Origin of the sequence: Pseudomonas sp. 3MA1, assembly GCF_029237275.1 — a bacterium.
Classification (GTDB): Bacteria; Pseudomonadota; Gammaproteobacteria; order Pseudomonadales; family Pseudomonadaceae; genus Aquipseudomonas; species Aquipseudomonas fluorescens_AP.
Genome location: NZ_JAACFX010000017.1, coordinates 1 through 55710, shown reverse-complemented (window position 1 = coordinate 55710; position 55710 = coordinate 1). Strand labels below are relative to the sequence as shown.

At 60.7% G+C, this 55710-nt stretch carries 54 protein-coding genes and 7 tRNA genes (1 of these 61 only partly in view); 12 read left to right on the top strand and 49 right to left on the bottom strand.

Annotated features, from left to right (window positions below):
- The 6 genes from pheT to thrS all read right to left on the bottom strand — a co-directional run.
- Positions 1 to 2130, bottom strand: partial view of a phenylalanine--tRNA ligase subunit beta gene (gene pheT / locus GWQ44_RS29275; protein ID WP_275928924.1) — the 5' portion only. 249 nt of this gene lie to the left of the window's left edge; 2130 of the gene's 2379 nt are visible here — the first part of the coding sequence; it begins with the start codon at positions 2128 to 2130; the stop codon falls past the left edge of the window.
- A 35-nt stretch (positions 2131 to 2165) separates the two neighbouring features.
- Entirely contained in the window at positions 2166 to 3182 is a 1017-nt protein-coding gene (gene pheS, locus GWQ44_RS29270) for a phenylalanine--tRNA ligase subunit alpha (RefSeq protein WP_011060419.1), read from the bottom strand.
- A 110-nt stretch (positions 3183 to 3292) separates the two neighbouring features.
- Positions 3293 to 3649, bottom strand: coding sequence for a 50S ribosomal protein L20 (gene rplT / locus GWQ44_RS29265; protein ID WP_016963673.1), 357 nt, complete (start codon positions 3647 to 3649; stop codon positions 3293 to 3295).
- A 30-nt stretch (positions 3650 to 3679) separates the two neighbouring features.
- Positions 3680 to 3874, bottom strand: a complete 195-nt coding sequence (rpmI, locus tag GWQ44_RS29260) for a 50S ribosomal protein L35 (RefSeq protein WP_002553160.1) — start codon at positions 3872 to 3874, stop codon at positions 3680 to 3682.
- A 60-nt stretch (positions 3875 to 3934) separates the two neighbouring features.
- Positions 3935 to 4486 (bottom strand): translation initiation factor IF-3, encoded by a 552-nt coding sequence (gene infC, locus GWQ44_RS29255; protein ID WP_169893379.1) that lies wholly within the window; start codon positions 4484 to 4486, stop codon positions 3935 to 3937.
- Positions 4486 to 6408 (bottom strand): threonine--tRNA ligase, encoded by a 1923-nt coding sequence (gene thrS, locus GWQ44_RS29250; RefSeq protein ID WP_016963674.1) that lies wholly within the window; start codon positions 6406 to 6408, stop codon positions 4486 to 4488. Before thrS ends, infC begins: the two co-directional genes overlap by 1 nt.
- 385 nt (positions 6409 to 6793) lie before the next feature.
- Between thrS and GWQ44_RS29245 the strand changes: the two genes are divergently transcribed.
- Both GWQ44_RS29245 and GWQ44_RS29240 read left to right on the top strand, forming a co-directional pair.
- On the top strand, positions 6794 to 7093 hold the full coding sequence (locus GWQ44_RS29245) for a hypothetical protein (protein ID WP_047303147.1): 300 nt from the start codon (positions 6794 to 6796) through the stop codon (positions 7091 to 7093).
- Positions 7094 to 7385: 292 nt separating this feature from the next.
- The gene (locus GWQ44_RS29240) at positions 7386 to 7598 is read left to right on the top strand and encodes a cold-shock protein (RefSeq protein ID WP_003179963.1); all 213 of its coding nucleotides are present in this window, start codon (positions 7386 to 7388) and stop codon (positions 7596 to 7598) included.
- Positions 7599 to 7664: 66 nt separating this feature from the next.
- On the opposite strand, the gene GWQ44_RS29235 is transcribed toward GWQ44_RS29240, so the two are convergent.
- Both GWQ44_RS29235 and GWQ44_RS29230 read right to left on the bottom strand, forming a co-directional pair.
- Positions 7665 to 7976 carry an I78 family peptidase inhibitor gene (locus tag GWQ44_RS29235; protein ID WP_275928923.1) on the bottom strand — a complete coding sequence of 104 codons (312 nt, stop codon included), beginning with the start codon at positions 7974 to 7976 and terminating at the stop codon, positions 7665 to 7667.
- Positions 7977 to 8138: 162 nt separating this feature from the next.
- Positions 8139 to 8444, bottom strand: a complete 306-nt coding sequence (locus GWQ44_RS29230) for a hypothetical protein (protein ID WP_042940719.1) — start codon at positions 8442 to 8444, stop codon at positions 8139 to 8141.
- Between the two features lie 164 nt (positions 8445 to 8608).
- On the opposite strand from GWQ44_RS29230, the gene GWQ44_RS29225 reads away from it, so the two are divergent.
- Positions 8609 to 8821, top strand: coding sequence for a hypothetical protein (locus GWQ44_RS29225; RefSeq protein WP_016963678.1), 213 nt, complete (start codon positions 8609 to 8611; stop codon positions 8819 to 8821).
- 34 nt (positions 8822 to 8855) lie between these two features.
- Here the strand turns inward: GWQ44_RS29225 and GWQ44_RS29220 are convergent, their stop codons facing one another.
- The 8 genes from GWQ44_RS29220 to GWQ44_RS29185 form a co-directional block, all read right to left on the bottom strand.
- Entirely contained in the window at positions 8856 to 9884 is a 1029-nt protein-coding gene (locus GWQ44_RS29220; RefSeq protein WP_047303143.1) for a nucleoside hydrolase, read from the bottom strand.
- Positions 9885 to 9915: 31 nt separating this feature from the next.
- The gene (gene rbsD / locus GWQ44_RS29215; protein ID WP_275928922.1) at positions 9916 to 10320 is read right to left on the bottom strand and encodes a D-ribose pyranase; all 405 of its coding nucleotides are present in this window, start codon (positions 10318 to 10320) and stop codon (positions 9916 to 9918) included.
- Positions 10317 to 11234 carry a ribokinase gene (rbsK, locus tag GWQ44_RS29210; protein ID WP_275928921.1) on the bottom strand — a complete coding sequence of 306 codons (918 nt, stop codon included), beginning with the start codon at positions 11232 to 11234 and terminating at the stop codon, positions 10317 to 10319. The genes rbsD and rbsK overlap by 4 nt, the downstream gene beginning before the upstream one ends.
- 24 nt (positions 11235 to 11258) lie before the next feature.
- Positions 11259 to 12281 (bottom strand): LacI family DNA-binding transcriptional regulator, encoded by a 1023-nt coding sequence (locus tag GWQ44_RS29205; protein ID WP_047303139.1) that lies wholly within the window; start codon positions 12279 to 12281, stop codon positions 11259 to 11261.
- Between the two features lie 3 nt (positions 12282 to 12284).
- A complete protein-coding gene (locus tag GWQ44_RS29200) occupies positions 12285 to 13262 on the bottom strand; it encodes an ABC transporter permease (protein ID WP_199011587.1) in 978 nt (325 codons plus the stop codon).
- On the bottom strand, positions 13259 to 14812 hold the full coding sequence (locus tag GWQ44_RS29195) for a sugar ABC transporter ATP-binding protein (protein WP_275928920.1): 1554 nt from the start codon (positions 14810 to 14812) through the stop codon (positions 13259 to 13261). Before GWQ44_RS29195 ends, GWQ44_RS29200 begins: the two co-directional genes overlap by 4 nt.
- 57 nt (positions 14813 to 14869) lie before the next feature.
- Positions 14870 to 15826 carry a sugar ABC transporter substrate-binding protein gene (locus GWQ44_RS29190; protein WP_275928919.1) on the bottom strand — a complete coding sequence of 319 codons (957 nt, stop codon included), beginning with the start codon at positions 15824 to 15826 and terminating at the stop codon, positions 14870 to 14872.
- A gap of 272 nt (positions 15827 to 16098) precedes the next feature.
- A complete protein-coding gene (locus GWQ44_RS29185; RefSeq protein WP_199011590.1) occupies positions 16099 to 16548 on the bottom strand; it encodes a hypothetical protein in 450 nt (149 codons plus the stop codon).
- A gap of 338 nt (positions 16549 to 16886) precedes the next feature.
- Here GWQ44_RS29185 and GWQ44_RS29180 point away from each other — a divergent pair, with 338 nt between their 5' ends.
- From GWQ44_RS29180 to GWQ44_RS29170, 3 genes are all read left to right on the top strand, one after another.
- The gene (locus tag GWQ44_RS29180; protein WP_047303134.1) at positions 16887 to 17975 is read left to right on the top strand and encodes an asparaginase; all 1089 of its coding nucleotides are present in this window, start codon (positions 16887 to 16889) and stop codon (positions 17973 to 17975) included.
- Positions 17976 to 18168: 193 nt separating this feature from the next.
- Positions 18169 to 18438: a DUF1654 domain-containing protein gene (locus GWQ44_RS29175; RefSeq protein WP_020372522.1), complete on the top strand. Its 270-nt coding sequence runs from the start codon at positions 18169 to 18171 to the stop codon at positions 18436 to 18438.
- Between the two features lie 4 nt (positions 18439 to 18442).
- Positions 18443 to 19132: an endonuclease I family protein gene (locus GWQ44_RS29170; protein WP_016963688.1), complete on the top strand. Its 690-nt coding sequence runs from the start codon at positions 18443 to 18445 to the stop codon at positions 19130 to 19132.
- 51 nt (positions 19133 to 19183) lie between these two features.
- On the opposite strand, the gene GWQ44_RS29165 is transcribed toward GWQ44_RS29170, so the two are convergent.
- A complete protein-coding gene (locus tag GWQ44_RS29165; RefSeq protein WP_275928958.1) occupies positions 19184 to 19540 on the bottom strand; it encodes an SPOR domain-containing protein in 357 nt (118 codons plus the stop codon).
- Between the two features lie 264 nt (positions 19541 to 19804).
- On the opposite strand from GWQ44_RS29165, the gene csrA reads away from it, so the two are divergent.
- Positions 19805 to 19999 (top strand): carbon storage regulator CsrA, encoded by a 195-nt coding sequence (gene csrA, locus GWQ44_RS29160; RefSeq protein WP_007920550.1) that lies wholly within the window; start codon positions 19805 to 19807, stop codon positions 19997 to 19999.
- 239 nt (positions 20000 to 20238) lie between these two features.
- Here the strand turns inward: csrA and GWQ44_RS29155 are convergent, their stop codons facing one another.
- The 4 genes from GWQ44_RS29155 to GWQ44_RS29140 all read right to left on the bottom strand — a co-directional run bounded on the left by GWQ44_RS29155 (position 20239) and on the right by GWQ44_RS29140 (position 23758).
- Positions 20239 to 20679 carry a VOC family protein gene (locus GWQ44_RS29155; RefSeq protein ID WP_275928918.1) on the bottom strand — a complete coding sequence of 147 codons (441 nt, stop codon included), beginning with the start codon at positions 20677 to 20679 and terminating at the stop codon, positions 20239 to 20241.
- 261 nt (positions 20680 to 20940) lie between these two features.
- The gene (locus GWQ44_RS29150) at positions 20941 to 22407 is read right to left on the bottom strand and encodes a glycosyl hydrolase family 18 protein (RefSeq protein ID WP_275928917.1); all 1467 of its coding nucleotides are present in this window, start codon (positions 22405 to 22407) and stop codon (positions 20941 to 20943) included.
- Between the two features lie 45 nt (positions 22408 to 22452).
- Positions 22453 to 23082 (bottom strand): lytic polysaccharide monooxygenase auxiliary activity family 9 protein, encoded by a 630-nt coding sequence (locus GWQ44_RS29145; RefSeq protein ID WP_047303128.1) that lies wholly within the window; start codon positions 23080 to 23082, stop codon positions 22453 to 22455.
- Between the two features lie 325 nt (positions 23083 to 23407).
- Positions 23408 to 23758, bottom strand: a complete 351-nt coding sequence (locus GWQ44_RS29140; RefSeq protein ID WP_047303127.1) for a hypothetical protein — start codon at positions 23756 to 23758, stop codon at positions 23408 to 23410.
- A 399-nt stretch (positions 23759 to 24157) separates the two neighbouring features.
- On the opposite strand from GWQ44_RS29140, the gene GWQ44_RS29135 reads away from it, so the two are divergent.
- Positions 24158 to 25291: an RNA ligase RtcB family protein gene (locus GWQ44_RS29135; RefSeq protein ID WP_275928916.1), complete on the top strand. Its 1134-nt coding sequence runs from the start codon at positions 24158 to 24160 to the stop codon at positions 25289 to 25291.
- Positions 25291 to 25908 carry a peptide chain release factor H gene (prfH, locus tag GWQ44_RS29130; protein ID WP_047303189.1) on the top strand — a complete coding sequence of 206 codons (618 nt, stop codon included), beginning with the start codon at positions 25291 to 25293 and terminating at the stop codon, positions 25906 to 25908. The genes GWQ44_RS29135 and prfH overlap by 1 nt, the downstream gene beginning before the upstream one ends.
- 597 nt (positions 25909 to 26505) lie before the next feature.
- Here the strand turns inward: prfH and GWQ44_RS29125 are convergent.
- Positions 26506 to 26582, bottom strand: a tRNA-Val gene (locus tag GWQ44_RS29125).
- Between the two features lie 187 nt (positions 26583 to 26769).
- Here GWQ44_RS29125 and GWQ44_RS29120 point away from each other — a divergent pair.
- Positions 26770 to 28053: an FAD-binding oxidoreductase gene (locus GWQ44_RS29120; RefSeq protein WP_047303123.1), complete on the top strand. Its 1284-nt coding sequence runs from the start codon at positions 26770 to 26772 to the stop codon at positions 28051 to 28053.
- A gap of 195 nt (positions 28054 to 28248) precedes the next feature.
- On the opposite strand, the gene GWQ44_RS29115 is transcribed toward GWQ44_RS29120, so the two are convergent.
- The 19 genes from GWQ44_RS29115 to leuC all read right to left on the bottom strand — a co-directional run bounded on the left by GWQ44_RS29115 (position 28249) and on the right by leuC (position 47152).
- A tRNA-Asp gene (locus GWQ44_RS29115) sits at positions 28249 to 28325 on the bottom strand.
- Between the two features lie 101 nt (positions 28326 to 28426).
- Positions 28427 to 28503 (bottom strand) — tRNA-Asp (locus GWQ44_RS29110).
- 58 nt (positions 28504 to 28561) lie between these two features.
- Positions 28562 to 28637 (bottom strand) — tRNA-Val (locus GWQ44_RS29105).
- A 166-nt stretch (positions 28638 to 28803) separates the two neighbouring features.
- Entirely contained in the window at positions 28804 to 29577 is a 774-nt protein-coding gene (locus GWQ44_RS29100; protein WP_275928915.1) for an SDR family oxidoreductase, read from the bottom strand.
- A complete protein-coding gene (locus GWQ44_RS29095) occupies positions 29574 to 30785 on the bottom strand; it encodes an O-succinylhomoserine sulfhydrylase (protein WP_016968005.1) in 1212 nt (403 codons plus the stop codon). The genes GWQ44_RS29100 and GWQ44_RS29095 overlap by 4 nt, the downstream gene beginning before the upstream one ends.
- 36 nt (positions 30786 to 30821) lie before the next feature.
- Positions 30822 to 32327, bottom strand: a complete 1506-nt coding sequence (gene purF / locus GWQ44_RS29090; RefSeq protein ID WP_016968004.1) for an amidophosphoribosyltransferase — start codon at positions 32325 to 32327, stop codon at positions 30822 to 30824.
- Positions 32328 to 32368: 41 nt separating this feature from the next.
- Positions 32369 to 32926, bottom strand: coding sequence for a CvpA family protein (locus GWQ44_RS29085; RefSeq protein ID WP_016968003.1), 558 nt, complete (start codon positions 32924 to 32926; stop codon positions 32369 to 32371).
- Between the two features lie 98 nt (positions 32927 to 33024).
- Positions 33025 to 33675, bottom strand: coding sequence for an SPOR domain-containing protein (locus tag GWQ44_RS29080; RefSeq protein ID WP_016968002.1), 651 nt, complete (start codon positions 33673 to 33675; stop codon positions 33025 to 33027).
- The gene (gene folC, locus GWQ44_RS29075; RefSeq protein WP_275928914.1) at positions 33659 to 34966 is read right to left on the bottom strand and encodes a bifunctional tetrahydrofolate synthase/dihydrofolate synthase; all 1308 of its coding nucleotides are present in this window, start codon (positions 34964 to 34966) and stop codon (positions 33659 to 33661) included. The genes GWQ44_RS29080 and folC overlap by 17 nt, the downstream gene beginning before the upstream one ends.
- Positions 34963 to 35883: an acetyl-CoA carboxylase, carboxyltransferase subunit beta gene (gene accD, locus GWQ44_RS29070; RefSeq protein WP_016967999.1), complete on the bottom strand. Its 921-nt coding sequence runs from the start codon at positions 35881 to 35883 to the stop codon at positions 34963 to 34965. The genes folC and accD overlap by 4 nt, the downstream gene beginning before the upstream one ends.
- Positions 35884 to 36142: 259 nt before the next feature.
- Entirely contained in the window at positions 36143 to 36775 is a 633-nt protein-coding gene (locus tag GWQ44_RS29065; RefSeq protein WP_047303118.1) for a phosphoribosylanthranilate isomerase, read from the bottom strand.
- 63 nt (positions 36776 to 36838) lie between these two features.
- The gene (gene truA, locus GWQ44_RS29060; protein ID WP_253130689.1) at positions 36839 to 37663 is read right to left on the bottom strand and encodes a tRNA pseudouridine(38-40) synthase TruA; all 825 of its coding nucleotides are present in this window, start codon (positions 37661 to 37663) and stop codon (positions 36839 to 36841) included.
- 283 nt (positions 37664 to 37946) lie between these two features.
- Positions 37947 to 40535 (bottom strand): FimV/HubP family polar landmark protein, encoded by a 2589-nt coding sequence (locus tag GWQ44_RS29055; protein ID WP_275928913.1) that lies wholly within the window; start codon positions 40533 to 40535, stop codon positions 37947 to 37949.
- Positions 40536 to 40737: 202 nt separating this feature from the next.
- Positions 40738 to 41748, bottom strand: coding sequence for an aspartate-semialdehyde dehydrogenase (locus tag GWQ44_RS29050; RefSeq protein WP_016967991.1), 1011 nt, complete (start codon positions 41746 to 41748; stop codon positions 40738 to 40740).
- 177 nt (positions 41749 to 41925) lie between these two features.
- The gene (gene asd, locus GWQ44_RS29045) at positions 41926 to 43038 is read right to left on the bottom strand and encodes an aspartate-semialdehyde dehydrogenase (protein ID WP_047303115.1); all 1113 of its coding nucleotides are present in this window, start codon (positions 43036 to 43038) and stop codon (positions 41926 to 41928) included.
- 54 nt (positions 43039 to 43092) lie between these two features.
- On the bottom strand, positions 43093 to 44175 hold the full coding sequence (gene leuB / locus GWQ44_RS29040; protein WP_103742364.1) for a 3-isopropylmalate dehydrogenase: 1083 nt from the start codon (positions 44173 to 44175) through the stop codon (positions 43093 to 43095).
- A 51-nt stretch (positions 44176 to 44226) separates the two neighbouring features.
- The gene (locus GWQ44_RS29035) at positions 44227 to 44991 is read right to left on the bottom strand and encodes a class I SAM-dependent methyltransferase (protein ID WP_275928912.1); all 765 of its coding nucleotides are present in this window, start codon (positions 44989 to 44991) and stop codon (positions 44227 to 44229) included.
- 87 nt (positions 44992 to 45078) lie between these two features.
- Positions 45079 to 45723 carry a 3-isopropylmalate dehydratase small subunit gene (leuD, locus tag GWQ44_RS29030; RefSeq protein ID WP_016967984.1) on the bottom strand — a complete coding sequence of 215 codons (645 nt, stop codon included), beginning with the start codon at positions 45721 to 45723 and terminating at the stop codon, positions 45079 to 45081.
- A 10-nt stretch (positions 45724 to 45733) separates the two neighbouring features.
- On the bottom strand, positions 45734 to 47152 hold the full coding sequence (leuC, locus tag GWQ44_RS29025) for a 3-isopropylmalate dehydratase large subunit (protein ID WP_047303110.1): 1419 nt from the start codon (positions 47150 to 47152) through the stop codon (positions 45734 to 45736).
- 153 nt (positions 47153 to 47305) lie between these two features.
- Here leuC and GWQ44_RS29020 point away from each other — a divergent pair, with 153 nt between their 5' ends.
- Both GWQ44_RS29020 and GWQ44_RS29015 read left to right on the top strand, forming a co-directional pair.
- Positions 47306 to 48196: a LysR family transcriptional regulator gene (locus tag GWQ44_RS29020; RefSeq protein WP_016967981.1), complete on the top strand. Its 891-nt coding sequence runs from the start codon at positions 47306 to 47308 to the stop codon at positions 48194 to 48196.
- An 84-nt stretch (positions 48197 to 48280) separates the two neighbouring features.
- Positions 48281 to 51559: an EAL domain-containing protein gene (locus GWQ44_RS29015; RefSeq protein ID WP_016967978.1), complete on the top strand. Its 3279-nt coding sequence runs from the start codon at positions 48281 to 48283 to the stop codon at positions 51557 to 51559.
- Positions 51560 to 51607: 48 nt separating this feature from the next.
- On the opposite strand, the gene GWQ44_RS29010 is transcribed toward GWQ44_RS29015, so the two are convergent.
- From GWQ44_RS29010 to GWQ44_RS28975, 8 genes are all read right to left on the bottom strand, one after another.
- Complete coding sequence (locus tag GWQ44_RS29010; protein WP_047303107.1) at positions 51608 to 52054, bottom strand: Hsp20 family protein; 447 nt, start codon at positions 52052 to 52054, stop codon at positions 51608 to 51610.
- Between the two features lie 114 nt (positions 52055 to 52168).
- Entirely contained in the window at positions 52169 to 53128 is a 960-nt protein-coding gene (locus GWQ44_RS29005) for a tRNA-dihydrouridine synthase (RefSeq protein WP_275928911.1), read from the bottom strand.
- A gap of 155 nt (positions 53129 to 53283) precedes the next feature.
- Entirely contained in the window at positions 53284 to 53718 is a 435-nt protein-coding gene (locus tag GWQ44_RS29000) for a thioesterase family protein (protein WP_199010375.1), read from the bottom strand.
- A 47-nt stretch (positions 53719 to 53765) separates the two neighbouring features.
- Positions 53766 to 54599, bottom strand: coding sequence for an alpha/beta fold hydrolase (locus GWQ44_RS28995; RefSeq protein ID WP_016967971.1), 834 nt, complete (start codon positions 54597 to 54599; stop codon positions 53766 to 53768).
- Between the two features lie 29 nt (positions 54600 to 54628).
- A complete protein-coding gene (locus GWQ44_RS28990; protein ID WP_016967969.1) occupies positions 54629 to 55168 on the bottom strand; it encodes a TetR/AcrR family transcriptional regulator in 540 nt (179 codons plus the stop codon).
- 183 nt (positions 55169 to 55351) lie between these two features.
- A tRNA-Glu gene (locus tag GWQ44_RS28985) sits at positions 55352 to 55427 on the bottom strand.
- 78 nt (positions 55428 to 55505) lie between these two features.
- A tRNA-Ala gene (locus GWQ44_RS28980) sits at positions 55506 to 55581 on the bottom strand.
- 52 nt (positions 55582 to 55633) lie between these two features.
- Positions 55634 to 55709: transfer RNA gene (locus GWQ44_RS28975), tRNA-Glu, on the bottom strand.
- Between the last annotated feature and the right edge of the window lies 1 nt (position 55710).

Genomic DNA, 55710 nt, shown 5'->3' with positions numbered 1-55710 from the left:
CAGCAACGCCAGATCTCGACGCACCTCTGGGAAGCGTGACAACTCATGGAACTTCGGCAAACGCCCCTGAGCCACTTCGCTCAGAACCAGTTCGAACACATAAACCGGACGATCTAGCCCTAGGGTCTTTGCCAACTCAGGGTGAATCGCTCCCAAATAGCCGATCTCGCGACCATCGCGCTCGATACGAGCAGTCTGGCCAGGATGCAGCGCAGGGTGCTTGCCCGGAACGAAAGTGAATGTATGCAGAGCCCCAGCAATCCCCAACACGGCCTCAACATCCGCCTTGACATCAAAGAAGTCCACGACATCGCGACCTTGCGCCCACCCTTCAGGCAAGCGACTGCCACAAACGACGCCCGCCAGCATTGGCTGCTGCTTCAACCCTTCCAACTGGCCGACGAAACGCAAGCCGCTTTCAAACAAGCGGACACGATCCTGTTGACGGTTCAGGTTGTGCTGAAGCGCCTTGACCAGCCCCGGCCACAAGGAAGAACGCATGGCTGCCATGTCGGCTGAAATAGGGTTGGCCAGCAGTAGCGGTTCGGCACCTGGACTGAACAGCTCAAAGAGTTTTGGATCGATGAAACTGTAAGTGATTGCTTCCTGATAGCCACGAGCGACCAACAGACGCCGCAATGCGGGCAGATCACCTTGCGCTTCCGCCTTGGCCTGAGGCGCCAGGCGAGCCTGCGGATAGCGAACCGGCAGACGGTTGTAACCATAGAGACGCGCCAACTCTTCGATCAAATCGACTTCAAGACTGATATCGAAACGATGGCTCGGCACTTCAACACGCCATTGCCCTGCTCCATCGGCAGTCACTGCCAGGCCCAGGCCGGTGAGCAGACGCTCGACTTCAGAGCCGTCCATTTCCATGCCCAACATCTGGGCAATGCGTTCAGCGCGCAACGTGACAGGCGCTACAGACGGCAAGTGCTGCTCACTGACTGTTTCAATGATTGGGCCAGCGTCACCGCCGGTGATCTCCAGCAACAAACCGGTCGCACGCTCCATAGCTTCGCGAGCCAGCTGCCAATCCACACCGCGCTCATAGCGATGGGACGCATCAGTGTGCAGGCCATAGGAACGGGCCTTACCGGCAACCGCGATCTGATCGAAGAACGCGCTTTCCAGGAATACATCACGCGTGTTGGCGGTGACGCCACTGTGTTCGCCACCCATCACACCGGCAATTGCCAGGGCACGGGTATGGTCAGCGATCACCAAGGTGTCGCTACGCAGTGTCACTTCCTGACCGTCGAGAAGAACCAGCTTCTCGCCCTCTTCCGCCATGCGCACACGAATGCCACCGTTAATCTCCGCGAGATCAAAGGCATGCAGCGGCTGACCCAGCTCGAGCATCACATAGTTGGTGATATCCACCGCTGCATCAATGCTGCGCACATCGGCGCGACGCAGGCGCTCGACCATCCACAGCGGGGTCGGCTTGGAAAGATCGACGTTACGAATGACCCGGCCCAGGTAGCGTGGACAGGCGGCTGGAGCCAGGACTTCCACAGAACGGACTTCGTCATGGGTGGCAGCCACTGCTTTAACTTCCGGACGCTGGACTTTCGCCGCGTAAAGCGCGCCGACCTCACGGGCCAAGCCGGCCAGAGACAGGCAATCACCACGGTTTGGCGTCAGATCGACCTCGATACTGGCATCGTCAAGATTCAGGTAGGCACGAATGTCGTCCCCCACCGGAGCATCAGCCGGCAACTCCATCAGACCATCATTGCCTTCGCCAATCTGCAGTTCTGCCTGCGAACACAACATTCCGTTGGACTCAACGCCACGCAGCTTGGCTTTCTTGATCTTGAAGTCGCCCGGCAGCTCGGCGCCAATCATCGCAAATGGGACCTTCAGACCCGGACGCACGTTGGGTGCGCCACAGACCACCTGGAAGGTTTCCGCGCCATTGCTGACCTGGCACACACGCAGCTTGTCGGCATCAGGGTGCTGCTCGGTGCTCAACACTTCGCCCACCACTACCCCACTGAAATCACCGGCGGCTGGCGTTACGCTGTCAACCTCAAGACCGGCCATCGACAGACGAGCAACCAACTCGTCGCGACTTACTTGCGGGCTAACCCAGCCACGCAACCATTGTTCACTGAATTTCATCCTGCTCTCCTAATAGATTCGTTACGGACGCGCGACTAGCGAAATTGCGCAAGGAACCGCAAGTCGTTGTCGAAGAACAGGCGCAAGTCATTGACACCGTAACGCAGCATGGCCAGGCGCTCAGCGCCCATGCCGAAGGCAAAGCCCTGGAACTCTTCCGGGTCGATCCCGGACATACGCAGCACGTTCGGGTGAACCATGCCGCAACCCATCACCTCCAGCCAGCCAGTCTGCTTGCAGACCCGGCAACCTTTACCGCTGCACATCACGCACTCCATATCAACTTCGGCGGAAGGCTCGGTGAACGGGAAGTAAGAGGGACGGAAACGCACGGCCAGTTCTTTTTCAAAGAACACCCGCAAGAACTCTTCAATGGTGCCTTTCAGGTCGGCGAAGTTGATATCGCGGTCGACCAGCAGGCCTTCGACCTGGTGGAACATTGGTGAGTGGGTGATATCGGAGTCGCTACGATACACACGGCCCGGGCAGACGATGCGAATCGGCGGCTGCTGCGATTCCATGGTGCGGACCTGTACCGGCGAGGTATGGGTGCGCAACAACATGTTTGCATTGAAATAGAAGGTGTCATGCATCGACCGGGCCGGGTGATGGCCAGGGATGTTGAGCGCCTCAAAGTTGTGATAGTCGTCTTCGACCTCAGGGCCTTCGGCAATGCCATAGCCGATATGGGTGAAGAACTGCTCGATACGTTCCAGGGTCCGCGTAATCGGGTGCAGACCACCAGAGGTCTGGCCACGGCCCGGCAGGGTTACGTCAATGCATTCGGCTGCGAGCTTGGCGCTGAGTTCCGCCTCCTCGAAAGCGGCTTTGCGCGCATTGAGAACCTCTGTCACACGCTCCTTGGCCACGTTGATCAGCGCACCGACTTGCGGGCGCTCTTCGGCCGGGAGATTGCCCAGGGTCTTCATCACCTGAGTCAGCTCGCCCTTCTTGCCAAGGAAGTGAACCCGGATCTGTTCCAGGGCATTGATGTCTTCAGCGTGTTGCACGGCCTCAAGTGCTTGAGAAACCAGCGCATCCAGGTTTTCCATGTACAGACTCCAGATACAAAATAGGGGAAGAGCTTGAAGGCTCTTCCCCTATTTATGACGTTTAACACCAGAGCCCACGATAGGTGAGCCCGGATGACTGTCGGGGGTACTTAAGCCAAGGTGGCTTTAGCTTTCTCGACAATCGCAGCAAACGCCGCTTTTTCGTTCACTGCCAGATCAGCCAGAACCTTACGGTCGATCTCGATGGACGCCTTTTTCAGGCCAGCGATCAAACGGCTGTAAGACAGACCGTTGGTACGAGCACCAGCGTTGATACGAGCGATCCACAGAGCGCGGAACTGACGTTTTTTCTGACGACGGTCGCGGTAGGCGTATTGGCCTGCCTTGATTACCGCTTGCTTGGCAACACGGAATACGCGCGAGCGTGCGCCGTAGTAGCCTTTAGCAAGTTTCAGAATTTTTTTGTGACGTTTACGGGCAATGACGCCACGCTTTACACGAGCCATGAGTTACTTCCTCTATTCTTGATCCAAAAATTAACGAAGGCGCAGCATGCGCTCGACTTTTGCCACGTCAGACGGATGCAGCAAGCTGCTACCGCGCAGTTGACGCTTACGCTTGGTCGACATTTTGGTCAGGATGTGGCTCTTGAAAGCGTGCTTGTGCTTGATACCGTTAGCAGTTTTCAGAAACCGCTTAGCAGCACCACTTTTGGTTTTCATCTTTGGCATGTTCGGATACTCCGCATTCAGTTGATAAACATAATCAGAAGGCCTGCCGTGCCCTGTTGATTACTTCTTCTTTTTCGGGGCGATGACCATGATCAGCTGGCGTCCTTCCATCTTAGGATGCTGTTCGACCGAACCGTACTCTTGCAGGTCAGCTTCAACCCGCTTGAGGAGTTCCATCCCCAGCTCCTGGTGGGCCATCTCACGGCCGCGGAATCGCAAGGATACCTTGGCCCTGTCCCCGTCACTCAGGAAACGTACCAGGTTGCGCAGTTTTACCTGGTAATCCCCTTCCTCCGTCCCTGGACGAAACTTGATTTCTTTAACCTGAATCTGCTTCTGGTTCTTCTTCGCAGCGGCAATCTGCTTCTTCTTCTCGAAGATCGATTTGCCGTAATCCATCACCCGGCAAACAGGCGGGACTGCGTCGGCGGAAATTTCCACCAGATCCAGCTTGGCTTCTTCAGCTATACGAAGCGCTTCATCAATCGAGACGATGCCAATCTGCTCGCCGTCAGCGCCAATTAACCGAACCTCGCGTGCCGAGATATTCTCGTTGATCGGGGCTTTCGGTGCAGCTCGTTTATCTTGTCTCATATCACGCTTAATAATAATTACTCCGAATCTTGGCGACCACGCCGGGAAACCGCTTGTGCGAGGAACGCCGAGAATTGGTCCACAGGCATCGAGCCCAGGTCTTCACCTTCACGGGTACGCACAGCGACAGTCTGCATCTCGACCTCCCGATCTCCAATAACCAAGAGATAGGGAACCTTGAGCAAAGTATGCTCGCGGATTTTAAAGCCGATCTTTTCATTTCTCAAGTCGGACTTGGCACGAAATCCGCTTTGATTGAGTGTTTTTTCCACTTCGAGGGCAAAATCTGCCTGTTTATCAGTGATATTCATCACCACGGCCTGAGTCGGAGCCAACCACGCGGGGAATGCACCCTCGTAATGCTCGATCAGAATCCCGACAAACCGCTCAAAGGAACCGAGGATAGCCCGGTGCAACATCACCGGATGCTTGCGGCTATTGTCTTCGGAAACGTATTCAGCGCCCAAACGAATAGGCAGGTTGAAGTCAAGCTGCAAGGTGCCGCACTGCCAGACACGCCCCAGGCAATCCTTCAACGAAAATTCGATCTTCGGACCGTAGAACGCCCCCTCACCCGGCTGCAGATCGTACGGCAACCCGGCACTGTCCAAAGCGGCAGCCAAAGCATTTTCCGCGCGATCCCACAAATCATCGGAACCCACGCGCTTTTCAGGGCGAGTGGAAAGCTTCATCTCGATGTCTTTAAAGCCGAAGTCGGCATAGACATCCATGGTCAGCTTGATGAAAGCAGCAGACTCGGCCTGCATCTGATCTTCGGTACAGAATATGTGTGCATCGTCCTGAGTGAAGCCCCGCACGCGCATGATGCCGTGCAACGCACCTGACGGCTCGTTACGGTGGCAAGCTCCGAATTCGGCCAGGCGCATCGGCAGTTCGCGGTAGCTCTTGAGCCCCTGGTTGAACACCTGTACGTGGCACGGGCAGTTCATTGGCTTGATCGCGTAGTCGCGGCTTTCCGACTCGGTGGTGAACATGTTCTCGGAATAGTTGGCCCAGTGCCCGGACTTCTCCCAAAGACTGCGATCGACCACTTGTGGCGTCTTGATTTCCAGGTAACCGTTTTCGCGCTGCACCTTGCGCATGTACTGCTCAAGCACTTGGTACAGGGTCCAGCCATTGGGGTGCCAGAATACCATGCCCGGCGCTTCTTCCTGGGTATGGAACAGGCCCAGACGCTTGCCGATCTTGCGATGATCGCGCTTCTCGGCCTCTTCGATACGCTGGATATAGGCGGCGAGCTGCTTCTTATCCGCCCAGGCAGTACCGTAGACCCGCTGCAACTGCTCGTTCTTGGCATCACCACGCCAGTAGGCGCCCGAAAGCTTGGTCAGCTTGAAGGACTTCAGGAATCGCGTATTCGGCACGTGCGGACCGCGGCACATGTCGACATATTCTTCGTGATAGTAGAGGCCCATTGCCTGTTCATTCGGCATGTCCTCCACCAGGCGCAATTTGTAGTCTTCGCCGCGGGACTTGAACACTTCGATGACTTCAGCTCGCGGCGTAACCTTCTTGATCACGTCGTAGTCTTTCTCGATCAACTGCTGCATGCGCTGCTCAATGGCAGCCATGTCTTCAGGAGTGAAAGGCCGTTCGTAAGCGATGTCGTAATAGAAGCCTTCATCGATGACCGGGCCGATGACCATCTTGGCACTCGGATACAGCTGCTTGACGGCATGCCCCACCAAGTGAGCGCAAGAGTGGCGAATGATCTCCAGCCCCTCTTCGTCCTTTGGCGTGATGATTTGCAGGGTTGCATCGCCGTCGATCACATCACAGGCGTCGACGAGCTTGCCGTTGACCTTGCCGGCCAAGGTGGCCTTGGCCAGGCCGGCGCCAATGGATGCGGCGACCTCGGCTACGGAAACCGGGTGATCGAATGAACGTTGACTGCCGTCGGGAAGAGTAATAGTGGGCATGGCGCCTCCTCTCCTAGTGGTGACCCCTACCAAAGGTCACGTGGGTTGGGATGAGCCAGTACGCGATTCAGTCCAGCCGTTCTATAACAAACGCCTGCCTCACAGTGGCAAGAGCCTTGCGGCCAACCAGGAAACCGAACCAGAGTGACTGGGGTTCACATCAAAAATTAATGAGGCATAGACTGCGAGGGAAGTGAGATACCCAAAGCTTGAAAACACCCAAGCCGGGCATGCTAGCACAGATAATTCCCAGCATCGCGCAGCATATTTCACGCCATCCACTTTCCTGCCTTTTGTTGGAAGAAAGTGAACTTGCGATGTACGCCGAGCCTCGAATACATCGAGAATCGTCGTCCTAGTCATCGACCTCAGGAGAACCCGTCCCATGCGCCTCACCCAACTGCTCGCCCTCGCCGCCCCGCTTGCCCTGCTTCTGCCGTTGAGCGCACAGGCTGCCTGGCCTGCCGGAACTCGCGCCGACTACATGAAGGACTGCACCGCCGCAGCTAGCCAAAACATCGATGCCAAAAGTGCAGAGAAGCACTGCGCCTGCGGGGCAGACAAGCTGAATGAAAAATTCACCACCGAGGAAATCAAGGAGCTGATGAGCAAAACCAAACAACCCAGCGCAGAACTCAGAACCCGAGCACTGGATGCCATCGCCGCTTGCCGAGTGGTCAAATAACTAGCCCGCGCCGGAAATAGGCCGTGTCCAGGCTATTAAACGAGCTTGAAACGCGGCTTTTTTCACAATTTACAAAGCTTTTACGGGTTTTTTTATCACCATTTGTTTTCCGCAAAAGCCGCTTAAACCGCGGCCTGCAGCCAACTCGGAGAGCAAAATACAGCGGCACACCAGGCAAAGAACTCCTACGGGGGGCTCCCAAGTCGAACATTTCGACTATGATAGCTCGGTGTGCCCAGTTGGCCTGAGCAGCACAGTACTACTGAAAATATATGTTTCTTGGAGATACACCATGTCTAATCGCCAAACCGGCACCGTAAAATGGTTCAACGATGAAAAAGGCTTCGGCTTCATCACTCCTCAAGGTGGCGGTGACGACCTGTTCGTACACTTCAAAGCTATTGAAAGCGACGGTTTCAAGAGCCTGAAAGAAGGCCAAACCGTTTCCTTCGTGGCTGAGAAAGGCCAAAAGGGTATGCAAGCTGCACAAGTTCGTCCTGAGTAATTTCTCAGCGAGCTAAAAAAACCCCGTACATGTGACGGGGTTTTTTGAGGGCGGGTGAAAACCTACTCAGCCGCAATTGACCCGAGTCACCACCAGGCCGGCATCCGTGTTGAGGTTCAAGCGGTCGGAGCGGTATTCCAGGGTGATCATGTCGTTAGGCTTGAGGAAGCGCGCATAATGCGCCCCAGAACGACTGCGAGCCTGCTCCAGCAGCTCTGGAGAAGCTTTCTTACCGATGGCGAATTCGGCAGCCGATGCTTCACAACGCGTGTGCCCGGACTCAGAGGCCACGGGTTCCTTTGTCGACCCGGCGGTGCTGCAGCCACTGAGGACGACGGCGGCCAACAAGGTTCCGAATGAAGCGAGCTTCCAAGGCATGAAGCCTCCTTTTCAAAATTAAGCAGAGATCGTGCGACAGTCGATTTTGCGTTTGGTTTCAAAAACACATGGCCTTTTGCCCTGCCCCACGGCTGGCGGACAAGTCTGCCTCAGCCATCGCCCCACTTTCACAGGACAATCGTCACTGAATATGAACGGCATTCAATAGATGTCGATATAGTCAAACGCCGGCTTCGGCCAGTTCTGCTTGAGTGCATTGAAGATCTGCATCACCCACACCTCATCGCTGGCCGCCACGTTGCCGACGTAACCGGACCCCGCCGCCCAGGTTTCCAGGCGAAACAACAGGCCCTCGATCTCGGCACCGCCCACTACCCCCGAAGAGATGTAAGCCATTCCGCCCTTGGTGACACGCAACTGGGTATGCACGCTGTCACTGGCCGAAGCCAGAAGCTGACGCACCGCCTCCAGGGTCAGGGCATCAGGCTGGTTCAAATCGATTTGCACGATGGCTTCCTTGAGCGCAGGAAAAGCGCAAGTGTCGCACAGCACCTGCCTGATGCCTAAGTCGCAGTGCCAAACGCCCGGCAACATGGTTAACTCTGCGCCGTAGCAAACACCTGCCCAGGCCCTGGCCTGAGGCCCGCCTTATCCGAATTCGTGAGACCTTCATGGCTACCGTGAGTATTGACGCCGACATCAAAGCCAAATGGCCCCAGGGGCAGTGCTCCTACAGCCCAGGAAGCCCGGAAGAGTTGGCAATCATTGGCATCGACCTGCTGGTCAAGGAACTGGGAACCCAGTCCGCCCGGGCCTTCATCGAGCAGGTATTGGAGAAGTACCCGACCGACCACCTGGGCGCCCAGGACCCGGAACGGGAATAGAACCCCGCAGACAGGAAGCCTGCGGGGGCACGGCTTACTTGAGTCGGGCCAGACGCTCGGTGAGCAAATCGAAGAAGCCCTGAGCATCGCCATTCTCAACCCAGAACACGTTCTTTTCCTGCTTCAGGCCGTCGTACCAATCGACGATGGTCTGACCAAAAGTCGGCCCTTCACGACTGTCGATGACCATGTTGGCCTGGCGCCCGGTGAACAGCTCGGGCTTAAGCAGATAAGCAATCACCGTCGCGTCATGCACCGGACCACCAGGAATCCCGTAGTGCTCCATGTCACCCTTGACGTACTCGTTGAGGATATCCCCCACCACTTTGCTGGCATGGTTGTTCAAGGCCGCGATCTTCTGCAGCCGAGCATCACTGGTCAGCACTTTGTGAGTCACATCCAAGGGCAAGTAGGTCAACTTGACGCCGCTCTTGAGCACCACTTCCGCGGCCTGGGGGTCGGCGAACAGGTTGAACTCGGCCACCGGCGTGATGTTGCCGCCATTGAAATGCGCACCGCCCATGACCACCACTTCCTTGATGCCCTGGGTGATATCCGGAGCCTGGACCAGCGCCAGCGCCAGGTTGGTCTGCGGACCGAGCATGGCGATGGTGATGCTGTGGGGCTTGGCTGCGCGCAGGGTGTCGATCAGGTAGTTGACCGCATTGCCCTGGGCCAGAGGCGCCTTGGGCTCATGCACGGTCACCCCGGAGATACCCTCCTTGCCGTGGATATTCTCGGCGTAGATCGGCGTGCGCAACAGTGGCTTGGGCGCCCCCGCATAGACCGGCACCTCCTCACGCCCCGCCCACTCACGAGCCAGCCGGGCATTGCGCGAGGTCTTGTCCAGGCGCACGTTGCCCGCCACCGTGGTCAAGGCACGGATGTGCAGCTCTTCGGGCGAAGCCAGAGCGAACAGCAGGGCCACCACATCGTCGGCCCCCGGATCGGTATCGATGATCAGATCGATTTTTTCCGCCGCCTGAGCGCCGGTAGCAGTGAGCAGAGACAAAAGCAGCAGACTCCGGAACCAGTGATTGAATAGCTGAGCATAGCGGTGCATGGCGCACTCCTTGTGCAGGGTATGAAAAGGCCTAGAAGGTCACCCCGGCAACCAGGGCGATGTTGCAATAGGGCTGGCACTCTCCGGTGCGGACCACCGCCCGGGCCTGTCGACAGAGCACCTTGAAATCCTCGTGACTGAGCAGTTTGCGCACCCCCAGCTGGCAACTGAGGCTCAGCTCATCGAGCCCCGACAGAGGCTGCGGCCGCTTGAGCAGAATCTCCTCGGCCAGCACATGGCTCTCCACCTGCATCTCACTGAGCAGCACCTTCAACGTGCCGAGAAAATCGGGAACACCGTGGGTCAGGGCCAGGTCGATCAACTCGACGCCCGCAGGCACCGGCAAACCGGCATCACCGATGACCACGATGTCGCCGTGCCCCAGGGAGGCGATCAAGCGTGACAGGGCAATGTTGAGCAAGGGGGTCTTTTTCATGAGGGAACAAACGCCTGAACGTCGGACAGCGTGGGAATGGAAGGTTGTGCGCCAGCCCGGGTCACCGACAACGCCGCGGCGGACTGACCAAAGCGGATCGCTTCGACCTCGCTCTTGCCGGCAGCCAGCGCCGCGGCAAAACCACCGACAAAGGTGTCCCCCGCCGCCGTGGTGTCGACGGCCTTGACCTTGGGTGCCGGGAAATACTCGCAGCTGCGGCCATCGGCAAACAGCAAGCCTTGCGCGCCCAAGGTAATGATGACTTTGCCGGCGCCGGCGGCGATCAAGCGCCCGGCCGCCGCCTCGGCGCTCTCCAGGGAGTCCACGGTCACGCCACTGAGCGCCGAAGCCTCGCTTTCATTGGGAATCAGGTAATCGATCGAGCCATACCACTGGCCCGGAAGCGGCGCGCTGGCCGGCGCCGGATTGAGAATCACTGTCTTGCCCAGCTCGCGCCCGCGCTTGAGGGTGTAGCCCACCGTCGCCATGGGCACTTCCAACTGACAGATGATCACCTCGGCCTCCTGCAGCACCCGATCGAATCCTGCGACCTTCTCGGGACTGAGCAGACCATTGCCGCCAGCGACAATGACAATGGCGTTCTGGCTGCTGTCATCCACTACGATCAGGGCCACGCCGCTGGAGCCCTCGACCACGCTGACGGCCTGGCAATCGATCTGCTCGGCGAGCAAGGCGCCACGCAATTGCTCGCCATAGGCGTCATCGCCGACACAGCCAACCATCGACACCTGCGCCCCGAGCCGGGCCGCAGCCACCGCCTGATTGGCTCCCTTGCCACCGGACACCGTGGCGAAGGACTTGCCAATCAGCGTCTCGCCCCCACGGGGCAGGCGCTCGGCCCGGGTGACCAGGTCCATATTGAGGCTTCCCACTACCACTACTTTTGCTGGCATACATCGATACTCAATCATTTGGGTTCAGCGGTATTCGGCAAAGGCGCCGCCCAGCGGCGCCGTCGATTCCCGCAAGACAATATTCGGCGTCACGATGCGCTGGTCGACCGGCAACTCCCGCGAGGCGATCCGACGCAGCAGCAACTCTGCCGCAGTCTCGCCCAACTGCAGGATCGACTGGCCGACCGTGGTCAGCGCCGGGTACACATAACGACTCATGAGAATGTCGTCGAAGCCAATCACCGAGAGCTGGCCGGGCACGCGGATATTGCGCTCCGCGGCCGCCCGCAGCACGCCGATGCCCATCATGTCATTGCCGGCGAAGATCGCGCTGGGCCGGTTCGGGCCATCGAGCAACTGCGCCGCCGCCAGATACCCCCCGGTGCTGCTGAAATCACTTTCCAGAAGGCGCGAAGCCGGCACTGCAACCCCCGCTTCGCGCAACGCCTGATGAAAGCCCGCCAGACGCAACTGCGCCACGCTGGTCTGGGCCGGACCACCAATGCAGGCTATGTCACGATGCCCCAGCTCCAGCAGGTGCCGGGTCGCCAGGTAGGCACCGTATTGGTGGTCGATGCGCACCAGATCGGCATCCACTCCATCCAGCCCGCGGTCGACGATCACCATCGGTGTGCGCACCCCGGCCAGGCCCTGGGCCAGGCCGCTGTCGCCTCCAGCGGAGGTCACGATCAAGCCGTCGATGCGTTTTTCCAGCAACACCCGCAAGTAGTTGCGCTGCTTCTCCGGGTTGTCGTCGGAGTTGCAGAGAATCACGCAGTAACCGTTGCGCTCGCAGTAGTCCTCGATCCCGCGCGCCAGCTCGGCGAAGTACGGGTTGAGGCTGTTGGGCACCAACAGGCCGATGGTCGCCGTGGTCTTGGCCTTGAGGGAGCGGGCCACCGCACTGGGCACGTAGTCCAGGTGCTTGATCGCCGCCTCGACTTTGACCCGCACCTCCTCACTGACCGGGCGCGTCTTGTTCAGTACATGGGACACCGTGGTGTAGGAAATCCCCGCCAGCGCCGCCACATCCTTGATTGTTGCCATGAATCAAACCCGCCGATTGGCGCGCTGGCTGCGATAGGTGTCCAGCACCACGGCAATCACGATGACCGCACCGGTGATGATGCGCTTGGTCGGTTCGGATGCGCCGATTTGCGCCAGGCCCGCAGCCAGCACGGAGATAATCAAGACGCCGAAGAAGGTGCTGATCACCGAGCCGCGTCCGCCCATCAGGCTGGTGCCGCCAATCACCACCGCGGCGATGACCTGCAACTCCAGACCGGAGCCCGCATTCGGATCCGCCGCTTCCAGGCGAGAAATCTGAAACAGTGCCGCGATGCCCGCCAACAATCCCATCAGGCTGAACACCAGGATCTTGTAGGGCTTGGGGTTGATCCCCGCCAGCCGCACTGCCTCTTCGTTGGTACCGATGCCGATCAGGTAGCGGCCGAACACGGTGCGCGTCAGCACCGCCTGGGCCAGAAAGATAATCAGCAGGGCAATGATAAACGACGGCGAAATGCCGAAGGCTATCGGATTCGACAGCCAGGCAAAGGCGTCACCGATGTAGGCGGTGCGCGAGCCGGTCATCTGGTAAGCCACGCCCCGGGCCATTTCCAGCACACCCAGGGAAACGATGAACGACGGAATGCGCCAGGCCACGGTGATCGAGCCGGTGATGGTTCCCGCCAGCGCCGCACACGCCATGCCCAGCAACGCCGCAGGCAGCACGCTCCAGCCCCAGCCGAGGATCGCCACACTGACCGTCGAGGCGGCCAGGGCCAGCACCGAGCCGACGGACAAATCGATGCCGCCGATGATCAGCACAAAGGTCATGCCCACCGCCAGCACCATCAGGTCGGGTATCTGGTTGGCCAGGGTGCTGAACGTGTCATAGGAAAGGAAGTGGCTGCTGAGCAGGGAGAACAGAACGATCATCCCCAACAAGGCCCCCGCCAGCCCCAGGTAAGTGCCGAGGCCGTAGTAATGGCCGCCTCGCTTGCCGCTTGCAGGTGCAGTATTCATGGTGCGTTCCTGGGCGCCGCTTCATCGAGCAGCGCATCTGGTTTCTGATAGCCGGCAAAAGCGGCGGCAAGCAATTCGTCCTGGGTCCAGCTGTCGCGCTCGAAGGTGTCGATCAGGCGCCCGGCAGACAGCACGCCGATGCGGTCGCAGATCAGCATCAACTCGCGCAAGTCGCTGGACACCACCACCAGCGCCTTGCCCTGGCGGGTCAACTGGCCCAGCAGCGCGTAGATATCGAACTTGGCCCCGACATCGATGCCGCGAGTCGGCTCATCGAACAGCAGCACCGAACAGTCGCGCTCCAGCCAGCGGCCGATCACCACCTTCTGCTGGTTGCCACCGGACAATTCACTGACCCATTGCGCCGGGCTGGAACTGCGGATGCGCATGGCGTCGATCTGCCGTTGAGCCAGTTGCTCCTCGCCCTGGCCATTGACCAGGCCGCGGCGGGAAATCGCCGGCATGTTGCCCAGGGCGATGTTGGCGCTGATCGACTGGGTCAGCAGCAGGCCTTCGCCCTTGCGATCCTCGGTGATCAGGGCAATGCCGTTGGCCACCGCATCCACCGGCGAGCGAATGCTCACTGGCCGCGCCGGCGTACCCAGGGCAATGCTGCCGCTGTCGGCAAGGTCGGCGCCGAAGATCAGCCGCAGCAGCTCGGTACGCCCTGCCCCGATCAGCCCGGAAATCCCGAAGATCTCGCCACTGCGCACCGCAAACGACACATCGCGGACCTTGTCCGAACGGCAAAGGTTGCTCACGGTCAGCGCCGGAGCGCCGATCTTGCGTTCGCCCAGATCGATAAGCTCGCCCAGCTCGCGCCCCACCATCAGGTTCACCAGCTGCTCGCTGTTGTAGTTGGCCATGGGCTCGACACAAACCAGACAACCGTCACGCAATACGGCAATGCGCTGGGCGACCCGGGCCAGCTCTTCCAGGCGATGGGAGATGTAGATGATGGATACGCCCCGAGCCTGCAGGCGGGTGATCTGCTCGAACAGCATCTCCACTTCGCGAGCGGTGAGCATGGCCGTGGGCTCATCAAGAATCAGCACATGGCAATCGCCGATCAGGTTGCGCGCAATCTCCACCATTTGCTGGTGACCGATGCCCAACTCACCCACCAGGGTGTCGGGATCGATGGCGTCCAGGCCGACCTGGGCCATGGCCTCGATCGCCGCCTTGCGCAGCTGCTTGCGGCTAATCCAGCCACCGTTGCTGGGCAGGTTGTCGAGAAACAGGTTTTCGGCCACCGACAGGGTCGGCAGCAGGTTGAGCTCCTGCATGACCATGCGGATCCCCAGGTCCTCGGCCTGGGTGCGGCTAGCGGGGCGGTAGTCCTGCCCGTTGAACTGCATGTGCCCGGTGGTGGGGCTGACCAGACCGCCGATGATCTTCGACAGGGTGCTCTTGCCGGCGCCGTTTTCTCCGGTCAGGGCCAGCACCTCCCCGCGCAGCAGCGTCAGGTCGATGCCGGTCAATACCGGTTGTGCATAGGTCTTGCCGATACCACTGACCGAAAGGACAGCGTTCGCAGCGGAAACAGACATAGGAAACTCTCCATGCGCTCACCCTGGCGGGTGAGCGCCGTTGTGCCGTCGCAACGACTACTTGGTGACCAGCTCAACCGGAGTTTCGATCACGCCATTGGCACCGCTGTCGACCTTCTCGCCCTTGAGGATCTTCAGCGCCGTCTCGATACCGAACACCGCCTGCTTGGCGGCGAACTGATCGGCAGTGGCCAGGACCCGGCCATCCTTGAGCATTGGCTTGATGGCGTTGATGTTGTCGTAGCCCACCACCTGGACCTTGCCCGCCTTGCCGGCGGCACGGACAGCGGACACCGCCCCTACCGCCATGCTGTCGTTGCCGGCCAGCAATGCCTTGAGGTTCGGGTACTCGCTGAGCATGGCCGAGGCGACGCGGTTACCGGCGTCGATCTCCCAGTCGCCCGATTGCAGCGACACCACCTTGATCTGCGCGGCCTCCATTGCGTCCTTGAAGCCGGCGGTGCGCTGTTGCGCGTTGGTGGTGGTGGAAACCCCTTCGATGATCCCGACTTCATCCCCGGCCTTGAGTTGCTTGGCCAGGTACTCGCCCACCAGGCGTGCGCCCTTGCGGTTGTCGGGCCCGACGAAAGGCACGCTGATGTTCTTGCTCTTCAACACAGCGGGATCGAGCTGGTTATCGATGTTGATCACCGTGATTCCGGCATCCACCGCTTTCTTGATCACCGGCACCATGGCCTTGGAGTCGGCAGGGGCAATCACCAGGGCGTTGACCTTGGAGACGATCATCTGCTCGACGATGCGGATCTGGTTGGCGGTATCGGTTTCGTCCTTGATGCCGTTGGACACCAGGTCGAAATCGCCGGAGTGCTCTTTCTGATAGGCCTTGGCCCCGTCCTCCATGGTCAGGAAGAACTCGTTGGCCAGGGATTTCATGACCAGGGCGACCTTGGGTTTCTGCGGGGTGTCGGCCAGAGCCGAAGAGAGAGGAAGGGCAGCGGATGCAGCGGCCAGAACGGCGACAGCGAGTAGACGTCCAGCAAAGGGCAGCTTCATGGGTTCACTCCGATCTTATGATTATTGTGAGCAGCGTTCGCACCGCGGGGCCGCCAGGTTTCCAGTGACACCGGCCGGGGCCGTGCCTCGGAAAGATAGACGATCATCGTTTCCCGAGCCTCGCGCAAACGTTTGCGTAAAACGAACTATGCGAACCTCGCCAGAGTTTGTCAACGCTGTTCAAAGTGCAATCAGAGAGCGTGGGCAGCCATCCGCAACCGGCCACGTGGAGAAAAACCTGCCCGGAAAATGCTCCCGGGCAGGCTGACGATTCAGGCGGTGGTGTTCACCAGGCCACCGGAGGAAGACTCCTTGGCCAACTCCCGGACCAGGTTGCCCGAGACTTCCGCCAGCGCGCCGTTGGTATCGGCGACCTGCCCTTGAATGGCCATGACTGCGGTCTGCTTGGCCTCGGGGGATGGGTAGTTGGCGGCCTGGGCGGCAGCCAGTTGCTGTTGCAGCTCGCGAAGTTGCTGCTGCAGCTCCTGCATGCGCTTGAGCAGCATCTTGACCACGATGCTGTGGTTGTCTTCGCTTGAGCCTTCGCTTTCAGACTGTTCGGCCTGCTTGCTGGAACCGACCCGCAAAGTGCCTGACTCGTCGGTGCCCAGCGCGCTAGACGCCTGCTCGGCGGTGGCGTTGCTCAATGCATCGATGGTTGCGGGCGACTTGCCATTGATCAGAATGGCTCCTGCCCCTGGAAATCCGACTGAAAGTGACATGGGAACTCCTGGTGAAAAATCCTAGAAGGATCATCGACCGCCGCAGAACATTCTTTAATGAATGCGCAAGAAGTCGCTTCAGGACTGGCGACGAGCATTTTCGGATTGCCGAACACAGCTCTGCGCAAATGTTCGGAAACCCGGACGCCACCTGACTCACCACGCTCATGAACAGAAATAAAATTGATATAAATCAGTAACTTAAAATACTTATCCGATCAAGGTAGCGCTGGTACAGATCCTGCTCAACCCTCGCTGCCCCGGCGCAAACAGATCTGCCGCCGAGGTGTTTCTAGATGAACCTGCATCAGCACCGTCTCACTACTAGAGAGAAAATAATGAAATCTGCCTTCAAATCCTTCGCCCCGGGCGCTTTGGCCCTCCTCCTGCTTCTGCCTGCCGCCCTGCAGGCCAAAGAAGCTGAAACCCAGCAGAAACTCGCCAACGTCGTGGTCCTCGCCACCGGCGGCACTATCGCCGGTGCCGGCGCCAGCGCGGCCAACAGCGCCACCTATCAGGCGGCCAAGGTCGGCATCGAACAACTGATCGCCGGCATCCCGGAGCTGAACCAGCTGGCCAATGTGCGTGGCGAACAGGTCATGCAGATCGCCTCGGAAAGCATCACCAACGAAAACCTGCTGCAACTGGGTCGCCGCGTTGCCGAACTGGCCGACAGCAAGGACGTTGATGGCATCGTCATCACCCACGGCACCGACACCCTGGAAGAAACCGCCTACTTCCTCAACCTGGTGGAAAAGACTGACAAGCCAATCGTAGTGGTCGGCTCCATGCGCCCAGGCACCGCCATGTCGGCCGACGGCATGCTCAACCTGTACAACGCCGTCGCCGTCGCCGGCAGCAAGAACGCCCGCGGCAAAGGCGTACTGGTGACCATGAACGACGAAATCCAGTCCGGTCGCGATGTCAGCAAAATGATCAACATCAAGACCGAAGCCTTCAAGAGCCCATGGGGCCCGCTGGGCATGGTGGTGGAAGGCAAATCCTACTGGTTCCGCCTGCCGGCCAAGCGCCACACCATGGATTCGGAATTCGACATCAAGAACATCAAGAGCCTGCCTGACGTAGAAATCGCCTACGGCTACGGCAACGTCAGCGACACCGCCTACAAAGCCCTGGCCCAGGGCGGCGCCAAAGCCATCATCCACGCCGGCACCGGTAACGGTTCGGTGTCTTCCCGTGTGGTTCCGGCCCTGCAGGAACTGCGCAAGAACGGCGTGCAGATCATTCGTTCTTCCCACGTCAATGCCGGTGGTTTCGTTCTGCGCAACGCCGAACAGCCCGACGACAAGTACGACTGGGTCGTGGCTCATGACCTGAACCCGCAGAAAGCCCGCATCCTGGCCATGGTCGCCCTGACCAAGACTCAGGACAGCAAGGAACTGCAACGCATGTTCTGGGAATACTGACAGAACCCCGCTCGACCGGCCCCGGTCGAGCGGGCTTGCAACCACTCGCCCGCCCGGGCGAGTGGCGCCGATACCACCTCCCCTCCCCCCAGCAAAAATATCTGCTCACCTCGTGAGACAAATGCATAAAGCGTTGTCAGAGGAACTTCTTGAATTTTAAGCAGTTGCGAAATGTCTTACAGTTAAATACTGTATGCACGTACAGCTTATTAAGGAATGTTCCGTGGCCAACGCTCAAACACCCCTCAGCTCCTACGAACGCCTGGGTGTACGCATCCAGAAAATCATCAACTCCCCCACCGCACAGAAAGCCAAGGCCGCGCTGATCTTCCGCCTCGCCGACGAACCTCAGGACGAGTGGGAGCGCCTGCTGGAAGAAATCGCCGAAAACGACAACGTCACCCTCGCCTATCGCGACGATGGCGGCGTGCAGATTTTCTGGGTTGTGCCGAAGGAAGACTGAGTCAATGAGTGTTCGTTGTTTTGCCCTGCTGTTGCTGTTTCTCGCCTGTACCGCCCAAGCCGACGCGCCCCGCACCTTCAGCGAAGCCAAGAAGGTAGCCTGGAAGCTCTATGCCCCCCAATCCACCGAGTTCTATTGCGGCTGCAAGTACACCGGCAATCGGGTGAACCTGGCGGCCTGCGGCTATGTGCCACGCAAGAACGCCAAGCGCGCCGAACGCATCGAGTGGGAACACATAGTCCCGGCCTGGCAGATCGGCCATCAGCGTCAATGCTGGCAGCAAGGCGGACGCAAGAACTGCACCCGCACCGATGCGGTCTATCAGCGCGCCGAAGCCGACCTGCACAACCTGGTACCGAGCATTGGCGAAGTGAATGGCGACCGCAGCAACTTCAGTTTCGGCTGGCTGCCGGAGCAATCGGGCCAGTACGGTTCATGCCTGACCCAGGTCGACTTCAAGGCCAAGAAGGTCATGCCACGACCGTCGATTCGCGGCATGATCGCCCGCACCTACTTCTACATGAGCAAGCAGTACGGCCTGCGCCTGTCGAAACAGGATCGCCAACTGTTTGAAGCCTGGAACAAGACCTACCCGGTGCAAGACTGGGAACGCCAGCGCAATCAGAGCGTGGCCTGCGTGATGGGGCGCGGCAATGAATTCGTCGGCGCGGTCAACCTCAAGGCCTGTGGCTGAAAGCAGATCGCCCGCTGAAGGCGGGCGATCCTGGATCCTGTGCCAACAGGTTTATTGCGCGGTCTGATGCTCGATGACCGCGACGTCGATATCGCGCTTCTTGGCCTTGACCAGCTTTTCGATCACTTCATTCTTCTTGGCCTCGGCTTCGGCCTGGGACGCAAACGGACCGACCACCACCAGGCGCTTGCCCTCCACGGTCACCACATTGGAAATGATCCCGTGCTCGATCAGCCAGCCGGTCAGATCGCTGACCGCCTGAGGCAACTCACTGCCCACCAGCACATCCCACTGTGGCGCGCTGGAGGCCTGAACCGCCTGGACCTGCGTGGCCGCTGCCGCAGTCTTGTTCGCTTCGACCCGCTTGCCTTCGCCGCATCCGGCCAATGCCAACACCGCCATCATCATCGCTACTGTGCGCACAACCCACCCCTAGAAAGTCTGAGGCGGCGATTTTAGCACTCCAGCCACGAGAGACCTCGTCACAAAATCAGGCCGAAACAGGAAGAATGATATTTATTGCCTATGTATAGTTGCGCCTTGGGAATTAATAGATCGTCTGCGCGTCAGAAAGAGGCACCCACTCAGTGGAACTTCGCACTAATCTATACCTAAGACCGACCTCTGCACTGTTTGAATCTGGTGCCCTACAAAGCTATCAAGGAGAAGATCATGCTGATACTCACCCGCAAAGTCGGTGAAAGCATAAACATCGGTGACGACATTACGATCACCATCCTCGGCGTCAGCGGCCAACAGGTCCGCATCGGAATCAACGCGCCCAAAGATGTCGCGGTACACCGTGAAGAAATCTATCAACGCATCCAGGCCGGACTCACCGCCCCGGACAAGCGCGAAACCCCTTGAACTCAATGAGCACCCGCTCCTCGCCTGCAACCCAAGGCTGGTGCGGCGCGTGCCTTGTTCATCCCGAGCTTCTCCCACAGAATCCCCGCCTGTCCTCAGCGGATAGCGGCCACAGCAGATTCCCGCGCACCGGACTTTCGCCAACCACTGACTAACGCCCCTTTCTGGCAACCCATCCTACCGCTGCCTCCCGGCATGCGGCGCCGCAGCAATGCCGGCGTCGCGCCCGGGCACGGCGGTCAGACGCCTGCTGACGGTTCCACCGGCTTGAACCCCAAGTCCTGGGTAAACCGCAGCAGGTAGCCATCAGGATCCTGCACCAGCAGGTTCAACTCGCCATGCAGCGACTCATCATGGCGATACCAGCATTCCTGAATGTCCCTGCGCAAGGCGATACCGGCCTGCTTCAGCGCCGCCGCCAATTGGCGAATATCCGGGCACTCGATGGACAGGTTCATGCCGCGGCCAAAGGGGGCCTGCAAGGGACCTACCCGCCACTCCGACTCCTGCTGATCATCCTGTTCCAGCATCAATTGCCCGCCGTTGAATGAAAGAAAGGCAAAGAAGTGCTCGGGACGCCGATACTCCACCTTGAAACCCAGGGTATCGCGATAAAAAGACAGGCTGCGCTGCAGATGGGTGACCAGCAGTTCCGGAACCAGATTATTCATTTGAAACATCGAGGGCTTTCCTTGCTCATGCAATTGAGCCGCGAGCCTACTACTAAGCCAAGCCCGAAAGCAGCATCGCTTACCAACGATTACAACTGAACCAGGGCTCACGCGGGCGGCGCTGACCCGCATCAGCGTCCGCGCAGGCGCGTTACCAACAAACAAAGCAATCCACATTGAGGCGGAAAAACGCAAAAAGCGGCCCGCATTCGGATCGACAACATCCGCGCGGGCCGCCCGTTCATGCCCTCGGGCACTGACCTCTAGACCTCAGGCATGACGCTCCAGCAGCACCTTGCTCCACAGCGTGAACGCCACGGAAGGCGTCCAACCCGGGTTGGAGGTGTGCTCCTGAAGGCAGAGATAGCGATTGCCTTCATAAGTCACACCCTCCTCCCTCATGTAGCGCTGACTGGTGCGCCACTCGGGAAAGCTCGGATCGACCGCCCCTCCTGCGGTCCTGACACTGAGGCTGCGACTGGGCAAGGATTCCCGGCCCTGAGTGTCAGTGGCCGTGACAAAGTAGGCGTACTGGGTATCCGCATTCAGGCCCTTGTCCTCAAAGGCCGCAGTCGCCGTCTTGCCCACCGCATTGCCATCGCGGTACAGGGTGTAGAACTCCACCGGGCGCAGGCCGCCGGATGTGCCCCAACTCAAACTGACACTGTTGCGAGTGGTCCCCTGCACCAGCAGATTGCCCGGCGCCCCAGGCCTCTGCGGCTCGCCGCCGTCGCCATGGATCAACGGCGCATAACGGTTGCGGAACTCCCAGTCGTAATGCACGCCGTGCCGATTGACTCCGGCATCCCAATTCACCGACCAGGTCATCAAGCCCTTGATGGCGTGGCCACTCTCCTGCAGGCGTTTGAACGCGTTGTTCAACGCCGCAGGTTCGATGACATAACCGGTGGCTGCCGCATCGACGTTGCTCGGCAAACCGATCACCAGCTTGTCCGCGGCAATCCGAGTGTAGCCACGCGTACCCGAGGCCAGGCTGTCGGTCAGGTAGAACAGAAAGTCCTCCTTCATGGCGTCGTTGTTCTGGGCAATCCACGCCCCGTGCCCGCCATTTGCCTCTGGCACCCAGAGCCCATCACCGCCCTGGTTGTAATACTGCGGCGCGATAAAGTCGTAGTAGCCCTCCAGGGCCTGCAGGTACGCCACGTACTTGCCATCGCGGCTCAGGTACGGAAACTCGGGCGCCATGCTGATGATGAAGTGCTTGCCCTGGCCGGCGTAATGATCCTTCACCAGCTTCAGCGCGGCCGGCAACACGCTCTTGTTGTCGGCAAAGTCGATGGCGCTCTGCTCCAGATCGATATCCAGGCCATCGAAACCATAAGTCTCGACCAGGCGAATGATCTCGCTGGCCAATGGCTGCTCGTTGCCCTTGTGCAATTCGATATGCGCATCGGCGCCGCCCAGGGAGATCAGCACTGCCCGCCCCTGGCTGTTGAGCACGCCGACCTGACGCCGGAACTCTTCATCCGACAGGTTATAAGGCTTGAACGTCGGAATGCCGTGCCCCTTCATGAAGGCCACCGCCACCACGTTATATTCCTTGGGCACATCCAGGAGATTGAGATTGGCGAACTGCCCCCGTTGATAACCATCGGCAGGGCCGGCGGCCCAGTTGTGCCAGAAACCCATGAGGATCTTCTTGCCGGCAATGCTCGGCATCAGAGATGCGGCATCCGCGGGCTGACTCTTGATCGAGGTAAAGTCGATTTTATTCATGCTCTAATCCTTCAGAACGGATAAATAATGCTGTAAGCCTGTAACTTACTTGAAGTCCAGATCGAACGCCTGATAGAACCCGTTGCCCGTATTGGCAACGATCCACACCAGCACCACAACATGATGGCCTTTCTTGTTTTTCGGCAGTACTACTTCATGGTGGGTCTTGGCTTTGAGCACCGATCCAAACTTGTCGAAAGGAACTTCAGTATAAAAGTCCTGATAAAAAGCCTGGGGCTCGAGTTGAGCGCGGCTGATACGCTGCTTCGGGTCCCAGCCATCTTTGGTGATGAACCAGCTGTAACCACGGGTGACGTGAGGCGCGGTGTATTCCCACTGCACGCGAAACACCTGACCCGGATCGACACTGAGCTGCGGCCAGTTGAAAGCACGGTTGAGTTTCTTCGACATCTCCTCGTTGGTGAAGTTGATGCAGTCGCGCTCATCAACCTTGCCGCCGCTCAGAATATGACCGTCTGCGGGTGGTACGACGCTTGCCACATCGCTGTCGTAGGGTTTCGGGAAGGGACCTGCGACCAGGGACGGGAAGTTTTTCCCGCCTTCCATCTCATTCACCTGCCAGGTCCCCAGCAGACCCAGTTCCACCGCAACCGAACCGCGGCTGGAAGGCGACACAATGCGACCATGTTTAAGTTGAGCTTGTGGCTTATTCATATCATTCACTCCATTGACTAATTAAGTTCGCTCCTCGTTGAGCACCTTTAACTTAGCGCACTTTTATCGATTTTTTCATACGCCCACAAACTAACCACCCGGGACAGTTTGCAAAAGTTGGCGCCAACCCCATTAAACCCTGGACTTCCCGATTTGAACTGACAACTTGAAGAGTCAATGTATTACACGCTTTGCTACAGCAAAACTTGTTCTTTCACTTTATGAAAAAGCCCAGCAGCCCAACTAACACCGAAAAAACGCCCGGCAGAAAAAAACCCGGCCATAGCCGGGTTTTTCCTGAAAAACGCTTGAAGCCATCCATTGCTTATAGGCAGGTCGCCAACGCCGCCAGGCGACGCTTGGAGACAGCATTGTCCTCGACCGCGTAGTAGTGAATGGTGGTCCCGGAAGCCTCGACCTTGATGTCCACGAAGGATTCGGCGGAGCGGGTATACACCGTATAGCCACCGCCCTTGCCTGGCTGCAGATATGCCGCAGCGTCAACACCGAAAACCGCTTCATCCTGCCAGGCGAACTGTACGCACTGCGCCACCAGTTGATCGGCCTTGGCCGAGCTCAGGGTCTTGTTGGGCGTTCTGGCCCGAGCGTCGTCCATGGTGGAACCCGCACAACCGGCCAACAAAACCGCAACCATCACCGCCATCAACACCCGCATGCTGCCACCTCGTCCATAAAACGCGAGAGTATCGCTCAGGCGGCAGAAAAAAGGCGTCCACCGGAAGAAAAAACCTCCTGCAAGGCAACCGCCATTCTGACAGCCCTCAGCCAGGGCCCGTAGCAGCCACCTTGCGCTCCAAGGCCATGGTTTTACGGGCCTTGGCTAGAAGGGCAGGCGCTGTTTATTCAGGACTCCCCATTGTCATGACTCAGTTGAAGGTTTAACCTTCGCGCCCCTTCCCACACTTTTGCCAAGGAGATCCACCATGCAACAGCTGATCACCCCTTGCAGGACGTGCCTGGTTTAAACGCTGTATCCGCTACCCGTTAGCGCCTTCGCTTAATCCCGCTTCGTCCTGCCACTACCTGACTATTTTTTTCCAATCAGGAATTGGACATGGACACTTGCATCCGTCATTTGTCGAACGGCGTCTCGCTGATCGCCTCAGACACCACCTGGATCGAAGATAAAGCGCTCCAGCAACTGCAAACCACCGCTCAACTGCCCGGCATGCGCCAGGTGGTCGGCATGCCGGACCTGCACCCAGGCCGAGGCTACCCGGTGGGAGCAGCATTCTTTTCCACCGAAATGGCCTACCCGGCCCTGGTGGGCAACGACATCGGCTGCGGCATGACGCTGTGGCAAACCGATCTTTCCAGCAGCCGCCTCAACCTCGACAAGCTGGAGAAGAAAATCGGCAACATCGATCTCCCTCTGGATGAACAGTGGGATGAAGAGCGAGCGCAGCTGGGACTGCCCATCAACGGCCATGAACACTCACTGGGCACCATCGGTGGCGGCAATCACTTTGCCGAGCTGCAACAGCTTGATCAGGTGTACGACGCCAACGCCTTACAAGCCCTGGAGCTGAATCCCAAAGCCTTATTGCTGCTGGTGCACAGCGGCTCCCGGGGCCTGGGAGAAGCCATCCTGCGGCGTCATGTGGACCAGCACGGGCACAACGGCCTGGCCATGGCCAGCGCCGCCGGCGCTCAGTACTTGCAAGAGCACGACGCGGCCCTGCGTTTCGCCGAGGCCAACCGACGATTGATCGCCGAACGCCTGCTGCACAACCTGCGGGCCAAGGGACGCTCGATTCTGGACATCAACCACAACCTGGTATCACCAGCGAATATCGACGGTATTACGGGCTGGCTGCATCGCAAGGGCGCTACACCGTCGGACCAGGGTCCGGTGGTCATCCCGGGCTCCCGGGGCGACTACAGCTATCTGGTACACCCCATACCGGCAACTGCCAGCCTCTACTCCCTGGCCCACGGCGCCGGGCGCAAATGGCTACGCAGCGATTGCAAAGGCAGGCTGGCGGCGCGCTTCAGCTTCGACCAGCTCAAGCGCACTCAACTGGGCAGCCGGGTGATCTGCGAAGACCGCGGATTGATGTACGAGGAAGCGCCCGAAGCCTACAAGAGCATCGACAGCGTGGTCGGCAGCCTGAGGGATGCCGGCCTGGTGCAGATCATCGCGCGGCTCAAGCCGGTACTGACCTACAAACGCCGGGGGTGCTGCTGATGCTGCTGTTACAACTGTCTTCCGCCCAGGGACCCGCCGAGTGCGAACTGGCGGTGACCAAGGCCCTGCAACTCCTGTATCGAGAAGCCGAGGCACACAGCGTGCGTGCCAGCCTCGTCGAGCAGGTAGCCGGCCAGGGCCGGGGTACCCACAGATCGGTATTGGTCAGCCTTGATGGCGAACAGGCTGCGAGACTGGCCGAACGCTGGACCGGCACCCTGCTCTGGACCTGCAAGAGCCCCTATCGCCCCGGATACAAACGCAAGAACTGGTATTTCGCCGGTCAACTGTTCAAGGCCCCAGAGGACAGCATGGACGGCGCGATCCGCTTCGAAGCGATGCGCGCATCAGGCCCGGGCGGGCAACACGTGAACACCACGGACTCCGCGGTGCGCGCCACGCACCTGGCCAGTGGCATCAGCGTGAAAGTGCAGTCAGAACGCAGCCAGCACGACAACAAGCGCGTTGCGCGCCTGCTGATCCAGCAGCGCCTGGCAGATCGGCAACAGCAATCTGCAGAGGCGCTGCGCCTGCAACGCCGCGACGCCCACCACAGCGTGGAGCGCGGCAACCCGGTGCGCAGCTTCAACGGCGAGGGGTTCATCGCGCAGAGCTGATCATCCTTCTCCGGGGAGTCGCACTTCACGACTCCCCGCCCAGGAAGCGAGGAGCACAGCCTTGAAAAGACCAGAGCACACGTAAAAGATCTTCAACCTGCCCAGCAACCGACGCGCCCAAGGACGGGCGCTCACAACAGCGCGAACGACAAGCAGCAGAATCTTTAAAGGCAAGGATCGACGGGAGTATCGACAACCCAAGCTCCATCGCTTTAAGAGCGAGGCATAGAGTGGCCGATAATCAACGGCGTAGAAACGAGTGGATCAATCCGCAGGAAAATCCACAAACGCCAAGACGGGCGCAGTATGGAAGGCCTCTCGGAATGCACAGGCGGAACTGCTGCGACGAGCAGCCAGCGACAATGCCGAGCCGCCACTTGAGGATTGGCAGGTGTTCTGCCGAACGCCCAGACGCTTCTTCCACAACCCAAGCTGCACACTCAAGCAGCCTTCATGATCAGCAACGACATAGAGGATGACAAAGAGTGCACCGAGGCCCTGAACGGGTTTTGCAACGTTATGAAAACGCGCAAAACAAAAAAGGGGCTCACCTCTCGGTGAACCCCTTTCAGACCGCCCAGCAGAGCGGATTTTGTTTGGTAGGCGCGATTGGACTCGAACCAACGACCCCCACCATGTCAAGGTGGTGCTCTAACCAACTGAGCTACGTGCCTGCTGTGAGGCGGCATTCTACGGAATTCCAAAGGGGTGTCAACACCTTTTTTGCAGCTAAGCCTATGAATATGCGAATTTTTTAATTTCGGCGCCTGGAAGAAGTTTTTCCTTGTATCTGGTGGCGCTTTTACAACTCAGGTAGCATCGGCGCACTCGTAAAATATATTAAACACATGAGGTCGCAGGATGGCGCACATTCCCTACCCACAGTCCTATTACGCCGCATCCGCCAATGCAGCCCCGGAACGCCCGCTGCTGCAAGGCGAAGTGGAAACCGATATCTGCGTGATCGGTGCGGGTTATACCGGCCTGTCCAGCGCCCTGTTTCTATTGGAAAACGGCTTTCGCGTAACGGTACTCGAAGCTGCCAAAGTCGGCTTTGGCGCATCCGGACGCAATGGCGGACAGATCGTCAACAGCTATAGCCGTGACATCGACGTGATCGAGCGCAGCGTCGGCCCCAAGCAAGCACAGCTGCTGGGACAAATGGCCTTCGAGGGCGGCCGGATCATTCGCGAGCGGGTAGCCAAGTACCAGATCCAGTGCGACCTGAAAGACGGCGGCGTCTTCGCGGCGCTGACCAGCAAGCAGATGGGCCACCTTGAGTCGCAGAAACGCCTGTGGGAGCGCTACGGCCACACCCAGCTCGAACTGCTGGACGAGCGACGGATTCGCGAAGTCGTGGCCTGTGATCAATACAAGGGCGGCATGCTCGACATGAGCGGCGGCCACATCCACCCGCTGAACCTGGCACTGGGCGAAGCGGCGGCCGTGGAATCCCTGGGCGGCACTATCTACGAACAATCCCCGGCAGTACGCATCGAACGCGGGGCCAATCCCGTTGTACATACCCCACAAGGTAAAGTCCGCGCCAAGTTCGTCATCGTCGCCGGCAACGCCTACCTGGGCAATCTGATCCCGGAACTGGCCGCCAAGTCCATGCCTTGCGGCACTCAGGTGATCACTACCGAACCCCTGGGCGACGAGCTGGCAGCCAGCCTGCTCCCTCAGGACTACTGTGTCGAAGACTGCAACTACCTGCTGGACTACTACCGCCTCAGCGGCGACAAACGCCTGATTTTCGGCGGCGGCGTGGTCTACGGCGCTCGCGACCCGGCCAACATCGAGGCGATCATCCGACCGAAGATGCTCAAGGCATTCCCGCAGCTGAAAAACGTCAAGATCGACTACGCCTGGACCGGCAACTTCCTGCTGACCCTGTCGCGCCTGCCACAGGTGGGCCGCCTGGGGGACAACATCTACTACTCCCAGGGCTGCAGCGGCCACGGCGTGACCTACACCCATCTGGCCGGCAAAGTCCTGGCCGAGGCCTTGCGCGGCCAGGCAGAGCGCTTTGACGCCTTCGCCGACCTGCCCCACTACCCCTTCCCTGGCGGCCAGTTGCTGCGCACGCCATTCACCGCCCTGGGCGCCTGGTACTACAGCCTTCGTGACAAGCTTGGCTTCTGATAGTCCGAGTTTTTCGCAGAGACAAAAAACCGCCGAATAGGCGGTTTTTTATGCTCAAGCAACAGCTACTGCAAAAAGGCAAATTCCGAAAACAAAAAACCCCGGTCTTTCGACCAGGGCTTTTGCTATCGATGCGAATCAAGCCAGTAGCTTGCTTCGTTGCTTCAAGGCGTTCAGTGGTCCTTGAGGCTGATATGGCGCAGCGGACGGGACTCGAACCCGCGACCCCCGGCGTGACAGGCCGGTATTCTAACCGACTGAACTACCGCTGCGTATCGCTTGGACTTGCGTCCATGTGAATCGTTTAAATCGTCTGAAAGAAGAGCTTCGATGCTTTTCGATCGCAAACCAGGCAAGCCTGATCTGTAAAATATGGCGCAGCGGACGGGACTCGAACCCGCGACCCCCGGCGTGACAGGCCGGTATTCTAACCGACTGAACTACCGCTGCGCGTCGATTGGAGGCTTCCGTGGAAGCTTCCGTCTTTCTTGCGAAAGACACTCAGGAATGGTGGGTGATGACGGGATCGAACCGCCGACCCTCTGCTTGTAAGGCAGATGCTCTCCCGGCTGAGCTAATCACCCTTTGCTTCGCTGAGGCCGCGAAATTTACGCAGGTAACGAAGCTAAGTCAATAGCAGGCTTGAAGTTTTTTTCAAAAGCCGCGGAATGGCCCAATGGCCAGCCGCACGAAAAAAGCCACTGGCGCACAGCCATACTGCTCACTGGCCGCTTAAAGCCAGGTGCAGACCTACGCCTGATAAATCATTTTCTTGGTCATGCCACCGTCCACCACGAACTCCTGGCCGGTGACAAAACCCGAATTGCGCGACAGCAGCCAGGCAACCATCGACGCCACATCCTCCACCGTCCCCACCCGGCCCGCAGGATGCTGGGTATGATCGACATCGGATAAAGGCTCGGCACGCCGCACCGCCGGATCACGCGCATCGATCCAGCCAGGACTCACGGCATTGACCCGGATCTCCGGCCCGAGACTGATGGCCAGGGCATGGGTCAGGGCCAACAGACCGCCCTTGCTCGCCGCATAGGCTTCGCTGTCAGGTTCCGATTGCCGAGCCCGGGTCGACGCCAGATTGACGATGGAACCGCCATGGGCGCGCAGATAAGGCGCGCAATGCTTGGCCAGCAGCATGGGCCCACCGAGATTCACCGCCAGCACCCGATTCCAGTAAGCCAGATCCAGGCTTTCCAGAGTGATGTTGTGCGGATCAGCCACCGCCGCGTTGCACACCAGCGCGTCCAGGCGCCCGAACTGCCCCAGCACCTCGGCCACGCCCTGCGCCACCTGCTCCTCGTCCGCCACGTCCATGGTGATGAACCAGGCATTCTCGCCCAACACCCTGGACACCTTGGAGCCACGCTCCCGATCAACGTCGGTCAGCACCACCTGCCAGCCTTCACTGATCAGCCAGGCAGCGATACCCAGGCCAATGCCCCGTGCCGCACCCGTGACCAGCGCGACACGTCCGTTGCCACCCTGAGGCGTGGACAACTCGATCACAAGGCTGCCAACCCACGAGCCAGGTCGGCCTGCAGGTCAGCCACATCCTCAAGGCCCACCGCAATGCGGATCAGACTGTCGCGAATGCCGGCCGCTTCACGCTCCTGTGGCGCCAGGCGCCCGTGGGACGTGGTGCTCGGATGGGTAATGGTGGTTTTGCTGTCACCCAGATTGGCCGTGATCGAAATCAGGCGAGTGGCATCGATAAAGCGCCAGGCGCCCTCTTTGCCGCCCTTGACCTCGAAGCTCACCACCGCACCGAAACCACGCTGCTGACGCTTGGCCAGCTCGTGTTGCGGGTGGCTGGCAAGACCGGCGTAGTGCACCTTCTCGACACCGTCCTGCTGCTCAAGCCACTGCGCCAGAGCCAGGGCATTGGCACAGTGAGCACGCATCCGCAGGCTCAGGGTTTCCAGCCCCTTGAGGAAGATCCAGGCGTTGAACGGACTCAGGGTCGGTCCGGCAGTGCGCAGAAAGCCCACCACTTCTTTCATCTGTTCGCTGCGTCCGGCTACCACGCCGCCCATGCAACGACCCTGGCCGTCGATGAACTTGGTGGCCGAATGCACCACCACGTCCGCGCCCAGCTTCAAGGGTTGCTGCAAAGCCGGGGTGCAGAAGCAGTTGTCGACCACCAGCATCGCGCCCTTGGCATGCGCCAGCTCAGCCAAGGCGGCGATATCCACCAGTTCGGCCAGCGGATTGGAGGGAGATTCGACGAACAGCAGCTTGGTGTTGCTCTTGATCGCCGCATCCCAGCCGGACAGATCCGCCAGGGGCACGTAATCGACTTCAACGCCAAAACGCTTGAAGTACTTCTCGAACAGGCTAATGGTCGAGCCGAACACGCTGCGCGACACCAGCACGTGATCGCCGGCGCTGCACAGACTCATGACCACCGAGAGAATCGCCGCCATGCCGGTGGCCGTGGCGACCGCCTGCTCAGCGCCCTCCAGCGCCGCGATACGCTCTTCGAACGAGCGCACCGTGGGGTTGGTGTAACGCGAATAGACGTTGCCTGGCACTTCGCCAGCGAAGCGTGCAGCCGCGTCAGCCGCTGTACGGAACACATAGCTGGAGGTGAAGAACATCGGATCACCATGCTCGCCTTCCGGCGAGCGGTGCTGACCGGCGCGCACCGCCAGGGTATCGAACGCTACGCCTTCAAGGTCGCTGTCCAGCCGACCGGCATCCCAATCCTGACTCATGCCGCCTACTCCTAATGTCTTCTTAAATGCTCTGGATCAGTTGTTGTACAGATCGATGATGGCGCTGACCGCCTGGGTCTTGGCCTTGGAGGCATCGTTGCGAGCGTTCTCGATCTTGTTCAGATAGGCCTCGTCGACGTCGCCGGTGACGTACTTGCCGTCGAACACTGCGCAGTCGAAGCTCTCGATCTTGATCTTGCCGCCACCGACCGCCTCGATCAGGTCCGGCAGGTCCTGATAGATCAGCCAGTCGGCGCCGATCAGGTCAGCCACGTCCTGGGTCGAACGATTGTGAGCAATCAACTCGTGGGCACTTGGCATGTCGATGCCATAGACGTTCGGGTAACGAACCGCCGGCGCCGCGGAGCAGAAGTAGACGTTCTTCGCGCCGGCTTCACGGGCCATCTGGATGATCTGCTTGCAGGTGGTGCCGCGAACGATGGAGTCGTCCACCAGCATCACGTTCTTGCCGCGGAATTCCAGCTCGATGGCATTGAGCTTCTGGCGCACGGATTTTTTCCGCGCTGCCTGGCCCGGCATGATGAAGGTACGGCCGATGTAGCGGTTCTTGACGAAACCTTCGCGGAACTTGACCCCCAAGTGGTTGGCCAGCTCCAGCGCCGCGGTACGGCTGGTGTCCGGAATCGGAATCACCACGTCGATATCGTGCTCCGGACGCTCGCGCAGGATCTTCTCGGCCAGCTTCTCGCCCATGCGCAGGCGCGCCTTGTACACCGAAACGCCGTCGATGATCGAATCCGGGCGAGCCAGGTAGACGTGTTCGAAGATGCACGGAGTGAGCTGCGGGTTGGTCGCGCACTGACGGGTGTAAAGCTTGCCCTCTTCAGTGATGTAGACCGCCTCGCCCGGAGCCAGGTCGCGAATCAGGGTAAAGCCTAATACATCCAGGGAAACGCTTTCCGAGGCGATCATGTATTCCACGCCTTCGTCGGTATGACGCTGGCCGAAAACGATCGGACGGATGCCGTGAGGGTCGCGGAAACCGACGATACCGTAACCGGTGATCATGGCCACCACCGCATAACCACCGACACAGCGGTTGTGCACATCAGTCACTGCGGCAAACACGTCTTCCTCGGTCGGCTGCAGCTTGCCGCGCTGGGCCAGCTCGTGAGCGAACACGTTGAGCAGCACTTCGGAGTCGGAGTTGGTGTTGACGTGGCGCAGGTCGGACTCGTAGATCTCCTTGGCCAGCTGTTCAACATTGGTCAGGTTGCCGTTGTGCGCCAGGGTGATGCCATACGGCGAGTTGACGTAGAACGGCTGAGCCTCGGCAGAAGTCGAGCTGCCTGCGGTTGGATAACGCACATGACCGATACCCATGTGACCCACCAGGCGCTGCATGTGCCGTTGCTGGAACACATCACGCACCAGGCCATTGTCCTTGCGCAGGAATAACCGGCCATCATGGCTGGTCACGATACCGGCAGCGTCCTGGCCGCGGTGCTGGAGGACGGTTAGCGCGTCATACAGCGCCTGATTGACGTTCGACTTACCGACGATACCGACGATGCCACACATGCGACGCAACCCCTACTTAATGAAACTGAACTGAACCCATCTTACTGAGGCGTTTTGGCCGGTAAGAGGTGCTCCTTGAACGGTATTTCAGCGGGTACGCTGATACCGCTGGCCAGCCACTGACTGCTCCACCCCAGGATGAGGTTCTTGGACCAGTCTGCAACCAATAGAAATTGTGGCACCAGCCGCGACTGCTGCCACCAGGAATCCTGCTGTACCGGCCCCAGGCTCAAGAGCCCGACCGCCACGACCACCAGCAGCGCGCCACGCGCCGCGCCGAAGGCCATGCCGAGGAATCGATCGGTCCCGGAGAGGCCGGTGACACGAATCAATTCGCCGATGAGATAGTTGACCATTGCCCCCACCAGCAAGGTGGCGACAAACATGATTGCGCAACCCGCGATCACGCGAGCCGAGGGAGTTTCGATATAACCGCCGAGGTACTCGGACAGTGAGCCACCAAACATCCAGGCGACGACTCCTGCGATGATCCAGGTAAGCAACGACAAGGCTTCTTTGACGAAACCGCGGCTCAAGCTGATCAAAGCGGAGATGGCGATTATTGCAACGATCGCCCAGTCAACCCAGGTAAATGGCACAGTGCAGCCTACAGACGGATAAGGCGGCGCATTTTAACAGAGCGCTTGGCTGTCGGTAAGCTGCGATTCACTGTGCTTTTGAAATCAGCCAGATAGCCTCAACCACGCTCTGGCTGAAAGCGCACCACAAACCCCTTGAGGTTGTGCTGACGCCCCAGCAGGTCACGCAGACGGTCGGCCTCGGCACGCTCGATCAGCGGCCCGACGAAGACCCGGTTCTTGCCATCAGCGGAACGGATATAAGCGTTATAGCCTTGACTGCGCAGGGTTTTCTGCAGGTTTTCCGCACCTTCACGGCTCGACAGACTGGCCAGCTGCACCGACCAGCTGATCGACAGGCCATTGGCATCGATTCGGCTCTGACTGGTGTCAGGCTTGGCAGCGGCAATCGGCTGGGCCGGGGCTGGAGCCGGCACGGGCGCGGGTTTTGGCGCCGGCTTGCTCGCCGCAGGCGCCGGGGCAACCACCGGCGCACTCGGGGCAATCGGCATCGAGGGCGCAACCTGCTGCACCACTGGCTCCTCGACAGGCAACGGCTCCTGAGGCAACACCTTGGGCTCGGGCACCACCACAGGCTCAACCTGAACCTGAGGCATGGCCGAGGCTTGCGGCACAGGTGGTGCTTCAACCGCTACGTGGCGCTGCTCATCCTCGCGCGAGAACAGCATCGGCAGAAAGATCACCGCCAAGGCCACCAGCACCAGTGCTCCAACCATTCGCTGCTTGTAGACCTTATCCAGCATTGCCATGTGCAGCTTCCTCCGTGGAGCGCCGGGCGAGCCACTCGAGCGCCTCGGCGACACAATAAAAAGATCCGAACAGCAGAATTTCATCATCCGCGGTCGCTTGCTCGCATTGCGCTTCCAATGCCGCAGCAATACTGGCGTAGGACGCTACCGAAGCGCCAAGGTTCTCCAGTGCGGCCTGCAGATCCTGCACCGGGCGCGCCCTGGGCGAATCCAGCGGCGCCACGGCCCAGCTCTGGACCGAAGACTGCAGACACCCCACCACCCCCGGCAGATCCTTGTCCGCCAGCAGGCCAAATACCGCCAGGCGCCGACCGCTCAGCGGTCGACGTGCCAGGCGCTCGGCCAGATACTGCGCGGCATGGGGGTTGTGCCCCACATCCAGGAGCAGGTTCAGGCGCTTGCCCTGCCATTCGACCTGCCGACGATCCAGGCGTCCGGTGACTCGGGTCTGCTGCAACGCCGCGCCCATCTGTTCAGGCTGCCAGGGCAATCCGGTGAGCAGATAAGCCTGCAAGGCCAGCGCCGCGTTCTCCATCGGCAGATCAAGCAACGGCAGATCCCGCAGCTCGACCTGATTGCCCTGGGCATCCAGACCACGCCACTGCCAATGCTCTTCGGTCAGCGCCAGATCGAAATCCCGCCCCCGAAGGAAAAACGGACAACCCAGCTCCCTGGCCTTATCCAGCAGCGGCTGCGGCGGATTCAGGTCGCCGCACAGCGCCGGAGCGCCCGGACGGAAAATCCCGGCCTTTTCGAAGGCCACGGATTCACGGGAATCACCGAGGTACTCGATATGATCGACTCCGATGCTGGTGACCAGCGCCAGGTCGGCATCCACCAGGTTGACCGTATCCAGACGACCACCCAGACCGACCTCCAGCACCACAGCATCCAGCGCCGCCTGCTGGAACAGCCAGAAGGCCGCCAGGGTGCCCATCTCGAAATAGGTCAGGGAAACTTCACCGCGCCCCGCTTCTACTGCAGCAAAGGCTTCGCACAACTGCTCGTCAGTAGCTTCAAGACCATTGACCTGCACCCGCTCGTTGTAACGCAGCAGGTGCGGCGAGCTGTAGACCCCCACCTGCAAGCCCTGGGCTCGCAACAGGGAGGCGACAAAGGCACAGGTCGAGCCCTTGCCGTTGGTTCCGGTCACCGTGATCACCCGAGGCGCCGGCTTGCCCAGCCCCATCCGCGACGCTACCTGCTGCGAGCGCGCCAAGCCCATATCGATGGCCGAGGGATGCAACTGCTCAAGGTAGGCGAGCCATTCGCCCAGGGTGCGCTGGATCATAGGTTGGCTGGAGCCGGTGGCACCACCATCGGCTCCACGGGAGCCGCGACGAATTCCGGCGTCGGCAGACCCATCAGTTGCGCCAGCAGGTTACCCAGACGCGGACGCAGCTCCTGACGGGCGATGATCATGTCGATCGCGCCGTGCTCCAGCAGGAACTCACTGCGCTGGAAGCCTTCCGGCAGTTTTTCACGCACGGTCTGTTCGATCACTCGCGGACCGGCGAAACCTACCAGGGCCTTAGGCTCGGCGACGATCACGTCACCCAGCATCGCCAGGCTGGCGGAAACGCCACCGTAGACCGGATCGGTCAGCACGGAGACGAAGGGAATACCCTCTTCACGCAGGCGCGCCAGCACCGCGGAAGTCTTGGCCATCTGCATCAGGGAAATCAGCGCTTCCTGCATCCGCGCACCACCGGAGGCGGAGAAGCAGATCATCGGGCAACGGTTTTCCAGGGCGTAGTTGGCCGCACGCACGAAACGCTCGCCGACGATCGCGCCCATGGAACCGCCCATGAAGGAGAACTCAAAGGCCGAGACCACCACCGGCATGCCCAGCAGGGTGCCGCTCATGGAAATCAGCGCGTCCTTCTCGCCGGTCTGCTTCTGTGCCGCAGTCAGACGATCCTTGTACTTCTTGCCGTCGCGGAACTTCAGGCGGTCCACCGGCTCCAGATCGGCGCCCAGTTCGGCACGACCCTCGGCGTCCAGGAAGATGTCGATGCGCGCACGTGCACCGATACGCATGTGGTGGTTGCACTTGGGGCAAACATCCAGGGTCTTTTCCAGCTCCGGACGATAAAGCACCGCCTCGCAGGACGGGCACTTGTGCCACAGACCTTCAGGCACCGAGCTTTTCTTCACCTCGGAACGCATGATCGAAGGGATCAGTTTGTCTACTAACCAGTTGCTCATGCTTTCTTTCTCCAGTACCGGCGGCCCGAACGCTCTGGTTCGCAACCCCGCGTATGCCCTTGAGCTAAATTCATGTGTGCGGCGATGTTCACTTCGCTACCGCGGTCAGCACCGGGCTCGACCTGCCTGCAACGAAACGTTCCTCAGCCATCCCGACAACCCGCGATAGAGCGGTTGCCACTCGATTCCGGCACCGCCTTAAGGCGACGCCTGCCTGTTTTGTACAGTGGTGTTATGGACGGCGGCAGACTGCCAGCCGTCACATCGACTCACTGCTGCGACGCACGGCCTGCATAAATGCCTGAATCTTGGCCGGATCCTTGATGCCCTTGCCCTGCTCGACTCCGCCACTGACATCCACCGCATAAGGACGAACCTGGGCAATGGCCTGGGCAACATTCTCTGCATTGAGGCCGCCAGCCAGGATGATCGGCTTGCTCACTTCCCGCGGAACCAGGGACCAGTCAAAAGCCTCGCCAGTTCCCCCCGGCACGCCCTCGACATAGGTATCCAGCAAAATCCCACTGGCGTGCGGGTATGCCCGGCAGGCCGCAGCAATATCATCTCCAGCCTTGACTCGCAGCGCCTTGATATAGGGACGGTGATAGCCGTCGCAGTCGGCCGCCGATTCATCGCCGTGAAACTGCAGCAGATCCAGCGGCACCGCATCGAGGATCTCCCCCAGCTCGCAGCGACTGGCATTGACGAACAGCCCGACCGTGGTCACGAATGGCGGCAAGGCGGCGATGATCGCCCGCGCCTGCTGCACAGACACGGCCCGCGGACTTTTGGCATAGAACACCAGACCGATGGCGTCGGCCCCCGCCGCCACGGCCGCCAACGCGTCTTCTATGCGGGTAATCCCGCAAATCTTGCTGCGAACAGCTGACATGTCGTGTGAACCTCGGGGGCAAATTCGGAAAGTTCCGGATGGTAGCAAATGCTTTTCCGGGCGTCAGCCGTCAAGTTCAGGCCAACCGGTGAGGAAATGGGGCCCGATATAGCGCTCCGGCAGCGCAAACTCGTCCTTGTACTCGACCTGAACCAGGTACAGACCAAAGGGATGAGCAGTGACCCCGCCCGCGCGACGGGCCCGACTCTCCAGCACTTCCCGTGCCCACTCCACCGGGCGCTCGCCGGCGCCAATGGTCATCAAGACCCCGGCAATATTACGCACCATGTGATGCAGGAAGGCACTGGCACGAATATCCAGGACGATCATCTTGCCGTGCCGGGTCACCCGCAGGTGATGAATCTCCTTGATCGGCGACTTAGCCTGGCACTGCCCGGCCCGAAAGGCGCTGAAATCATGGGTACCCAGCAGGAACTGCGCGGCCTGGGCCATGCGCTCGGTGTCCAGGGGCCGGTGATTCCAGGTGACTTCTTCATTGAGATGGGCCGGGCGGATCTGATCGTTGTAGATCACATAGCGATAGCGCCGGGCGATGGCCTTGAACCGCGCATGGAAATGCGCGGGCATTTCCTGGGCCCAACTGACGCTGATGTCATGGGGCAGGTTGATATTGGCCCCCATGACCCACGCTTTCATCGAACGCACGGCCTGGGTATCGAAATGCACCACCTGACCACAGGCATGCACACCGGCATCAGTGCGCCCCGCACAGGACACCAGCACCGGAGAGTCCGCGACCCGGGACAAGGCCTTCTCCAGAGTTTCCTGGACGCTGGGCACGCCAGAAGCCTGGCGCTGCCAACCGCGATAGCGCGACCCCTTGTATTCAACACCCAGAGCAATGCGGGAAAAGCCTTCGGCTGCCATTTCGGCGGCCGGGTTATCTATATTTGCCAAGAACTTACAGCCTGCTGATATGCGCAAAGGCGCTCATTATAAGGCTGCCGGGTGCAGACGCCATGCACGGCCACGGTTTAGTTGAAGATTGAGCGCAGCGATCGCCATTTCATTGCCCCGCCTGGTTCAGGCCCGCGCGAAGAGAGCAACGCCCCGCCCGGACAAAGCGCTCCGACGCGAACACCCCGAAAAATCGACACCAACAAAAACGGCAGCCTCATCGGCTGCCGTTCTGGTCAAGCGGGATCCGGCTTCAGGCCAGTCGCGCCAGCATTTCCTGGGCTTCACTCTTCTGCCCTTCACTGCCTTCGCTGAGCACTTCGCCAAGGATGTCCCGCGCGCCGTCGTTGTCACCCATATCGATGTAGGCCTGGGCCAGATCGAGCTTGGTGGCCACTTCATCGCTGCCGGAAAGGAAGTCGAAGTCGGCCTCCTCAGGCGCCGCCGCTGCATCTTCAGCCGTGAAACTCGGCCCGGCCGGCTCAGGCTGATCCAGACTCTGAGCCAGACGATCCAGCTCCGCGTTGACATCATCCAGCTCGGAAGCGAACGCATCCTTGGGTTCGCTGGCCGCATCCATCTCATCGGCCAGGGACAGATCGAAGTCTGCGGACAAGTCCAGATCGTCCAGAGCCGCCTCCGTAACGGTGGGCACATCGCCGGCCGGCACATCCTTGAGGTCGTCCTCAAGGCTCAGCAGGAAATCCTCATCGTTCTGGGTCGCTGCGGGCAGATCAGCCCCCAGGTCCAGATCGAAGTCGCCAAGATCATCCAGGCTTTCCTGAGCGGCGGTCTGCTGCTCCAGGACCGAGCCGAAACTCAGGTCATCATCCAGCGGGAAGTCTTCCAGCTCGATCGCCGGCTCGGACGGCTCGGACGCCACGACCGCAGGCGAAGCCGCCTCAAGATCGTCCAGGCTCAGGTCGAAATCCGCATCCAGCCCTTCGACAGGCGCAGCAGGCTCAGGCGCCTGCGGCTCGTCCAGCAGCTCCTTGACGTACTGGGCATCCAGCTCCGCGGCAACAGCGGCCGTCGCCAGACCGGCAGCTGCAGCCACTGCGACCATCGCCGGGAAACGGCTTTTGAGTTGCTCGACCTGGGCATGGTTATCGCCATTGGCCACCAGTTGCCGCTCCTCGGCGACGAAGGCGCTGCGATCACCCTGATGCGCGTAGACCTCCATCAACTTGAGGCGCAGATCACTGCGCTGCGGCTCCAGCTTGACCGCCTCTTCGAGCAGCGCTGCCGCCTGGTTCAGGCGGCCAGCGTCGATATGATTCTGTGCCTGCCCCAGCACGTCCGTGGTTCGCTCCACCGGCGCCGCCGGGATGGGCGCCACCACCGGAGCCGGTGCTGGAGCTGGAGCTGGAGCTGGAGCCAGCTTGACGCTTGGCGGTGGAACTTCAAGGCCTTCGAAACTGCCTTCCGGCAATTCCAGCTCCTCGGTGAAGTCATTGCTTTCCTCGGACAAGGCCCGCGCCATGCGCAGGTGCTTTTCCGCTTCCTGCTGGGCCTTGCGACGACGCGCAAGCAACAGCAACAGCAACAGCACGGCCACGACCGCCCCGCCACCTACCAGTCCCAGCAGGATCGGATTGGTCAGCAGATCGCCATATTTGTCTTCGTCGCTCTTGGCCGCCTCATCCACTGCCGGAGCGGCAGCCGGTTCGCTGACAGGCGCCGCAGGAACCACGGGAGCCACCACCGGGGCCGCCGCCTCAGGCTTGGCCACCAGCTCGGCCGGCATCGCCGGTGCGGGCTGAGCAGCCGGCGCCGCGCCCTCGGCCTGCAGCTTGGCCAACTGGTTATTCTTCAGCTCGATCAGACGCTGCAGCTTGTCCAGCTGACTCTGCAGATCCGCCATGCGGTCCTTGAGCTCGGCGTTGTCACGACGGGTCGCGTCGAGACTTTCCTGAGTCACCGCCAGCTTGTTGTTCAGCGCCTTGCTGTCGCCTGCCGCCCCCTTGCCTCGCGCCTTGCCGCTTTCCGCCGAGACCAGGCTCAAGTTGTCCTTGGTGTTGACCTGCTTGGGCGCCTTGTCGGCACCGGCACGACGGGTGGCGTCCACCTGCTGCTGACTGCGGGCACCGGCACGACGCCCCTGACGCCAGGCGGCGTTTTGCGCGGCCACTTCGGCAATGGCCTTGGGCTGCGCCAACGCTGTGCTCTGCACTACGTCAGGCAGACGCAGGACCTTGCCGGCCTTCAATCGATTGATGTTGCCGTCGATAAAGGCATCCGGGTTCAACGCCTGGATCGCGAGCATGGTTTGCTGGATCGACGCGCCATTGCGATTCTTCGCGGCGATTTCCCACAGCGTGTCACGGGCCGCCGTTTTGTATTGCGCGGGCTTGCTGGCTTTATTGCCACGGGTAACCGGGGCATTCACCGCCGGGCCTGCAACCGGAGCAGCCTGGGCGGCAGCTGCGGCTTGCGGGGAAAACTTCGAAGGATCCAGCAGCACGCTGTAATCGCGCAGCAGGCGGCCGTTGGGCCACATCACCTGCACCAGGAACTTGACCATCGGCTCAGACAGCGGCTGACTCGAAGTCACCCGCAGCACACTCTTGCCGCCGGGATTGAGAACGGGGGTAAAACTCAGATCATTGAGAAAGGCCTGACGATCGACGCCGGCCTTGGCGAACTCTTCTGCCGGGGCCAGGCTGGGCACCACTTCAGCGGCAGTCAGGTCCTTGATATCGAGCAATTCGATTTCAGCTACCAAAGGCTGGTTCAGACTCGACTTCAGGGTCAGCTCCCCAAGCCCAAGCGCCTGCGCCATACCGGAGGACAGCGCCGAGGCGGCCGCTATTGCTAACACCAGTTTGCGAACTTGAACCATAGCCTCATCCTTTGTTTGAACGTTCCTCGGCCAGCGAGAAGGTTTTGTAGCGGCTGCCATAAGGCACTGCGCGGAGGCCACGACCACCACGCGGGATTATTTTCTGCATGCCCCGGGAGCACCTGACGGCCACTCACCTCCAGCAACTTGCCAAGCATAGCGCCCGGCTAGATTCATTCTGCAAATTGTTGCCAAGTATCTTTTACAGCAGGTCTTTTATCAACAATTCAGCCAGTTGCACAGCGTTCAAGGCCGCGCCTTTGCGGACGTTGTCCGAGGTCAACCACAGATTCAGTTGCGCCGCATCATCGATGCCGGAACGAACCCGCCCCACATAGACTACGTCCTGGCCCACGGCGTCACCCACAGCGGTGGGATAATCACCGGCTTCCACCAGTTCCAGGCCCGGAGCGGCCTCCAGCGCGGCGTTTACCGCCGCCAGATCGACATCGGTGCCCGACTGCAGAGTCACGCTATAGCTATCGCCAAAAAACACCGGCGCTTGAATGCAAGTGACAGAAATCTTTAATAAAGGCTGCCCCAGTACTTCACGCAATTCCCTGACCAGACGTTTTTCCAGCAGGGTATGGCCCTGGGCATCCGGCGTGCCCACCTGGGCCAGCAGATTAAAGGCCACTTGGCGGTCGAAGAAGCGCGGCTCCAGCGGGCGCACATTCAACAACTCGGCAGTTTGCCGGGCCAGCTCACTGACGGCCTCACGCCCCTGGCTGGAGATCGCCAGGCTGGCGGTCAGGTTCACCCGCTGGATGTCCAGCAAGCCCTGCAAAGGCGCCAGAGCCACCGCCAATGCGGTGGCCGCGGCACTCGGACTGCTCAGTTGCACAGGCTTCTTCAGGCCGGCCAGCACCTGGGCATTGGCCTCAGGCACGACATTGGGCGCCTGGGTCGACGGCAAGGCACCGGCAAGGTCGATCACTGCGCAATTGGCCGCGGTGGCGCGGGGCGCAAAGCTCAGGGTTACCGCCGGACCTGCGGCAAAAAATGCCAGCTGCACCTTGCTGAAATCGAACTCGTCGACTTCACGCACACGCACGTTCTTGCCGCGAAACGGCACCGAATGACCGGCCGACTCGCTGCTGGCCAGCAGGTGCAGGTTGGCAATCGGGAAATCGCGCTCTTCGAGTACCTGCACCAGGGTTTCGCCAACGGTACCGGTGGCACCGATCACGGCAATATCAAAGGATGGAGTCATGGCGCTACCTCAGGTGAAACGGGGAGCGGCACTTTACCCGGCACGGGGTGACGAGGCAATTCGCCGGGGCCAGCGGCAGGAACAAGCCCCTTAGCCGGCCAGCCCGCCCCTGGGGAGGGAGGCATAAAAAAACCCGCGTCCTGGCTCGGGCGCGGGTTCTTTCAACCACTCAGTGGATCAACGCTCCAGGAGGATCCGCAGCATGCGCCGCAGCGGTTCGGCCGCGCCCCACAGCAGCTGGTCGCCCACGGTGAAGGCGCCCAGGAACTGCGAACCCATGTTCAGCTTGCGCAGACGGCCAACCGGGATGTTCAGGGTGCCGGTGACCTTGGTCGGGCTCAGCTCCTGCATGCTGATGTCACGCTGGTTCGGCACCAGCTTGACCCAGGGGTTGTGCTGGCTGATCAGCCCTTCGATATCGGCGATCGGCACATCCTTGTTGAGCTTGATGGTCAGCGCCTGGCTGTGGCAGCGCATGGCGCCGATGCGCACGCAGATGCCGTCCACCGGGATCGGGTTCTTGAAGCGACCGAGGATTTTGTTGGTCTCGGCCTGGGCTTTCCACTCTTCGCGGCTCTGGCCGTTGGGCAGTTCCTTGTCGATCCACGGAATCAGGCTGCCGGCCAGCGGCACGCCGAAGTTCTCGGTCGGGTAGGCATCGCTGCGCATGGCTTCGGCCACCTTGCGGTCGATGTCGAGGATGGCGCTGGCCGGGTTGGCCAGGTCATCGGCGACCGCCGCATGGGTCGCGCCCATCTGCTTGATCAGTTCACGCATGTTCTGCGCGCCGGCGCCGGAAGCCGCCTGATAGGTCATGGCGCTCATCCACTCCACCAGGCCGGCTTCGAACAGGCCGCCCAGGCCCATCAGCATCAGGCTGACGGTGCAGTTGCCGCCGATGTAGTTCTTGGTCCCGGCATCCAGCTGCTGGTCGATGACCTTGCGGTTCACCGGATCGAGGATGATCACCGCGTCATCCTGCATGCGCAGGCTGGAAGCGGCGTCAATCCAGTAGCCCTGCCAGCCGGCTTCGCGCAGCTTGGGGAAGACTTCACTGGTGTAGTCGCCACCCTGGCAGGTCAGAATCACGTCGAGGGTTTTCAACTCTTCAATGCTGTAGGCGTCCTTCAGCGGAGCAATGTCCTTGCCCACCGACGGCCCTTGGCCACCGACATTGGAAGTGGTGAAAAACACCGGTTCAATAAGATCGAAGTCCTGCTCTTCCAGCATCCGCTGCATGAGCACGGAACCGACCATACCGCGCCAACCGATCAGACCTACACGTTTCATCGCAACTACACCTTTACAAAAGTGGGCCACTGTCTATGCAGTGGGCCCGAAAGATTACAGATTCCGCAGCGCGGCGACTACTGCATCGCCCATTTCCTGCGTACCGACTTTGGTGCAACCGGCCGACCAGATATCGCCGGTGCGCAAACCCTGATCCAGCACCCGGCTCACCGCCTGCTCGATGGCGTCCGCCGCGTCGGTCAGGTTGAAGCTGTAGCGCAGCATCATCGACACCGAGAGGATGGTCGCCAGCGGGTTGGCAATGCCCTGCCCGGCAATGTCCGGCGCCGAACCGTGGCATGGCTCGTACATGCCCTTGTTGTTGGCATCCAGCGACGCCGACGGCAGCATGCCGATGGAGCCGGTGAGCATCGAGGCTTCGTCGGAAAGAATGTCGCCGAACATGTTGTCGGTGACGATCACGTCGAACTGCTTCGGCGCACGCACCAGTTGCATGGCGGCGTTATCGACATACATATGGCTCAGCTCGACATCCGGGTAGTCCTGGGCGACTTGCTCGACCACTTCACGCCACAGCTGGCTGGAGGCCAGGACGTTGGCCTTGTCCACCGAGCACAGCTTCTTGCCGCGCACACGGGCCATGTCGAACCCCACCCGGGCGATGCGGCGGATTTCACTCTCGCTGTAAGGCAGGGTGTCGTAGGACTGGCGCTCGCCGTTTTCCAGCTCGCGGGTGCCACGAGGGGCGCCGAAGTAAATGCCGCCGGTCAGCTCGCGAACGATGAGGATGTCCAGGCCGGAAACGATTTCCGGCTTCAGGCTCGAAGCATCCGCCAGTTGCGGATAGAGAATCGCCGGACGCAGGTTGCCGAACAGGCCCAGTTGCGCGCGGATCTTCAGCAGACCGCGCTCAGGACGAATGTCGCGCTCGATCTTGTCCCATTTCGGCCCGCCCACTGCGCCCAGCAACACGGCATCGGCGGCACGGGCACGGTCCAGGGTTTCGTCAGCCAGGGGCACACCGTGCTTATCGATGGCGGCGCCACCAATCACGTCGTGGCTCAGCTCAAAGCCCAGGTTGTACTTGTGGTTGGCCAACTCCAGCACCTTGACCGCCTCGGCCATGATTTCCGGACCAATACCGTCACCTGGGAGAATCAGAATCTGCTTGCTCATGCGTTCCTCGTTGGTTCTGTCGGCCGGCCCCTGGGCACAACCGGAAAAGTTCTATCGCTCGGCCCACAGCACCAGTACATCAGTACTGAACGAACCATCGGCCTCAATCTCAAAATATTCGCGCACTTCATTGCCCATCGCCTGCTGCAGCTCGCGGATCGCCACCCGCAGCGACTCAGGGGTGCGCATGCGCTCGACCCAGGAGTGGAACTCCAGGCGCAGCCGTTGCCGAACGGTACTGCGGGTATGCAGCCCCGCTTCACTGACCTGGCGCAGCCATTCACCCGCCGAATAATCGCGCACATGACTGGTATCACGCAGCACTTCGACGCTTTGCAGGTAAGTGTCCAGCAGCGGGCTGCCCGGCGACAAGACATCAATGAACGCCGCCACGCCACCGGGCTTCAAGACCCGACGCACTTCGCGCAGGGCCAGGCCCAGGTCGCTCCAGTGGTGGGCCGAGTAGCGACTGAAGACGAAATCGAACTCACCGTCGGCGAAGGGCAAGCCCTCGGCGGCCCCTTTCACGCAGCGGATGTTGTGCAGATTACGCTCCTGCGCGGCTGCCGACACCACGTCCAGCATCTGCTGGGAGAGGTCGTAGGCCACCACTTCCCTGACCAGCGGCGCGACATGGAAGCTGACATGACCGGCACCGCACCCCAGATCGAGGACCCGCGCCTGCTCCTGACCCGCCACCTCGGCCTGTAGCAGGGCGAATTCGGCGCCTTGAGCGTGCACGGCGCTGCTCAGGTAGGCCGCGGCCTGTTCACCGAATTGCTTCTGTACCACCTGACTGTGGGCGTTGCTGGTCATGCTGAGGTCCTTTTGATCCGAGGGAACGGCATTCGCTGGCAAGCCAGCTCCTGCGACACACCTGCGCAGGAGCCGGTTTGCTGGTGATCAGGCGTCGCGAAACAACCAGGGCTGACTGGCCCGGTGCTTGGCTTCAAAGGCGGCGATGGCGTCGCCGTCCTGCAAGGTCAGGCCGATATCGTCAAGACCGTTGAGCAGGCAGTGCTTGCGGAACGCGTCGATCTCGAACTTGAGCACCTTGCCGTCGGGACGGGTCACGGTCTGCGCTTCAAGGTCGATATGCAACTGATAGCCCGGGGTGGCTTCGACCTGCTGGAACAGCTCGTCGACTTCAGCGTCGCTGAGGATGATCGGCAGCAAGCCGTTCTTGAAGCTGTTGTTGAAGAAGATGTCGGCATAGCTCGGCGCGATGATGCTGCGGAAACCGTACTCTTCCAGGGCCCACGGCGCGTGCTCGCGACTGGAACCGCAGCCGAAGTTCTCCCGCGCCAGCAGCACGCTGGCGCCCTGGTAACGCTCGGCATTGAGGACGAAATCCTTGTTCAACGGGCGCTTGGAGTTGTCCTGGTAGGGCTGGCCCACGTCCAGGTAACGCCACTCGTCGAACAGGTTGGGGCCAAAGCCGGTGCGCTTGATCGACTTGAGGAACTGCTTGGGGATGATCTGGTCGGTGTCGACGTTGGCACGATCCAAAGGCGCGACCAAACCATTGTGCTGGGTGAAAGCTTTCATGCTGCGCTCCTTAGATCAATTCACGGACGTCGACGAAACGACCGCTGACAGCGGCGGCGGCGGCCATGGCCGGGCTCACCAGGTGGGTACGCCCACCCGCGCCCTGACGCCCCTCGAAGTTGCGGTTCGAGGTCGAGGCGCAATGCTCGCCGGACTCCAGGCGGTCAGGGTTCATCGCCAGGCACATCGAGCAACCCGGCTCGCGCCATTCAAAACCGGCTTCAAGGAAGATCTTGTCCAGGCCTTCCGACTCGGCCTGAGCCTTCACCAGGCCCGAACCCGGGACCACGATCGCCTGCTTGATGGTGGAAGCCACTTTGCGGCCCTTGGCAATGACTGCGGCGGCGCGCAAGTCTTCGATCCGCGAGTTGGTGCAGGAGCCGATGAACACCCGATCCAGTTGAATGTCGGTGATCGCCTGGTTGGCGCTCAAGCCCATGTATTTCAAGGCGCGGACGATGGAGTCGCGCTTGACCAGGTCCATTTCCTTGGCCGGGTCCGGCACGCGCTGATCCACGGCCAGGACCATCTCCGGCGAGGTGCCCCAGCTGACCTGCGGCTTGATCTGCGCAGCGTCGAGCTCGACCACGGTGTCGAATGTGGCGTCGGCATCCGACACCAGATCCTTCCAGGCCTCGACGGCCAAGTCCCATTCGGCGCCTTTAGGGGCGAATGGACGACCCTTGACGTAGGCCACGGTCTTTTCATCCGCCGCCACCAGGCCCACACGGGCACCGGCTTCGATGGACATGTTGCAGATGGTCATGCGGCCTTCGATGGACAGGTCGCGAATCGCGCTGCCGGCGAACTCGATGGCGTGGCCGTTGCCGCCGGCGGTGCCGATCTTGCCGATAACCGCCAGGACGATGTCCTTGGCAGTCACGCCGAAAGGCAAGGTGCCTTCCACGCGCACCAGCATGTTCTTCATCTTCTTGGCCACCAGGCACTGGGTGGCGAGCACGTGCTCCACCTCGGAGGTGCCGATACCGTGGGCCAGAGCGCCGAAAGCGCCGTGGGTGGAGGTGTGGGAGTCGCCGCAGACCACGGTCATGCCCGGCAAGGTGGCGCCCTGCTCCGGGCCGATGACGTGGACGATGCCCTGGCGCACGTCGTTCATCTTGAATTCGACAATGCCGTATTCGTCACAGTTGTCATCGAGGGTCTGCACCTGAAGACGGGAAACCTGGTCGGCAATCGCTTCGATCCCACCCTTGCGCTCGGGGGTGGTCGGTACGTTGTGGTCCGGGGTGGCGATGTTGGCATCGATGCGCCAAGGCTTGCGCCCGGCCAGACGCAGGCCTTCGAAAGCTTGTGGCGAGGTCACTTCATGGATGATGTGACGATCGATATAGATCAGCGCCGAACCATCGTCGCGCTGCTTGACCAAATGCGAATCCCAGAGCTTGTCGTAAAGCGTCTTACCGGCCATCGGACCATTCCTCATCAGCTTGTTTCTATGCCCCGGGCCCCGATCGTGAGCCGATCAATAACCCCTTGGCTTGTGAGGCTGATGCTATGGCGTTAGATTAAATAACTCAAATTCATATTTTTCATGCTTTGGATAACCAACCGGAATACAACCATGGACCTGGCCAACCTCAACGCCTTTATAGCCATCGCCGAAACCGGCAGCTTTTCCGGCGCCGGTGAACGCCTGCACCTGACCCAGCCCGCCATCAGCAAACGCATCGCCGGCCTGGAGCAGCAGCTCAATGTGCGGCTGTTCGACCGCCTGGGCCGGGAGGTCGGCCTGACCGAGGCCGGACGCGCCCTGCTGCCCCGGGCCTATCAGATCATCAACGTGCTGGACGACACCCGCCGCGCCCTGACCAACCTCAACGGCGAAGTCAGCGGGCGCCTGACCCTGGCCACCAGCCATCACATCGGCCTGCATCGCCTGCCGCCGCTGCTGCGAGCCTTTACCCGACGCTACCCGCAAGTGGCCCTGGACATTCAATTCCTCGATTCCGAGGTGGCCTACGAGGAAATCCTCCACGGCCGTGCCGAACTGGCGGTGATCACCCTGGCGCCGGAGCCCCACAGCCTGATCAAGGCGGCCGCCGTCTGGGACGACCCGCTGGATTTCGTCGCCGCCCCGGAGCATCCGTTGGTCAGCAACGGCCAGGTCAGCCTGGCGGATATTGCCTTGCACCCGGCGGTGTTTCCCGGCGGCAACACCTTCACCCACCATATTGTCCAACGCTTGTTCGAGGCCCAGGGCCTGACGCCGAACATCGCCATGAGCACTAACTATCTGGAAACTATAAAGATGATGGTGTCCATCGGCCTGGCCTGGAGCGTGCTGCCGCGTACCATGCTCGACGATCAGGTGGCACGCATTCCTTTACCGGGCATACAGCTGCGACGCCAGCTAGGCTATATCCTGCACACCGAACGGACGCTGTCGAATGCTGCGCGGGCTTTCATGGCCCTACTGGATGCACAAGTCGATTGGCCAGGGAACCCGGCATAGCTTTTCCGGGTAGCACCCGTGCCACGCCGCACCGCCATGAATACCCCGCGTGAAACGAATGACTCAGCTCAAGGCCTGACCCCCATGCCAAAACCCGCTGATCGTATTCCACCCATGCCGCGTATCCATGCCATCGACCCAAAGGAGTCGGAGCAGAGCTGGGAAAGCGCGCCACAGCTGCTTGCCGCCCTCAATGGGGCTCGGCTGGGGGCCTGGTATTGGGATATTGAAAGCGGGCAGATCAGTTGGTCACGGGGCACCCAGGCGCTGTTTGGCTTCGATCCGCGCCAACCCCTGCCGGAAAACCTCGAATACCTTGACCTGCTGCCCATCGAAGACCGGGCCAGGACCGTGCGCGCCTTTCATTCGGTGCTGGCGGGCGCCCCGCTGGAACAGGCCATGCACCACCGCATCCGCTGGCCCGACGGCAGCCTGCACTGGCTGGAAATCAACGGCAGCGTACTGCCGGACAAGCACGGCAAACCCCGAATGATCGGGGTGATCCGCGAGATCACCCACCAGCGTCAACGCGAAGAGGCCCTCAGCAACTCGGAAAAACGCTTCGCCACGCTGTTTCACCTGTGCCCCAACACGGTGCTGCTGACCCGCCTGGAAGATGGCCTGATCAGCGAGGCCAACCAGTACTTCGAAAGCCAGTTCGGCTGGCCCGCCGAACATGTGATCGGCCGCACCACCCTGGAAATCGGCCTGTGGGTCAATCCCGAGCAGCGCGCCCAACTGATCAAGGCCTTACAGAAGAAAGGCCAGGCCGCCAGCCTCGAAGTGCAGTTCCGCGCCAGCAACGGCCAGATCCACGACGGCATCCTCAGCGCGCAGAAGATCGAACTGGAAGGCAAGCCCTACCTGCTCAGCACCTTTCTCGACACCAGCGAGCGCAAAAGAGCCGAACAGGCCCTCAAGGACAGCCAGGAACGCCTCGACCTGGCCCTGGACTCGGCACAACTGGGCACCTGGGACTGGCACATTCCCAGCGGCATGCTGTACGGCTCGGCACGCGCCGCACAATTGCACGGCCTGGCGCCGGCGCCCTTCCACGAATCCTTCGAGGCATTTTTCGAGGGCGTGCCCACCGAAGAGCGCGACAGCATGCGCGATGCCTATCGCAGCCTGCGCGAGGGCCCGGCGGGCAACTACCAGCTGACCTACCGGGTGCAACTGGCGGACGGCAGCTCGCGCTACCTCGAAAGCCGCGCCCGCCTCTATCGCGACGAGTCGGGCAACCCCCTGCGCATGGCCGGAACGCTGCTGGACATTACCGAGCAGGTGGAGCGCGAACAGCGCCTGATCACCTCCGAGGAGAAATTCGCCAGTCTGTTCCAGGTCAGCCCGGACCCCATCTGCCTGACCCTGCTGGAAACCGGCCAGTTCATCGAGATCAATTCGAGCTTCACCCAGACCTTTGGCTGGACCCAGGACGACGTGATCAACCGCAGCGCCGAGCAGGTCGGCTTCTGGGAAGACCCCGCCCCACGGCTGCGGCGGATCGAACGGGTGATTCGCGAACAGGCGCTGAATAACGTGGCGGTGATGGTCAACCACAAGGACGGCCATTCGCTGACCTGCATCATTTCCAGCCGCCTGATTACCGTCGACAAACAGCCGTGCATCGTCACCACGCTGCGGGACATCACCCAGCAACAACGCTCCGAGGCCGCGCTCAAGGCCAGTGAGGAAAAATTCGCCAAGGCCTTCCACTCCAGCCCCGACGCCATCAGCATCACCGAGCGCGAAACCGGCCGCTATCTGGAGGTCAACGACGGCTTCTGCCGCCTGACCGGCTATCGCACCGATGAAGTGCTCGGCCACACCATGTACCAGGTCGGCATCTGGGCCGAAGAGGCCCAGCTCGCCACGCTGCTGGCTGAGCTCAGACTCAAGGGCCGAGTGCATCACCTGGAAATGCTCGGGCGAAACAAGCGCGGGGAGATCCTCACCCTTGAGGTTTCGGTGGAGCCGATCACCCTCAATGAAACCCCGTGCCTGCTGCTCACGGCCCGGGATGTCAGCCTGCTGAAGAATGCCCAGGCGCAGATCCGCCACCTGGCCTACCACGACCCTTTGACCAACCTGCCCAACCGCGCCCTGCTGATGGACCGCCTGAGCCAGCAGATCGCCCTGCTCAAGCGCCATAACCTGCGGGGCGCCCTGCTGTTCCTCGACCTGGACCACTTCAAGCACATCAACGATTCCCTGGGCCACCCGGTGGGCGACACCGTGCTGAAGATCATCACCGCCAGGCTGGAAGCCAGCGTGCGCATGGAGGACACCGTGGCGCGCCTGGGCGGCGACGAATTCGTGGTGCTGCTCAGCGGCCTGGAAGGCTCGCGCAACGAGGTCAGCGAACAGGTGCGGCACCTGGCGGGAACCCTGCGCGAACTGCTGTCGGAACCGATGTTCCTCGACGGCCAGCGCCTGCAGGTCACCCCCAGCATCGGCGTGGCGCTGATCCCCGATCACGGCTCGACCCCCACCGACCTGCTCAAGCGCGCCGACATTGCCCTTTATCGGGCCAAGGACTCCGGGCGCAACACCACGCAGATGTACCACAACACCATGCAGAAGGCCGCCAGCGAGCGCCTGCGCATGGAAACCGACCTGCGCCTGGCCCTGTCCCGTGGCGAATTCAGCGTGCACTTCCAGCCCCAGGTCGACGCCCGCGACAACCGCATCGTCGGCGCCGAGGCCCTGGTGCGCTGGCAGCACCCTGAACTGGGTGCCCAATCACCCACCGAATTCATCAAGGTCCTGGAGGACAGCGGGCTGATCCTTGAAGTCGGCACCTGGATTCTCGATGAAGCCTGCCTGGCCTTCAGCCAGTTGATCGACGAGGACCTGGTGGATCCTTATCACTTCAGCCTGTGCGTCAATATCAGTCCGCGACAGTTCCGCCAGACCGACTTTGTCGAACGAATCGAACACAGCCTGACGGAGTACGCCTTGCCCTCATCGCTGCTCAAGCTGGAAATCACCGAGGGCATCGTGATCCAGAACCTGGACGACACCATCAGCAAGATGCGCCGCCTGAAAAAGCTCGGCATCAGCTTCGCCATGGATGACTTCGGCACCGGCTACTCATCCCTGACCTACCTCAAGCGCCTGCCGGTGGACACCCTGAAGATCGACCAGTCCTTCGTCCGCGACGCCACCCACGACCCCAACGATGCGGAAATCATCCGCGCCATCGTCGCCATGGCCCGCAGCCTGAACCTGAAGGTCATCGCCGAAGGCGTGGAAACCCCGCAGCAACTGGAATTCCTCCAGGGACTGGATTGCCATCTGTACCAGGGCTACCTGCACAGCCGGCCGCTGCCTCTGAGCGAATTCAAGAAGCTGCTGAAATGACAGGCACGAAAAAGGGCGCCACCAGGGCGCCCTTCTTTTGCAGCGGTCTTAGTGTTGCAGAGCCGGCTGCTGCGCACCGTTGATCGGGATGCGCTTTGGCTTGGCCTCTTCCGGTACAACCCGCAGCAGGTCGATGTTCAACAGACCGTTGCTCAGGGCCGCGGCCTTGACCTCGATATGGTCGGCCAGACGGAAGGACAGCTTGAATGCACGCTGGGCAATGCCCTGGTGCAGGTAGGTGACACTTTCATTGGCGTCGCGCTTGCCACCGCTCACGGTCAACACACCTTTCTCCACTTGCAGCTCCAGGTCTTCTTCCTGGAAGCCGGCAGCCGCGATGACGATGCGGTATTGGTCGTCGGCGTGTTTTTCAACGTTGTAGGGTGGATAGCTGCTGCTCGGTTCGTTGCGCAACGCCGATTCGAACAGATCGTTGAAACGGTCGAAGCCAACAGAGGAACGGAACAGTGGAGCCAGGGAAAATGCAGTACTCATGGGTCTATCTCCTGATATTTCAGCGAGTGGTTATCTCCGCGACCCGAATTCGGCGTCGCGTACCCAAGAGATAAGGATCGTCCCTGGCATTTCAAGAGTGGTTTTTTGATTTTTTTACGCCGCTTCGCTGCGCGGCATGCCCAACAGGCGCCCCACCTGGTCCAGGTCGGTTTCCCGGCGCAGGGCGGTAAACAACTCCACCGCCTCCGGGTAGTTGCGGGTCAGCATGGCCAGCCACTGCTTGAGCCGCCCCGGCGCCGAACGCGGCGTCAGTTGCACCACCACCTGGGCCCAGAAGTCCTGGAGCAGAGGCTGCAGATCGGCCCAGGACATGGCCACCACCTCCTCGCCCGCCCGGGCAGCGGCGATCTGCCGTGCCAGGTCAGGACGCGAAACCAAGCCACGGCCGAGCATGATGTCCTCGACGCCACTGATCTCCCGGCAGCGCCGCCAATCCTCGACGCTCCAGATATCGCCGTTGGCGAACACCGGCACCTTGACCACCTCCTGGACCCGGGGAATCCACTCCCAGTGAGCCGGCGGCTTGTAGCCATCGACCTTGGTCCGGGCGTGAACCACGATATGTTCGGCGCCGCCCTCGGCCAACGCGGTCGCGCACACCAGCGAACCGTCCGGGCTGTCGAACCCCAGACGCATCTTTGCCGTGACCGGGATGTGCGCCGGCACCGCCCGCCGCACATGCTCGACGATCTGATTCAGCAGCTCCGGCTCCTTGAGCAGCACTGCCCCGCCCCGGGACTTGTTGACGGTCTTGGCCGGGCAACCGAAGTTCAGATCGATGACCTCACTGCCCAGCTCACAGGCCAGCGCGGCGTTCTCGGCCAGACACACCGGGTCCGAACCCAGCAATTGCACGCGCAACGGCACGCCGGCAGCGGTGTGCGCACCGTGCAGCAACTCGGGAGCGAGCTTGTGGAAATAGGCAGGCGTCAGCAGACGGTCGTTGACGCGGATGAACTCGGTGACACACCAGTCGATCCCGCCAACACCAGTCAACACATCCCGCAGAATGTTGTCGACCAACCCTTCCATGGGCGCCAGGGCAATTTGCATGAAACACACTCAACGAAGAAACGGGCGAAAAAACGGGCGCCAGTTTACTGGGTTTCGCCCTTGAGCAGGAGTTTTGTCGGGACTGGCGAGGCGCGAACCAGCGTTGGTGGGCGCCTTCGCCGGCAGGCCGCTGCCGACACTGGCATGGGCAGGCGTCAGGAGCCTTGCAGGGCCGGGCCGTAGCCTTCGAGGAACTCGGCGGGCATGCGCTTGGGCTTGCCGCTGGACAGCTCGATGCAGACAAAGGTGGTCTGCGCCCGCAGCAAGGTGCTGCCATCGCTCGGACGAATCAGCTGGAAACGCCGGGTCATCTTCAACCGCTGATCCCAATCGACGATCCAGGTGGCCAGCTGCAACTCATCCCCTTCGTAAGCGGCAGCCAGGTAGTCGATCTCGTGTCGCACCACGGCCATCGCCCGATCCAGCCGCCGATACTCCGCCAGGTCCAGCCCCAGGCGCTGGGAGTGCCGCCAGGCACAGCGCTCTAGCCACGAAACATAAACCGCATTGTTGGCGTGCCCCAGACCATCGATATCCTCGGCCGCCACCTGCAGATCAATGACGAATGGCGTTGCCAGATCCCAACTCATGCCCAACTCCCGGTCAGATTTTTTGACCGGCGCAGTGTAGCGGATGCTCAGGCAGATTGGCGCGCTTGCAGATGGCGCCCGGTGACCAGGGCCATCACCGCTTCGACCACCCGCGGATCAGCCAGCACCCGCTGATGACCGCCTTCGCTCAAGCGCAACAGGCGACTGTCGAACCAGGCTTGATGGATCAATTCCGACTCCTTGACCGACACGAAGCGATCATCCTCCGCGTGAACGATCAGACCGGGCATGTCCAGTTGGTACTGGGCCACATCCAGGCTGGCGGCGCGCATGCCGACTTTCTCCTCCACCTGACGAATAAAGGCCGAGCGCGCCCTGGGCGGCAAGCCCATGAAACGGGCAAAACCGCGCAACACCCCAAGGATGCGCGCAGGCGCGGCAATACTGACCAGGGTTTCGCTACGCAAGCCCAATTGCACGGCGAGCATGGCACTGGCACCGCCCATGGAATGGCCGATCACCGCCCGCAACGGCGGCAGCTCTGCCGCGGCCTCCAGCATCGCTCGGGCAAACAACACCACATTGGCCTCCTCCCCCGGAGAGCGGCCATGGGCCGGACCATCCAGCGCCACAGCGGTATAACCGGCCGCCACCAGCGCCTCGATCAGGCTGGCGAACTGCGTGGGCCGCCCTTCCCAGCCATGCATCAGCATGACCGTTGGTCCCTGCCCCCAACGCAAGGCGGAAAGCCCAAAGCGCAAGGTCAGGCGCTCGGCGCGCTCCAGCAGCGGCAGCTCCCATTCCCGCGGCGGCAGCTCGCGAGGCGTCATGAACAGCTGGCGCATCCGATTCGCCGCCCATTGAGGAGCCACCCAGCCAAGGGTGCCATTGACGCCACGAATCCAGCTCAATCCGCTCATCTCTCGCTACCTCGCAACCGAACTTCGGGTCATAGAATTGCCGACTTGGCGGCACGCAACAAACGATCGGACAACTCCCCCGGGCCCAGGGCCCGCGCCAGGGATAGCCCGCCCACCATCAACGCCATGTCCGCCAGGGCCTTGTCCATGTCCTCCGGGCAAGTGGCCAACTGCGCCACCATCAGCTCCATGTGTTCAGTCAAGGCTTTGCGAAAACTCTCGGGCAGCCGCCCAAATTCGCCCACGGACGCCGGAATCGGGCAAGCCTGCTCCGTGGAGTCGCGATGCTTGCGCGACAGGTAGAAAGCCGCCGTCAGCGCCCGGCGCTCTTCGCCACTGAGGCTTGAGTCCATCTCGTCGAGCAAAGCGCGGCGGTGGGAGAGCAACTGGGTAAAGGCTTCAAGCATCAACGCATCCTTGCTCTCAAAGTGCGCATAGAAGCCGCCCACGGTCAGCCCGGCCGCGCCCATCACCTCCCCCACACTGGGCTCTGCCGGGCCACGCTGAATCAGCGCGGAACTGGCGGCCTGGAGAATACGTTCGCGGGTTTGAGCTTTTTTATCGTTCATCGTTGCCTCCGAATATTACGGAAAAAATATTATACCCATAATAATTTTCCGCAAGTCGCCAGTGTAACCATCGGTCAGAAGTACAGGTTCAGGAAGAAAGCGCGAGCTGGCTGAGCGCCAGAAAAACAAAAGGGCCATTCAATAATTGAATGACCCTTAAAAATCCCGCAGAGCGGGTAATCGTGGCGTCCCCTAGGGGACTCGAACCCCTGTTACCGCCGTGAAAGGGCGGTGTCCTAGGCCACTAGACGAAGGGGACACAAACCTTCTGACAGCTGACCAGCGCTGAGTACTGGTCGATTCAAGGCCGGTGTGGCCAGGCCTTGAACTGTAAAGTTGGTGGAGCTAGACGGGATCGAACCGTCGACCTCTTGCATGCCATGCAAGCGCTCTCCCAGCTGAGCTATAGCCCCGCATTTTCGCCTCGCGGCGCAGCGACATCTTGCAACATCGCTTGTGTGAAACTGGCGTCCCCTAGGGGACTCGAACCCCTGTTACCGCCGTGAAAGGGCGGTGTCCTAGGCCACTAGACGAAGGGGACA

Coding starts and splice junctions, on each gene's coding strand:
- pheS (WP_011060419.1), bottom strand. CDS start 3,182: ATGGAAAACCTGGATGCGCTGGTTTCTCAAGCACTTGAGGCCGTGCAA.
- rplT (WP_016963673.1), bottom strand. CDS start 3,649: ATGGCTCGTGTAAAGCGTGGCGTCATTGCCCGTAAACGTCACAAAAAA.
- rpmI (WP_002553160.1), bottom strand. CDS start 3,874: ATGCCAAAGATGAAAACCAAAAGTGGTGCTGCTAAGCGGTTTCTGAAA.
- thrS (WP_016963674.1), bottom strand. CDS start 6,408: ATGCCCACTATTACTCTTCCCGACGGCAGTCAACGTTCATTCGATCAC.
- GWQ44_RS29245 (WP_047303147.1), top strand. CDS start 6,794: ATGCGCCTCACCCAACTGCTCGCCCTCGCCGCCCCGCTTGCCCTGCTT.
- GWQ44_RS29240 (WP_003179963.1), top strand. CDS start 7,386: ATGTCTAATCGCCAAACCGGCACCGTAAAATGGTTCAACGATGAAAAA.
- GWQ44_RS29235 (WP_275928923.1), bottom strand. CDS start 7,976: ATGCCTTGGAAGCTCGCTTCATTCGGAACCTTGTTGGCCGCCGTCGTC.
- GWQ44_RS29225 (WP_016963678.1), top strand. CDS start 8,609: ATGGCTACCGTGAGTATTGACGCCGACATCAAAGCCAAATGGCCCCAG.
- GWQ44_RS29220 (WP_047303143.1), bottom strand. CDS start 9,884: ATGCACCGCTATGCTCAGCTATTCAATCACTGGTTCCGGAGTCTGCTG.
- rbsD (WP_275928922.1), bottom strand. CDS start 10,320: ATGAAAAAGACCCCCTTGCTCAACATTGCCCTGTCACGCTTGATCGCC.
- rbsK (WP_275928921.1), bottom strand. CDS start 11,234: ATGCCAGCAAAAGTAGTGGTAGTGGGAAGCCTCAATATGGACCTGGTC.
- GWQ44_RS29205 (WP_047303139.1), bottom strand. CDS start 12,281: ATGGCAACAATCAAGGATGTGGCGGCGCTGGCGGGGATTTCCTACACC.
- GWQ44_RS29200 (WP_199011587.1), bottom strand. CDS start 13,262: ATGAATACTGCACCTGCAAGCGGCAAGCGAGGCGGCCATTACTACGGC.
- GWQ44_RS29195 (WP_275928920.1), bottom strand. CDS start 14,812: ATGTCTGTTTCCGCTGCGAACGCTGTCCTTTCGGTCAGTGGTATCGGC.
- GWQ44_RS29190 (WP_275928919.1), bottom strand. CDS start 15,826: ATGAAGCTGCCCTTTGCTGGACGTCTACTCGCTGTCGCCGTTCTGGCC.
- GWQ44_RS29185 (WP_199011590.1), bottom strand. CDS start 16,548: ATGTCACTTTCAGTCGGATTTCCAGGGGCAGGAGCCATTCTGATCAAT.
- GWQ44_RS29180 (WP_047303134.1), top strand. CDS start 16,887: ATGAAATCTGCCTTCAAATCCTTCGCCCCGGGCGCTTTGGCCCTCCTC.
- GWQ44_RS29175 (WP_020372522.1), top strand. CDS start 18,169: ATGCACGTACAGCTTATTAAGGAATGTTCCGTGGCCAACGCTCAAACA.
- GWQ44_RS29170 (WP_016963688.1), top strand. CDS start 18,443: ATGAGTGTTCGTTGTTTTGCCCTGCTGTTGCTGTTTCTCGCCTGTACC.
- GWQ44_RS29165 (WP_275928958.1), bottom strand. CDS start 19,540: ATGATGATGGCGGTGTTGGCATTGGCCGGATGCGGCGAAGGCAAGCGG.
- csrA (WP_007920550.1), top strand. CDS start 19,805: ATGCTGATACTCACCCGCAAAGTCGGTGAAAGCATAAACATCGGTGAC.
- GWQ44_RS29155 (WP_275928918.1), bottom strand. CDS start 20,679: ATGTTTCAAATGAATAATCTGGTTCCGGAACTGCTGGTCACCCATCTG.
- GWQ44_RS29150 (WP_275928917.1), bottom strand. CDS start 22,407: ATGAATAAAATCGACTTTACCTCGATCAAGAGTCAGCCCGCGGATGCC.
- GWQ44_RS29145 (WP_047303128.1), bottom strand. CDS start 23,082: ATGAATAAGCCACAAGCTCAACTTAAACATGGTCGCATTGTGTCGCCT.
- GWQ44_RS29140 (WP_047303127.1), bottom strand. CDS start 23,758: ATGCGGGTGTTGATGGCGGTGATGGTTGCGGTTTTGTTGGCCGGTTGT.
- GWQ44_RS29135 (WP_275928916.1), top strand. CDS start 24,158: ATGGACACTTGCATCCGTCATTTGTCGAACGGCGTCTCGCTGATCGCC.
- prfH (WP_047303189.1), top strand. CDS start 25,291: ATGCTGCTGTTACAACTGTCTTCCGCCCAGGGACCCGCCGAGTGCGAA.
- GWQ44_RS29120 (WP_047303123.1), top strand. CDS start 26,770: ATGGCGCACATTCCCTACCCACAGTCCTATTACGCCGCATCCGCCAAT.
- GWQ44_RS29095 (WP_016968005.1), bottom strand. CDS start 30,785: ATGAGTCAGGATTGGGATGCCGGTCGGCTGGACAGCGACCTTGAAGGC.
- purF (WP_016968004.1), bottom strand. CDS start 32,327: ATGTGTGGCATCGTCGGTATCGTCGGTAAGTCGAACGTCAATCAGGCG.
- GWQ44_RS29080 (WP_016968002.1), bottom strand. CDS start 33,675: ATGGCAATGCTGGATAAGGTCTACAAGCAGCGAATGGTTGGAGCACTG.
- folC (WP_275928914.1), bottom strand. CDS start 34,966: ATGATCCAGCGCACCCTGGGCGAATGGCTCGCCTACCTTGAGCAGTTG.
- accD (WP_016967999.1), bottom strand. CDS start 35,883: ATGAGCAACTGGTTAGTAGACAAACTGATCCCTTCGATCATGCGTTCC.
- GWQ44_RS29065 (WP_047303118.1), bottom strand. CDS start 36,775: ATGTCAGCTGTTCGCAGCAAGATTTGCGGGATTACCCGCATAGAAGAC.
- truA (WP_253130689.1), bottom strand. CDS start 37,663: ATGGCAGCCGAAGGCTTTTCCCGCATTGCTCTGGGTGTTGAATACAAG.
- GWQ44_RS29055 (WP_275928913.1), bottom strand. CDS start 40,535: ATGGTTCAAGTTCGCAAACTGGTGTTAGCAATAGCGGCCGCCTCGGCG.
- GWQ44_RS29050 (WP_016967991.1), bottom strand. CDS start 41,748: ATGACTCCATCCTTTGATATTGCCGTGATCGGTGCCACCGGTACCGTT.
- asd (WP_047303115.1), bottom strand. CDS start 43,038: ATGAAACGTGTAGGTCTGATCGGTTGGCGCGGTATGGTCGGTTCCGTG.
- leuB (WP_103742364.1), bottom strand. CDS start 44,175: ATGAGCAAGCAGATTCTGATTCTCCCAGGTGACGGTATTGGTCCGGAA.
- GWQ44_RS29035 (WP_275928912.1), bottom strand. CDS start 44,991: ATGACCAGCAACGCCCACAGTCAGGTGGTACAGAAGCAATTCGGTGAA.
- leuD (WP_016967984.1), bottom strand. CDS start 45,723: ATGAAAGCTTTCACCCAGCACAATGGTTTGGTCGCGCCTTTGGATCGT.
- leuC (WP_047303110.1), bottom strand. CDS start 47,152: ATGGCCGGTAAGACGCTTTACGACAAGCTCTGGGATTCGCATTTGGTC.
- GWQ44_RS29020 (WP_016967981.1), top strand. CDS start 47,306: ATGGACCTGGCCAACCTCAACGCCTTTATAGCCATCGCCGAAACCGGC.
- GWQ44_RS29015 (WP_016967978.1), top strand. CDS start 48,281: ATGCCAAAACCCGCTGATCGTATTCCACCCATGCCGCGTATCCATGCC.
- GWQ44_RS29010 (WP_047303107.1), bottom strand. CDS start 52,054: ATGAGTACTGCATTTTCCCTGGCTCCACTGTTCCGTTCCTCTGTTGGC.
- GWQ44_RS29005 (WP_275928911.1), bottom strand. CDS start 53,128: ATGCAAATTGCCCTGGCGCCCATGGAAGGGTTGGTCGACAACATTCTG.
- GWQ44_RS29000 (WP_199010375.1), bottom strand. CDS start 53,718: ATGAGTTGGGATCTGGCAACGCCATTCGTCATTGATCTGCAGGTGGCG.
- GWQ44_RS28995 (WP_016967971.1), bottom strand. CDS start 54,599: ATGAGCGGATTGAGCTGGATTCGTGGCGTCAATGGCACCCTTGGCTGG.
- GWQ44_RS28990 (WP_016967969.1), bottom strand. CDS start 55,168: ATGAACGATAAAAAAGCTCAAACCCGCGAACGTATTCTCCAGGCCGCC.